Origin of the sequence: Massilia norwichensis (assembly GCF_024753245.1) — a bacterium.
Lineage (GTDB): Bacteria > Pseudomonadota > Gammaproteobacteria > Burkholderiales > Burkholderiaceae_D > Telluria > Telluria norwichensis.
The window spans coordinates 56,656-114,326 of sequence record NZ_JANUGX010000008.1 but is presented as its reverse complement, the minus strand read 5'-3'; the positions used below and the strand labels follow the sequence as shown (position 1 = coordinate 114,326).

The following is a 57,671-nucleotide window of genomic DNA, read 5'->3' as shown; positions in this document are numbered from 1 at the left end:
ATGCCGGAATAGCGCGGGTGGCCCATGCCGTCATTGACCAGCGACGGCAGGCTGGTCAGCGAATCGACGAACTGCGACAGTGCCATCACCGCCAGCACCACCTGACCGACGCGCGCGAACTGCGGATCGATCCAGTAGTACAGGATCTGGTAGGAGAACACGGCCACCAGCACCAGCACCGAGGCGTTGAGGAAGACCACGTAGCGGCTGGCCTTCAGGTAGAGAGTGCGCAGACGCTCCAGCTCGCCGCGCGCGGCCAGGGCGCTGGCGGCCGGGAACAAAACGCCCGACAGGCGGAACGTCAGACTGAGGACGCGGTTGGCCAGGGTCGAGGCGACCGTGAAATAGGCCAGGCCGGTCACGCCGACCAGAGCGCCGATGATCAGCTTGTCGGCATACGCATACGACAGGCCGGCAAAGCGGGACAGGAAGGAATAGGCCGAAAAGCCGAGCAGCTCGCGCCGTATCGCCGCCCCCGGCTTGCGCCAGGCCAGCTGGGGCAGCAGGCGCCGGATGCAGCGCCACAGGATCGCGCAGTTCAGCGCACTGGCCACCACACGCACCAGGATCACTTCGAACAGACCATAGCCCAGCATCAGCACCGCCACCGTCAACAGCGGCACGCCGGTGCCGAACACCATCTCGATGCGGCTGGCAATGTCGTAGCGCATCAGCGATTGCGGAATACTGTTCAGGTAACTCTGCAGCTGGCCGAGGAAGAAGCCGAGCGCCGCCAGCTTCAGGGTGGCGACCGCCTCCCCCACCAGTTGCGGCGGCACCGAGAACACGCGGGTGACGAAGAAGTGGGCGCCGACGAACAGGCCGATGCCCCCAAGCAGGCCCAGCATCGAATAGACGCTCAGGCCGAAGAACACGGTCTCGTCGATGCGTTCCTGGTCGCGGTTAGCGTTGAACTCGGCGATGTACTTGACCGAGCCGGCGGTGACGTTGATGTCGATGACCGCGAAATAGCCGACGATGGCGGTGACCAGCGAATACACGCCGTAGTTCGCATCGCCCAGTCCCTTGACCACCAGCGGTACGGTTCCCAGCGCCACCAGGGCGGGGATGATGGCGCCGAGCAGGTTGGAGAAGGCGTTGCGAAGCAGGCTCAGATTCATGTCAGACAGCGACGCGCGTCGGCACCAGGTTGACGTGGCCGCGCTTGTTCTCCTTTGCCGTCTGGACGGCGGACTGCTCGCGGCACACTGCCATTGCAACATAGGGCAGCGCCAGGCAGATCGCCAGCATCTGGGTCGTACGCACTTGCGGGAAAGGCGTGCCGACCAGCAGGTCGGGCAGCATGAAGGCCAGCCCGGCGGCACCGGCCGTGGCCAGGCCCAGCAGTTCGGGCGGCGCGGTGCGCAGCGCGCGGCGGGCGAACATCATGAAGGTCCAGATCGTGCCGATCAGCAGGACCAGGCCCGGCAGCCCGGCCTTCAGGCCGATGTGCAGCACGCCGCTATGGATGAACAGGCCGCCTTCCGGATTCGCCTGCCAGGAAATGTGCTGGTAGCCGGTATAACGGCCCCAGGTGCCGATGCCGGTCAGCGGATGCGACAGGAAGTCGGCCAGCGCGAACTTCAGCTCCAGCACGCGTTCGCTCTCGGCGCCGAACTTCTTCGATTGCATGTCGAAGACCAGGCTGGACAGGCCCTGCCCCGCGCCCTTGGTCTGGCCCAGGCGCTTGAAGGCCGCGTACAGCAGGCCGGCACCGACCACCGGGGTGCCCAGCACCATCAGCTGGATGCGGCGCTGCATCGGGAAGCGCATCATGATGATCAGGCCGGCCAGCACGAAGCCGATCCAGGCCGTGCGGCGGTAGGACAGCACCACGCAGGCGGCGGTCGCGCCCAGGGTCGCCCATTCGACCAGGCGCCAGAAGAAGCTGCGGTCGGTCTTGACGACCTGGAACAGGTTGACCGCGGCGATCGCGAACGCGATCGTGCATAGCAGGCTGTCGTTGATGTCGAAGAAGGTCAGCTTGATGTTCAAGCCGTTCATGTTGGCGTAGACGTTGTTCGGGTCGCCCTTCAGGAAGGCCCAGCGCACCAGGCCGAACATGGCGCGGCCCAGCCCGACCAGCATGATGAAGCGCGACAGCTCGATGGCATCTTCGCGGGTACGGAAGGACAGCACCAGCAGCGACACCAGCGGTGCCATCCAGATGATGTTGGAGAAGCCGGACACGCCCAGGATGTCGGCCAGTTTCACGCCCGAGAACAGGCCGACCGCAATGTGGGCGCCCAGCAGCAGGAACCAGGCCAGGAACCAGGGCCGCAGGTTGCATGGCGGCGTCGGCTGGCGCTGGAAGCTGGCCGACACACGGGCGCAGGCCCAGAACCCGAACATCATCCAGAACAGCACCGGAAACAGCAGCACGCCCGAACCGCGCGTATAGATGCCGGGCGAGCCCATGGTCGCCAGCGAGCCGTAGTTGGTCGAGTTCTTGAGGAAGAACACCAGCATGTAGGCATAGGCCAGCCAGCGCGGCCGCACCATGCCGATGCCGGCGGCGACGATCGCCGCCACGCACAGCAGCGCCACGACCACGAAGGGCAGCGAGGTGTAGACGTAAAGGAGGAGGTTCTGCATCGCCGGCCCTTATCCGTTCTTGGGGGCGGCGCCCATCAGCCGGGTCCGCGCCTGCGGATCGAGGGCCGCGAGCATCTGCTCGACGAAGCGGTCCTGGACCTTGTAGGCGCCGGCCTCGTCGGCTTCGATGGTCGACACGCGCACCAGCATGCCGTCCGGGATGTGGCCCGACAGGCCGTAGATGAAGCGTTGCATCTTCTGGTCGAGGCCCGACTTCACGGCCTTGTCGCCGATCGTGATCCAGTAGGTGATCGGCTCGTTGCGGCTGTTCTGGCGCGCCACCAGGCGCTTGACCGGGACCTTGCCGAAACCGGTGTCGAGCTCGTCGCGGCGGTCCTTGAGCATGTCGAAGCCCTGGGCCACATAGCAGACCTCGGGCAGGTGCAGCTGCAGCTGCTTGCTCTGGTCGCCGCCGTAGGCGATCGACAGCATCACGCGCTGGCCCTGGGCGTTCACATAGGTGCGCGACAGGGTCTGGTCGTAGAGCGCGGCGATCAGTTCCTTCTGGGTCGGGTCCGGCGTCAGCGGAACCACGCTGGTGTCGACGGTCCAGCCGGCGAAGCTTTTCGGGACCATCGCGTCGAGGTTGAAGTTGGCGCGGGCGTCGGCCACTTTCTGGGTCGGCGTCAGGGCCCCGGTCAGGGCCGAGGTGCCGGCCATCGCCACGCCGAGCACGACGCTTGCGAGGAGCTTGCGGTTCATGCGGCCTCCTTCGTACGCAGCGGCGCGTTCTTCGCCTCGCGGCGACGGATGGTCCACTGCAGAGCCGAGTCGATCGACAGGATCAGCACCAGCGCCGTCACGAACAGCACCATACCGGCAAAGCCGTGCAGGAAGCCCTGCCCCGCCGCGTCGCCGTAGTAATAGGTGATCAGGGTCAGCACGATCACGCGGATCACGTTGGCCGAGAACGAGATCGGGATGATGAAGATCGCCAGGCCGATGTTGCGGAAGGCGGAAGGGTGGCGCATCAGGTTCAGGTAGAACAGGCCCAGCGCTTCCAGGGTCAGCAGGGTCTGCAGGCCGGCGCAGGCATCGGCCACCAGCAACTGGTACTGGCCGATCTGCAGGATCACGCCGGAGCGGCTGATCGGGTAGCCGAAGGCGAACAGGATGTGCTCGGTGGCCCAGGACACCGCCATCTTCATCGGCATCGTCACCGCGGCCACGAACTCGCTGGGCAGCGGCACCATGAAGATCATGAAGAAGAAGGGGAACCACAGCACGCCCATCGCACGGCCGCCGCGCTTGACCAGCAGCACCGCCATCATCACCAGGATGATCGACAGCACTTCCAGCATCAGGATCTTCTGCGAGCGGCCCAGCATGTGCGCCAGCAGGCCGGCCACCAGGATCGGCCAGCCGCTCCAGTGTGCGCGCGCCGGCGTGGTGGCGGCCAGCATGTCGGGCCATTTACGGTAGATCAGCCACAGCGCCAGGCCGAAGATGATCGGGCCGTGGCCCTGCTCTTCACCGACCCAGGCGCCGGTGAACAGGTCGTAGAAGGTCGGCACGAACAGGATCGCCAGGCCGAGCAGCACCGGCCACCATTCCGGCAGCGCGGCGCGCATCGAGCGCATGGCCAGCGCGGACGACGGCAGGCTGGAGCGGGCGCCGGTATCCATCTCAGAACTCCATCACCACCGAGCCGAGGATCTCGCAGCCGGCGTCGACCAGCTGTTCGGCGGTACGGCCGATGTGCGAGATGCGGGTGTAGTTCTTGCGCGTTACCAGCAGCGCGCCGCCGGCGCGGCTGGCCACCGCCACCGCGTCGACCCCGGCCTGGAAGGGCGGGACGTCGTACAGCACGATGTCGTAACGGCTTTCGAGCATGGTATTCAGGTTGCGGAAGCCTTCGCGCGCCAGAAGCTCCTGCGGATTCGGCGGCAGGGTCCCGGCAGGCATCACCGACAGGTCGACGAAGGCCGGCACGCGGGCAATCACGTCGAGGTCGGCACGCCCGGCCAACAGGTCCGACAGGCCCTGGCGCGGCTTGATCGCGAACGCATCCTGCTGACGCGGGGCGCGCAGGTTGGCATCCACCAGCAGGGTCTGTTCGCCCAGCTGCGAGAACACGATCGCCAGGTTGGCCGCGAACAGCGCGGCGCCATCGTCCTGGTCGACGCCGACGATGGCCAGCGCGCGCCGGCCGCGGGCGAACCAGCGCAGCATCAGCTGGCTGCGGATCGCGCGCAGCGACTCGACCTGGGGCGAGAACGGCTCGTAGGCGGCGACCAGCTTGGGCGACAGGCCGGCCTGCCCTTTCTGCAGATACGGATAGGAGAACTGGCGCGCCAGCACCTGCTGGATATCATCCTCGCTCACCAGTCCCAGGCGCACGGCCGCTTCGCCGAAGCGGATGCCGGTTTCCTTCTGCATGCGCAGCACGCGTTCGGCATCTTCCGGGTTCAACTTGCCGGAATCGAGCAGGAGCGCGCCCATGCTCATTTCGGCGGCGTGGTCGGCGGGGACGGCGGATAGCATCGGTGAATTCATGGTCGGTCCTCGATCAATTCAGGCGCTTCAGTTCAGGCGCAACAGGCGGCGCGGCGTCATCAGGGAACGGATGCCGCCGCCGCGGCGGTGCGGCGTCTTCCATTCGATGGTGCCGAGCACCGGGATGCCCAGCATGTCCTTGACGTCGCTCGGCGAGCGCACCGGACGGTTCAGCAATTCCAGCAGCAGGGCCAGGCCGACGCCCAGCACGGTACCGGCCAGGATGCCGACCAGGGTGTTCAGCAGCACGCGCGGGCCGGACGGCTCGGTCGGCGCCACGGCCGGGTTCAGCAGCGAGATGTCGGACTGCTCGGACTGGGCTTCGATGCGGGTTTGCGAGAAGCGCTGCGAAGCGGCGTCGAAGGCGCGCTGGGCGCTGTCGAGATCTTTCAGCAGCACGCCGAGTTCGTCGCGGGCGCGGTTCAGTTCCAGCACCTTGGCCTTCTGCTGGGCCACGGCTTCGCGCAGTTCGGCTTCGCGCTGGCGCATCACCTGGGCATTCGCGCCGACGCTGCGCGAGACGGTGGCGAGGGCGGCGTTCAGCTCCGCGCGGACTTTGCCCAGCTCGGCCTGTGCGGCCTGGTATTGCGGGTGGTTCTTGCCGTAGCGCTGCGAGGTATCGGCGAACTTGCCTTCGGCGGTAGCCAGGTTGGCGCGCATCTGCTGGATCAGGGAGTTGTTGGCGACGTCCGGCGAGGTCAGCGCGGAACCGGCGGCGGCCTGGCGCGAATTGCCTTCCATCGCGGCGGTCTGGGCCTGCACCAGCTGGGCCGACAGTTCGTTCAGGCGCGACAGTTCGACGTCGACACGGTTGTTGTCCAGGCTGACGATGCCCTTCTCCTGCTGGTACTTCGACAGGCGGGCCTGGGCAGCTTCGAGGTTGTCGCGCAGCTGCTTGGTCTGTTCGTTGAAATACGAGGATGCTTTCTTGGCCGGCTGGGTTTTCAGCTGGACGGTGATCTTTTCGTACTCGTCGGCGAACGCGTTGGCGACCGCCGCCGAGAAGGCCGGATCGGCGCCCTTGAAGCTGATCTCGACCACCGAGGATTCGCGCGAAGGCACGATCTCGAGCTTCTTCAGCAGCAGGTCGGCCAGCCAGTCGCGCACCGAGCCGCGCCCTTCATTGGCTTCGTTGAATTGCTGGATCACGGCCGGGCTGCTGGCCAGGTGCAGCGCATCGACCACGCGCAGCGCCACGTTCTTGCTGCTGATGATGTCGATCTGGGTGGCCATATAGCCCGGCAGCAGCTGGCCCGGCATGGTCAGCCCGGTCAGCGGATCCACCCCTTTGTAGTTCAACAGAACGGATGCCGTCGCCTTGTAGGTCTTGCCCTGGATTAAGCTCCAGCCCAGGGCCAGCGCGACCGTCAACAAGAGGGTCGTCAGGATGATCTTCTTCCGCGCAAGCAAGATCAGCAGGAATTGATGGACGTTCATGATGAACCTTTTTCAAAACGGGTGGAACAAAGAAGCCCCGACCGCCGGGGCCTCAACTACCTTAAAACCAGCTTTCTTTCACGGTGATGACGTCGTCGGTTTGCACCAGGTCATCACCCTTCACTTCCATCGTCTTCGCCACACCGCTGGCATCCTTGCGGGTAATCCGCAGACCGCGCTGGGTGCCGCGCTGGGTCAGGCCGCCGCCGGCCGACAGGGCCTGCTGCACGGTCATCGCGCGCTCGATGCGGAACGGACCCGGCCGGTTCACTTCGCCGGTGATGTAGGCACGCGGAGCGCGCTCGACGAAGATGATGTCGCCGCCGGCCACTTCGTAGTCGCGGTTCAGTTCGCCCTTGCGCACCATGTCGACGATGTCGATGGTTTCGCGGGTGGTGGTGCCGTTACGGGTGCGCACCAGGCTGACCATATCGCTTCCTTCTGCGTTGACGCCGCCGGCAATGGCCAGCAGATCCAGCACCTTGCGTTTACCTTCGACCGGATAACGTCCCGGACGATTGACCTGGCCCAGCACCGACACCTGCTGGCTGGCCAGCGTGGTAATCAGGAGGTTGACCTGGGCCTTCTTCAGGTAGCCGCCCTTCTCCAGCAGGCCGCCGATTTTCTTCTCGGCCTGTTGCGTGGTCAGGCCGCCGACCTGCACTTCGCCCAGCAGCGGGAAAGTCAGGCTGCCGGCTTCCGAGACGCGGGTCTCGGTGGCCAGGTCCGGGCTGCCATAGACCGAAGCCTTGACCACGTCGCCCGGTCCCAGCACGACTTCGGCCGCGTTGGTAAAGCCGGCGGCGAGTGCCAGGGTTGCTGCGATCATCCAGTGTACGAGTCGTTTCATTTTTATTCCCTCTTTTTGATCAATGTTGACGTATCACTTCAGGCCGGCAACGCCGCGATCCAGCGCCGCCTTGTCGGTGCCGTTGTCGCGGTCCGGCGCTCCGGCCGGGGCCGGGGTTGCGCCCGCACCGGCGGCCGGCGTGCCGCCGTTCTGGTCGGCGACCGGCGCGGCATCGGCGCCCGCCACCGCGCTGGTCGGGACGCCGCCTGCCGGCATCGCCGGTGCAGCCTTCGGATCGGGCATCATCGACTTGTTGATGTACTCGATCTTGGCGTCGGCGCGCAGGCGCTGCAGCTCGGCCGAAGCCAGCTCCTTGTTCTTCTTGTTCACCAGGAACTGCTCGATCTGCGGGGCGGCGACCGCCAGTGTGACCGGCGCATCCTTGACCTCGTTCACGGAAATGAACATCGCACGCGGGCCTTCCTTGACCACGAACAATTGGCCCTTCGGCATACCGAGCAGCTTGGACGACAGCTGCGGCGGCACGTCGGCGGTGCTGCGGGTGATCTGGGTACGTCCGTACTTGATCTTGTGCGCATCCATCCAGACCGCGACCTCCTCCAGCGACTTGGCGCTGTCGGCGGCGGCACGCACTTCAGGCGTGAGATCGTTGGCGCCGATGACGATTTCGCTCATGCTGAATTGCTTGCGGTTGGAGAAAAATTCCGGATGTGCGTTGAAGTAGTCTTCGACTTCTTTCGACGTGGGCTTGGTGACGTTGCCCACACGCTTTTGCAGGTAAGCCTGGGCGATGATCAGCGACTTCGCGCGGTCGATCGCCTGCATGACCTTGGGATCGCGGTCCAGGTTTTCCTTGGCTGCCGCCTCCTGCAGCAGTTGGCGGTCGATCAGGACTTGCAGCAGCTGCTTGCTGGCCGTGTCCTGCTGGGCTGCCGTGACGCCGGCACGCTGCAGTTCCTCGTTCAGCTGCAGCACCGTGACTTCTTCGCCGTTGACGCTGGCCAGGGCTTGTCCCGGTTTCTTTTCTTTCGTCGCCTTGTCGCCGCATGCGCTCAAGGTTGCCGCAACCAGGATCAGCGCGGCGCACAGCACGCGCTTCGGGGTAGAGGGAGCAGAGGTCGTTTTCATGGCAGCCAGGTGGTATGTGTTCAAGATAGTTTCCTTGGGGGTTAGTGGAACTCTTTTTATGCCGAAGCAGTCTCAAGCTTCAGTCTGCTACTGATGCATTCTGGGTGCCGCACGCTTGCGCCTCTGTTCGTCGGTTAACACTCAACCGTAGGCGTGCGCGCGCGGCGTCCCATCAGGCTGCCGCACGGTTCTGTTCCGCCTCCGTCAGCTCGACGAAAGCGGCATAGGCCTGGCGCAGGCCTTCCGACAGCGGCGTGCTGGCCTGCCAGCCGAGCTGCGTCAACTTCGACACGTCCAGCAGCTTGCGCGGCGTGCCGTCCGGCTTGCTGGTGTCGAAGCCGATGCGGCCGCGGTAGCCGACCACCTCGCCCACCAGGCGCGCGAGCTCGGCGATGGTGACGTCCTGGCCGGTGCCGACGTTGATGTGCGAATGCATCGGATCGGTGTACTTGGCATAGGTGGCCTGGTCGAGATTCATCACGTGCACGCAGGCCGCCGCCATGTCGTCGACGTAGAGGAACTCGCGCATCGGCTTGCCGCTGCCCCAGATCACGACCTCCGGTGCGTTGCTGAGCTTGGCTTCGTGGAAGCGTCGGATCAGGGCCGGGATGACGTGGCTGTTTTCCGGGTGGTAGTTGTCGCCAGGACCGTAGAGATTGGTCGGCATCACGCTGCGGTAGTCGGTCCCGTACTGGCGGTTGTAGCTCTCGCACAGTTTGATGCCGGCAATCTTGGCCATCGCGTAAGGCTCGTTGGTCGGCTCCAGCATGCCGCTCATCAGGTACTCTTCCTTGATCGGCTGCGGCGCCATGCGCGGGTAGATGCAGGACGAGCCCAGGAACAGCAGCTTCTGTACGCCATTGAACCTGGCCTCATGGACGACGTTCGCCTGCACCATCATGTTGTCGTAGATGAAGTCGGCCGGATAGGTATTGTTGGCGTGGATGCCGCCCACCTTGGCGGCTGCCAGATAGACCTGGTCGATCTTCTCGGTACGGAAGAACTCGCGTACCTGGGCCTGGTCCGTCAGTTCCAGTTCCTTGTGGCTGCGGGTGACGATGTTGGTGTAGCCTTGCGCGCGCAGGGTGCGCACGATGGCCGAGCCGACCAGGCCGTTATGGCCGGCGACGTAGATGCGGGGCTGAGTATTCAACGTTCACTCCATTGAAATTGCAACGTTGTAACCATGCGATGCCAGCAGCTTGTGGCGGCGCGCCGTGTCCAGATCGGCCGCCACCATTTCCTGCACCATCGCTTCGAAAGGGGTACGCGGTTCCCAGCCGAGACGCTCGCGCGCCTTGCCGGGGTCGCCGAGCAGGGTGTCGACCTCCGTCGGGCGGAAGTATTGAGGATCGACCGCGACGATTGGTTGGCCTACCACAACCCCCGGCGCTTTATCGCCGCTCACGGAAGCGATCACGCCGCGCTCGTTCACGCCCTCCCCCTGCCAGGCGATCTCAATGCCCAGCTCGCGCGCAGCCAGCTCGACGAAGGTGCGCACCGAGTACTGGCGCCCGGTCGCGATCACGTAGTCTTCCGGCTTGTCCTGCTGCAGCATCAGCCATTGCATCTCGACGTAGTCGCGGGCGTGACCCCAGTCGCGCAGCGCATCCAGGTTGCCCAGGAACAGTTGCTGCTCCAGGCCCTGGGCGATGTTCGCCAGGCCGCGCGTGATCTTGCGGGTCACAAAGGTTTCGCCGCGGCGCGGGGATTCGTGGTTGAACAGGATGCCGTTGCAGGCATACATGCCATAGGCTTCGCGGTAATTCACCGTGATCCAGTAGGCGTACAGCTTGGCCACTGCGTAAGGGCTGCGCGGATAGAAAGGCGTGGTCTCGCGCTGCGGGGTTTCCTGCACCAGGCCGTACAGTTCGGAAGTCGAAGCCTGGTAGAAGCGCGTCGTCTTTTCCAGCCCCAGGAAGCGGATCGCTTCCAGCAGGCGCAGGGTGCCGAGGCCGTCGACGTCGGCCGTGTATTCCGGCGACTCGAAGGAAACCGCCACATGGCTCATCGCGCCCAGGTTATAGACCTCGTCCGGCTTGATCTCGCACATGATGCGATTCAAATTCGAGGTATCCGACAGGTCACCGTAGTGCAGGAAAAAGTTCGCGTCCTCGAGATGGGGATCCTGGTAGATGTGGTCGATGCGCCCGGTATTGAACAGCGAGGCGCGCCGCTTGATCCCGTGTACTTCATAGCCTTTCGAGAGCAGCAGTTCGGCAAGGTAAGAGCCGTCCTGTCCGGTCACTCCTGTGATCAGCGCTTTTTTCATGTTCTTGCTTGCCTTTCAGGTAGCAGACCCAATCTGGATAAGCCCCTTAAAATATTGCAATCTCATCAATTATTCTACGCAGCCCAATCGTCCCCGCAAGCGCCGATCCGATTGAATCCGCCCCTTTAAGTCAACCTTAAGTAGACTTAATTTCCTCTAAAACATATTTAAAATGCGTTTTCGCGCATCAACACGACTTTGACAGTCTTGAGCACGATCCACAGGTCCAGCCATACGGACCAGTTGCGCAGATAGTCCAGGTCGTACTGGATGCGCGCTTCCATCTTGTCCAGCGTGGCGGTTTCGCCACGCAAGCCGTTGACCTGGGCCCAACCGGTAATTCCCGGCTTTACTTTGTGGCGCAGCATGTAGCCCTTGATCAGCTTGCGGTACTGCTCGTTATGCGCCACCGCATGCGGACGCGGTCCGACGATGCTCATCCTGCCCTGCAGCACGTTGATGAATTGCGGCAGCTCGTCCAATGAGGTACGGCGCAGGAAGCCGCCGATCTTCGTCACCCGGCCATCGTTGCGCTGGGCCTGCACCACCGCACCGCCGTTCTCCATCACCGTCATCGAGCGGAACTTGTAGACGATGATCTCGTCGCCATACAGGCCGTAGCGGCGCTGGCGGAAGATGATCGGGCCGGGCGAGCTCAGCTTCACGGCGATGGCCACCACCAGCATCAGCGGCGCCAGCATCAGCAGGATCAGCGAGGCCAGCACGATGTCCGAGGCGCGCTTGATGGTGCTGTTCAGGCCCATGAAGGGCGTCTCGCAGATAGCGATGACGGGCATGCCGCCGACGTTGTCGAAACGCGCCTGCATCAGGTCGAAGATGTAGACGTCGGGCAGGAAATAGACCGAGGCCGTGGTGTCCTGCAGCTCGTCGATCAGTTTGCGGATACGCGGCTGGGCCGAGATCGGCTGGCTGATGAAGATCATCTTGGTACCGTGCTCGCGCACGTACTGGGCCAGGTCTTCGGTCTTGCCCAACATCGGGTAAGGCATGTCGGCGGGAATGCGGTCGTCGGCGCGGTCCTCGAAAAAGCCGCGCACTGCCATGAACAGATTCGGGTGCTGTTCGACCACGCGCGCGAACTTCAGGCCGACGTCGTTGACGCCGACCACCACCACCGAACGCACTTCCTTGCTGCGGCCCGGCGCATTCGCCAGGCGCGCGGCGATGTGGCTGGTGAGCAGGATCACCGGCGTGGCGACTGCCCAGGCCAGCAGCACGCGTCCATCGTAGAAGTACTTCAGGCCGCTCGACGAGCCGAGGAACCACAGCACGGCCAGGGTCACGCCCCAGCCGAACACGGTATCGCGCCCGTAGGCCCACATGCGTCCGCTGCGCCAGGTGCGGTAGGGATCGATGTGCTGGTACACGGCCGACGAAATGAAGAAGGCCAGGATCATCAGCACCAGCATGTAGCCGGAGAAAGGCTCGTGGTACACCAGTGCCGACAGGTACAAGGTTCCCATGATGATCAGGGGATCGAGCACCCGCTGGAAGAACGATATCAGTGGTATGTCATTGACCGTCATAGGAACCTGAAAGAACTGCCTCAGAACTGGGCGTTGGCCGTCAGCGTCACGCTGTTCGACTTGAAGCTGCCGGTTCCGATGGCCACGGAGCCGCTGCGCTCCTGGTGTGCGACGCCGCCCTGCACCTGGAGTGTGGGACGCGGGCGCCAGGTCGCGCGCAGGGTTGCCGTACGCACCGAATCGCGCAGGTTGTCGGACCCGGCAAACTCGCGGCGCGCGCTATAGCTGCGGCGTTCGTAAATGGCGTCGGCATTGACCGAGATCTTGGCCGTCGCATCCCATTGCGCGCCCACGCTGGCGCCCTTGTTCAGGGTGTAGCTGACGATCGTGCTCTCGAGCGGCGCGAAGTCGCGCCAGGCCGCGGCCGTATAGGTCATCTTGCCGCGCGGCTTGTAGGTGGCGTTGATCTTGCCAGCCAGGCCGCTGGTCTTGCCCTCGCCGAACGAGGCCTGGTCGCGGCGCGTGTAGCCGATCAGCGCATCGAGCGTGGTCGAGCCGGTCGCGAGCCACTTCACGCGCGCCTTCAACTCGTCCTGGGTGAAGCCGTCGTTGACCGTGAACGGACCGACCGGACGCGGGAACGGATACTTGCCCTTCACGTGGCGCGCCACCAGGCCGACCGTGCTGCCGCTGCGCGCCAGGTAGTCGAGTTCGAGTTCGCTGGTGTCCTCGGTACGGTTGTTGTAGCGGTTGCTGATCGCCTCGTAGTTGTACTTGTCGCGCTGGAAGCCGGCCCGCACGCGCCATGCCGAATGGAAGCGCCAGGCGCCGTCCACGTAATTGCTGCGTGTGGTGCGCAGGTTGCGCTCGTTGCTGGCGAAGTCGGTGTACGGCGCCAGCACCTGCTGGTAGGTCGTGCCGATCCTGCCTTCCAGATGATTGCCGAGCTGCCAGGCCCAGTTGGCCTGCAGGTCCTTGCCGTCGTAATCGAGCTGCTTGAAATGGTCGAAGTTGGTCTTCGACAGCTTGGCCACGAGCGTGATGCGCTGCCGGCTGTAGGTATTGTCGAACAGCAGGCCGCCTTCGCGCGTCCACCACGAGTCGCCGCGCGTGTTGTCGAAGGCCGGGCGGTCTTCGGGAATGCGGAAGAGATTATCGTCGTGGCCGTAGGCGACGCCGCCGTAGACGTGCAGCGCATCGCTGGGTCCTGCCCCGGCCGGTATCGCGGCAAAGGCGGACAAGAGCAGGAGGGCAAGGGGACGCACGCGGGAATTCAACATGATTGTTTGTCTTCTTAAAGTTAAATGCGCTGGATGGTTTACCAATACGACCAGTTGCCGGTCCGGACGACCCACAGTCCCAGCAGGCCATTGGTGACGGCGTGCGCGAGGATGGGTGACCACAGCGTGCGGTGGCGCATGTACAGCAAGTTGTAGGCCGCGCCCGCGACGATGCCGGCCAGCCACAGGTTATGCTCGAAGCCGAACAACAGGACGGAGATGATGAAGCTTTTGAGACCGAGTTGAGATGGCTCAACCGACTCGAAATTGGGAGCGGCAATCCAGCGCATCAGGAAGGAGCGCCAGAACAGTTCTTCCATCACCGGCACGACCAGGGCCGCACCGAAGATGCGGATCGCGACCAGCAGCCAGTCGATCTGGCCACCCTGGCCGCGCGGGTCGAAACCGGCGGAAGAACCGAAGATCATCCAGTCGGCATCCAGGCTGATCCACAGGACCAGCACCACGACACCGGTGGCGAGCGCAGTCAGCGCTTGTACGGAAGAAAGGCGGAAAGGCTTGAGCTCGGCATACTGGCGCCAGAACAGCGCCAGCAGCAAAACAACGACAGCAATCTTGAGGGGATAGAGCCAGAGCAGCGTGGAGGCGGCGACGCCCATGCGTTCGAGGACGTCGCCGGCGACGATGAAGAACAGGTAGGCCGCGAAAGGCAGGATGCGCGCCCAGGCCGCAGCGTTGAACATGGGTGCATCGGCAGGCAAGGCTGCCGTGCCAGGTGGAGCGATGCGGTCGTCATGTTCGGTCATGTCTCTCCATCAGCAGGCACCTGGCCTGCGCTCTCTAGCGAGCCATGCTACTCCCCCCTGGCGCGCGCTTCGAGGCGCTCCCAGCGATCCAGGGTTTCAAGCAGCAAGTCCTCGATCTCCGCAAAACGGGCGTTCATTCTGCGCGCATCTGCGGGATTGGTCTTGTAAAAGTCTGGCGAATTCAGCTGGGCCGTGATTGCCGACTGCTCATCTTCAAGGCTGGCGATGAGCTGAGGAAGTTCCTCCAGCTCTCGCTGCTCCTTGTAGCTCAACTTTACCTTCTTGCTGGAGGCGTTCTGTGCGCTGGATGACATTTCATTCGTTTTAGGCGAACTCGTCTTTACAGCCTGGGCCGGTGCCGCGGCCGGCGGCGCTTTGGCAGCCTCGTTTTTCACGCGTTCCCAGTCGCTGTAACCACCGACGTATTCGCGCCACATCCCCTGCCCTTCGGAAACGATCACCTCGGTGACGACGTTGTCGAGGAAGGTGCGGTCGTGGCTGACCAGGAACACCGTGCCCTTGTATTCGGCCAGCAGCTCTTCGAGCAGTTCGAGCGTGTCGATGTCGAGGTCGTTGGTCGGCTCGTCCAGCACCAGGCAGTTGGCCGGCTTGGCGAACAGGCGCGCCAGCAGCAGGCGGTTGCGCTCGCCGCCGGACAGCGATTTGACCGGCGAACGCGCACGCTCGGGTGCGAACAGGAAGTCGCCGAGGTAGCTCATCACGTGCTTGCGCTGGCCGTTGACCTCGACCCAGTCGCTGCCCGGCGAGATCGTGTCGGCCAACGAGGCCTCTTCGTTCAGCTGGGCGCGCATCTGGTCGAAGTAAGCCACGTTCAGCTTGGTGCCGAGCTTGACGATACCGCTGTCGGCCGTCTCCTCGCCGAGGATGATCTTCAGCAAGGTGGTCTTGCCGGCGCCGTTCGGGCCGATCAGGCCGACCTTGTCGCCGCGCATCACGATGCCGGTGAAGCCTTCGATGATCACCTTGTCGCCGTAGCGTTTGGAGACGTTTTCCAGTTCGGCGACGATCTTGCCCGAACGCTCGCCGGTACCGACGTCGAGCTTGACCTGGCCCTGCTGGTCGCGGCGCGCGGCGCGCTCCAGGCGCAGCGCTTCCAGGCGGCGCACGCGGCCTTCGTCGCGGGTACGGCGCGCCTGCACGCCCTTGCGGATCCACACTTCTTCCTGGGCCAGCACCTTGTCGAACTTGGCGTTCTCGATCTCCTCGATCGCCAGCAACTCCTTCTTGCGTTCCTGGTACTTGGTGAAGTTGCCCGGGAAGGACAGCAGGCGGCCGCGGTCGAGTTCGATGATGCGGGTGGCAACGTTATCGAGGAAGCGGCGATCGTGGGTGATGAACAGCACCGAGCCGCGGAATTCGCGCAGCAGGCCTTCCAGCCACTGGATCGAGGTGAAGTCGAGGTGGTTGGTCGGCTCGTCCAGCAGCAGCACGTCGGGGCCGGAGACCAGCGCCACCGCCAGTGCCACGCGCTTTTGCATACCGCCCGACAGCGTGCCCATCTGCGCCGCGCCGTTCAGGCCGAGGCGGCCCAGCGTGGTTTCGACCTTGTTATCGAGGCTCCAGGCATCGGTCGCATCGAGCTTGACCTGCAGCTCGTGCATGCGCTCCATGACTGCATCGTCATTGCCCTGCCCGAACTGGCCGGTCAGCGACTCGTACTCGGCCAGCATGCTTGTGAGCTCGCCCATGCCGCCGGCGACGGCGTCGAACACCGTCATCGCCGGGTCGAAAACCGGCTCCTGTTCGACGTAGGCGATCTTGAGGCCCTGCTGCATGACCAGCAGGCCATCGTCGAGTTTCGAGCGACCGGAGATAATCTTCAACAGCGAGGATTTGCCGGTGCCGTTGCGGCCGATGAGACCGACGCGCTCGCCGACTTCCAGCGAGAAGTCGGCATGGTCGAGCAGCGCGACGTGGCCGAAAGCCAGTTGCGCGGAAGAGAGGGAAATGACAGCCATGATCGTGTGCGGCAATGAAAGAAAGGCGCATTGTACCGACTAGCGTCGGCAGACCTCGAATATTGTCCGAATCATCGGCTATAATTGCGATCGGTTCACGATTCCGGCCTGTCCGACAGGGTCCGCTCGCCGAATCGCAGTGTCCTCTCCGTAGTACAATGGATAGTACAAGCGCCTCCTAAGCGTTAGATACAGGTTCGATTCCTGTCGGAGGGACCACCTCTTCAAATCGAGGTGTCTCACAGCATCTCAACATCCCGCCTCTCACTCTGAGGCCGCGCAAAGCGATAGTCTCATCAGGAACCATCCTGAGTCCGGTCATCTCAAAATGCTGTTGGTACTTTTGTTGGTACCTTCATTTCGAGTTCGAACGCATACCAACAGGACGGACCAGATGGCACTCACAGACACCTTCATTCGGCTGGCAAAGTGGAGCGGCACGAAAGCTGGCGACAAGCACAGTGACGGCGGCGGGCTGTATCTCTTGGTTAACGGAGTCGGCAAGTATTGGCGCTTGAACTACCGCTTTGCCGGCAAGCAGAAGACGCTCGCGATTGGCGTTTACCCTGCCGTCCCATTGGCTGCCGCCCGCAAGACGCGCGACCGCGCTCGTGAGCTGCTGGCTGCTGGCAAGGACCCCGGCGCGGAAAAGCAGGAAGCCGCGAAAGAGGCCAAGCGGGCAGCGGGCGCGCTGTTCGAAGTCGTTGCCCGCGAATGGCTGGAGGCCTCAGCAAGTACACGAGGCCCGGCGACGCAACAGCGCGTCGTTAGCTGGTTCGAACGCGATGTCTTTCCGCTCATCGGCAACGTACCGGTCAACAGCGTCCGTCCGTCCGACATCCTGGATCTCATGCAGCGGATGCAGACACGCGGCATTATCGATTCGATGCGCCGTGTGCTTGCTTACATCAGCAAGGTTTTCGAGCTGGCGATGGTCAAGGAACTCGTCGAGCGCGACCCGACTACAGGCATTGCGGCGCAACTCCAGCAGCGCACCGACGGGCATTTCGCCGCGATTACGAAACCCGTCGAAGTTGGCGCACTGCTCCGCGCGATCCACGGCTACCAGGGCCATCCCTATTGCCGGGCGGCGCTCAAACTGGTGCCACTGGTGTTCGTCCGTCCCCACATGCTACGCCACGCGGAATGGTCGGAGATCGACCTGGAAGCAGCCGAGTGGCGTATCCCTGCCGAGAAAATGAAGATGCAGAACGATCATGTCGTGCCACTGGCCCAGCAAGCAGCTGGAATCCTGCGTGAAATGCACGAGATCATCGGGAGGCGGCAATACGTCTTCCCCAGCATTCGTCATGACGGTCGCCCAATGAGCGAAAACACGATTAACGCAGCGCTGCGATCGTTGGGCTACGAGGGCGAAGTGATGACGGGACACGGCTTTCGCGCGATGGCGCGCACGTTACTGGACGAGGAGCTTGGCGAACGCGTCGACCTGATCGAGCACCAGCTGGCGCAAGCGGTCAAGGATCCGAATGGCCGCGCTTATAACCGGACTACTCACTTGGCTGCACGTCGGGAGATGATGCAGCGGTGGGCCGACTATCTCGACAAACTGCGGCTCGGCGCCGACGTGGTACCACTGGGCAGCGCGTGATCAACGCGGCGTATCCAGCCAGGCGCGCACGTCTTCAACGCGCCAGGCAGTAACCCCAGCAGACAGTTTGACCGGGGCCGGAAACTGTCCCGCCGCGACTTTACGCCAAAGGGTCGCCGGCGAGAACGGAATAATGCCGGGCGCTCCCTTCTTGCCGACGAGCTGACTTTGCCGGACATAACCGGTTTCGTGCAGAGTAAGGGTGGTTCTTTCCGTGGAAGACATCGCACTGTGCAATTGAACGTTGACAATTTGCTAGCAGTTTGGCGCTGACGCTCTGACGCGGCAAGCTCAACCTTGACAGTCTTTTTGTTGCGTCAAATCGTGCGGGCTTGACTATTGACGGTCAATAGTATTGCCGCTTACTCAGCAGAAACTGGCTTTGGGTAAGCAAGCATGTCGTTTTTGGTTCGCACGACTGCGGCATATGCCGCGCTTGTCGCCGCGAACATCGCTCTATAATTGGATATCCGAACACGCGCGGAGGTGCCACAAATGGGAAATTTGGTGAGCATGACCGTGGAGGTTTCGCCAGCGCTGAACGCGAAACTCCACCAGTTCGCGGAACTGAACGGCACGACGATGGATACGGTTCTGCTGAAGGCGCTGACTCTGTACGGCATTGCGTCCCAGGCGAAGATCGACAATCAGCGGATTGGCGTCGTGGACGCTAACCAGCAGTTGCTTGCCGAAGTTACCGGTATCTAGGAAGAGCCAGGCAAGACGGGAAAGCGGACGAGGCCGCGCGCTGCGCGGCCTTTTTTTGCTCTACTGGGTCCTTGGCTCGGCACCGTGAATCGCCATGGCTGTTCAGCGCATGTATACGAATGTGTACAGCCAAGCGACTGATCACACTGCGTTTTTCGAGTTCTGGCCTTCCCAGCGGCGCCGCGACGAGCAAAGTGTAAACGCTGAATATCCTATTTAATCAACGAGTTATCGCCGATTTTCGGCTCTCACGTTACGTGCGTAATGTGTGTGCTCTTCTAAAGGGGGGATGGGGGCTGTGCCCCCCACTTTCGCTTGTTTGCAATGCGGTCCGCTTCACTGGATAGCGTCCTGCTGATTCAGTCATCGATTGAGCAGCAACTCTGCCAAGTCATCGAGCTCGGCTTTTCGGGCCGCCCAGTCGGTCAACACGGTTCCAAGCAGCCGGTAGAAGCGCTCACTGTGGTTGTGCTCTTTGAGGTGACAGAGTTCGTGGGCAACCACATACTCGATGCAGGCTCTTGGTGCTTTCACCAGAGCTGGGTTGAGCAATACCTCCCCTTTGGGCGAACAACTCCCCCACTGCGTTCTCATCGACAGCAGGCGCAAAGGTGGCGCATGACGCAGCCGCATTCGAGACGACAAGTCTTGCATCACTCGGGCAAACACGTCGCCGGCACGCTCCCGATACCAGGCATCGAGAAGCCGGCGCACAGCTTGCGCGTCAGGCTTTGCGGTGGTGACTTCCAAACGGCCGCGCCACAAGCGGACCCCGTTGCCCTGGCTTCCTTGCGCAGGCTGAATTTTCAGCATGTGGCGCCGCCCTAGGTAGAAGTGCGTCTCACCACTGACATACTCCCTGGGGAGTACATGACGCTTGCGCTCATGCTGCGCTTGCAACTGCTGCCACACCCAGCGCGCACGCTGGAGGACGGCCTGCTTGATTTCGGAGATCGCCGCGCCTTCCGGCGCTTCGACCTGCACCCGACCATCTGGCAGCACATGAATCGACACACGCTTTCGCAGCCGCGGTATGAACCGCACCGAAAAGCCGATGCGCTCGTCGCCATAGACGACGGAATACTCGTCCACCTCACTGCCCCCCGCGCGACAACCCTACCCGAGTCACCTGGATTACCTGGTCGATCGCCTCCTTAGCCTTGTCCAGCCCCATCAATCCAAATAGCCTGGGCAGCAGCGCCTTGCGGATGGCAGCCTCGATGTCCTGCGGGCTGAGCGAATGCTCGGCCACGGCCCGCTGTACGATGTCGTCGATCTCTTTGGCTTGCTGGACCAGCGCACCATGGTCAGCCTGGCCGAAAGCCTCTTCGCCGAGCACCATGCGGCAGATGCCGAAATAGGCGCGCACATGCTTGTTGTCTCCCAGCCCCTCGGGCAGTCCCCCGATGTCGCGCGTCTCGACCTGCTCTTCGAATTTCTTGAATAAAGCGTATTGCTTGACCGGGTGGTCGAACATGGCCTCGGCTTCGGCGATCGCCTGCTTCAGCAACTCCGCAAACACCTTCTGCGCATAGGGATCGTCGGCCAGGTCCTGCTCGATGGTCTTCTTAAGGCGGGTACGGATCATGTCGGTCTCGTTGCGCGTCTTCTCCTCGCTCCACTGTTCGGTATCTTCGGGCTGGCCTAGCTGGTGGACAACATAAACGCCATCGGGTTCGCGCACCTGGCTGCCGATCACCTGCTTGTCCACCAAGCGCCGGATCTGCTCCTCATACACGCCGTAGTCCACCGTTTCGAGCGCATCCTGCCGGGCGATTTTCCTCAGGCTGGTAAAGAAGCGCAAATCCTCCTTGTAGCGCTGCACGTCGGCTTCGGAAAAGCTGTGGTCCTCGAAAAAGCTGCGAGATGACAGGGCCGTCTGGAGGCACAAGCCGAACGCGGTCAACGCGCTATAGAAGTCATCGCGCACCTTCTGGCGCGTGTCGTAGCTCTGGCCGTCCTCGTCTTCCGCATAGCGCGGCATCAGGACCTGGCGATACTGCTCCAGGTCCTGTTTGTTCTTTACTTCCGCGAATATCGTCCACAGGGCATCGTGCAGGCTGGGAAGCCGCTTGTATTCCGTACTGATCTTCTGGTACAAGCCTTCAATATCTGCTATTTCGTAGCCGCCTTGCGTGCGCGTTTCCAGGTCTTGATAGGCGCGCACCGCCGTGTCCAGCTCCTCAAGGATGCCGCGGTAATCCACCAGCACGCCGTAGCGCTTTGCCTCGTGCAAGCGGTTCACGCGAGCGATGGCCTGGATCAGGTTGTGGTCCTTCAGGGGCTTGTCGATGTAGAGAACCGCATTGCGCGGCTCATCGAAGCCGGTCAGCAGCCGGTCCACCACGATGAGCAGATCTGGGTCGCCATCGCTGCCGAAGTCTTTCAGCACCTGATCCTCGTAGGGCTCGGCGTTCTTGCCCACATTGTTGTTCCACCACCGCTGCACCTCGGGGAGCTTGCTCTCGTCCACCTCGGTGTTGCCTTCCCGGCTGTCGGGCGCGGAGATAATGACGGCGCTGCTCACCAGACCGGTATCGTCCAGGTACTGCTTGTAGCGGATTGCTTCCAGCTTGCTGGCGGTGGCTACCTGACCCTTGAGTCCAAGGTCGAGCTTCTTGATGTTCTCGCTAAAGTGCTGTGCGATGTCCCATGCAATCAGCTCGATGCGATTGGCAGCCCCGTATACGACCTGCTTGTTGGCGAATTTGCGCTTGAGGTCAGCCGCCTGCTCCGCGGTCAAGCCCGCCGTGATGCGATCGAACCAGCGATTGACGGCTTCCTCGTTGATGGTCAACTCGGGCACACGCTCTTCATACAGCAGCGGCGCCACGGTACCATCCTCGACCGCGCTGCATCGTATAGGCGTGCACGATCGGGCCAAATTTGTTGGCGGTCTTGTCCTTTTTCAGCAGCGGCGTACCCGTGAACGCGACGTAGGCGGCGCGCGGCAAAGCCTTGCGCATGCGCTCGTGCGTTTCACCACCGTGGCTGCGGTGGCCCTCGTCCACTAGCACGATCATGTCGTCTGACGGGTTGTAGCACTCGGGCAGCTTCGATGCGGTAGCGAACTTGTGGATGAGCGTGAAGACGATCCGTTCGCTGCCCTGGCCAATGCGCTTGGCCAGCTCGCGGCCGGAACCCACCTTGGCTTTCTCGCCATCTTTCTTGGTGGCGACGGCCGAGCCGAACGCGCCACTGTTCATGAAGTTGCGGGCTAACTGGTCTTCGAGGTCGATCCGGTCCGTCACCACCACCACGCGGCAAGACTGCGTGTTCCGATGCAACACCAGCGCCTTGGTTAGGAAAACCATGGTAAAGCTCTTGCCCGAACCCGTCGTATGCCACACCACGCCGCCTTCGCGACCACCATCGGGCTTGCGCAGATTGATGCGTTCCAGCAGCGCCCGGATGCCGAAGAACTGCTGGTAGCGTGCGACCACCTTGCCGGCCTTGCGGTCGAACAGCACGAACAGGCGCAAGAACTCGAGAAAGCGCTCGGGCTTGAGCAGCGCGGCCAGTAGTCGATCCTGATCCGTCGGTAGCAATGGTTGAGCCCACAGCTGACGGAAGTAGGCCTGTAGCCTGGGCGGTTTGCCGGCCAGGAGCGCGGCTTGCACGTTGGCCTCAAGCGGGTAGTTCTTCCACTCACCCACCTGGGCATCGCTGAACTGCTCTTCGCGCCAGCGTGCCCAAAACTTCATTGGGCTGCCAGTGGTGCCATAGCGCCCTTCGGCATGGTTCACCGCCAACAGCAACTGGGCATAGGCGAACAGATGCGGAATCTCATCGTGACGCTGGTTGCGGAGCTGCTGGCTGATACCCTCGTTCACCGTCACCTTGCCGGCGTGCGCGGCATCAGGGCGCTTGGCCTCGATCACGGCAAGCGGCAGGCCGTTCACATAACCCACCAAGTCCGGGATGCGATGATGCGTGCCGTGGGTGGAGAGCACTTCCAGCTCCTCGGTCACGTCCCAGCGGTTGGCCGTGATGTCGCCCCACTCCATGAGTGCGATCGTGGGCTGATGCTTTTTGCCGTCTGGCATAAATTCAGTAACGGTCACTCCCAGCGTGAGCATCTGATAGAGTCGCTCATTGGCAGGCAGCAAGCCCTCGGCCAGGTTCAGCGCCTGCACCTGCCGCACGATCTGATCGATGCCGCTCGGAGACAGCGGGTACTCCTCGCCCTTATAGTCGAAACGGCGGGTTTGCAGCACCTCGATCAGCCGGGCTTTCAGGATGACTTCACGGGTACTTCCGCGCAAAGCCATGGCCTCGGCCGTTGGCAGAAAGTGCCAGCCGAGGTTGACCAGCAGGTGCAGGGCTGGTAGATGGGCGCTGTACTGTTCGCAGGTCTGGGGGACGGTAGTCATGCGGCTTTTGGCTCGGCAGTCGGTTGCGAAAGATGGACTCGGCGCTTGCCGGTGAGCAAGTCGACCATCAGAGCGTGCTTCTGTGTCTGAAGGGCATGAAGGTTCGCCTGAAGAAGTTTAATTTCTTCAGACGCTGCAGCCAGTATGCCCGCGACGTATCGTTGGCGCTCTATAGGAGGCACGGGAACTTTTACGTTCATAAAGTCATCCGGACGAATATTTAGCAGACCATTATTTCTGACTCCGGTGTTAACCATCGCCCCCAGCTGATCATGAAGATAATCAGCCTCAAAAAGATATTTGAAGAATTCTGGATGGCAGATCTCGTTCAGCTTAAAGCAGACTGGCCTTCCCCCACCACGACGGACACTTTCGATAGGTATGATGTCCCTATCGGAGGTATTACATGGCACGTGAAAGACGAGTTTTCTCAGAAGAGTTTAAGCGCGAAGCAGTCAAGCTGGTAGGCCAGCCTGGTGCGAGCAAGGCGGCAATAGCCCGCGACCTTGGTATCGGTGCCAATTTGCTGGGCCGGTGGTGCAGAGATGCCAACGTTGATGCCGAGGTCGCAGTCGGGCGCGAGAAGGTATCGGCCCAGGAATATGAGCGCATGCGGCGTGAGCTGGCGAAGGTCAAGACGGAGCGCGACATATTAAAAAAGGCGCTCTATAGTGGACCCCGAATTTGAGACGGTGGTTTAAGCTGTCGTCCTTGAAGGGATGATAGCGAATGAGTGAAGGTAAAAAACGCAGGGTGCACCCCGCCGACTTCAAGGCGAAGGTCGGGTTGGAGGCGGTACGCGGAGTGAAGACAGTGACGGAAATCGCGCAGGAATACGGCGTGCATCCGGTGCTGGTGGGCCAGTGGAAAAAGGAGATCCTGGAAAACGCCGGGGCCCTGTTCGACGTCAAGCGTGGTCCGAAGCCGGTCGACGAAAGCAGCCCGGAGGACAAGCTGTACAGCGAGATCGGCAAGCTGAAGATGCAGGTGGATTGGCTCAAAAAAAAGCTTGGGGAATGAGTCCTGCCGAGCGGGCGCGGTGGATCGAGCAGAAGGACGACATGCCTTTGACGCTGCAATGCGAGTTGGCGGGTATTCCGCGCTCGTCGGTGTATCGGCGGCTGGACGCCGCGCTGCGCCAGGAATGCCTGGACGAAGAAGACGGCCAGCTACGTGCCCTGATCGATGAAGAATACACACAGCGGCCGTTTTACGGCAGCCGGCGCATGGTGGTGTTTTTGCGAGGACGCGACTACTGCGTCAACCGCAAGCGCGTGCAGCGCCTGATGCGGGAGATGGGCCTGGCGGGCATGGCGCCGGGGCCGGCGACGAGCAAGCCGCACCCAAAGCACAAGGTCTATCCGTACCTGTTGCGCGGGGTGGCGGTCACGCGGCCGAATCAGGTCTGGAGCACAGATCTGACGTATATCCGGCTGGCGCGCGGCTTTGCGTACCTGGTGGCGATCATCGACTGGTACAGCCGCAAAGTGCTGGCCTGGCGCATCAGCAACAGCATGGACGCGTCGTTTTGCGTGGACTGTCTGGAGGACGCCTTGCGCCACCACGGCAGGCCCGAGGTGTTCAACAGCGACCAGGGTTCGCAGTTCACCAGCGACGCCTTTACCGGCGTGCTCAAGCGAGAAGGCGTGGCGATCAGCATGGACGGGCGCGGACGGGCGTTGGACAACATCTTCGTCGAGCGCTTGTGGCGCAACGTGAAATACGAGGATGTGTACCTGAAGGGGTACGCCAGCATGGCCGAGTTGATGGTGGGACTGGCGCAGTACTTCGCGTTCTACAACGCAGCTCGTCCGCATCAGGCATTGGGCTACGAGACGCCTGATCACGTCTATCGGATCGGCGTCGGAGGCGGCGCGCTGATCGTCGACAAGTTCGACGACGCCAACCAGGAGCGGAAGAAAGACGGTAATACGGGGCAGCGCCGGGCAGCTGCTGAAGTGGAAACGGACACAGCTTAAATTAGCCGGCTGAGTGTCTTGACTGATGGGTCCACTTTACTCGGCTACTTCGCAGCCGACCTCAAGTGAAGTACGGCTTCATTGCCAAATATCGAACTATCTGGCCAACGCGAATGATGTGCCGTCTTCTCAGCGTATCAAGCAGTGGTTTTTACGATTGGCTCGGCCGGCCCGCAAGTGCGCATGAGCGCGAGAATGCCCAGCTCCTCAAGGCAATCAAGCACAGCTATGAAGCCAGCGATGGCACATATGGTTCGCCGCGCGTAGTCCGAGACCTGATCGACGCTGGTTTTTCCTGCAGCGAGAACCGCGTGGCAAGACTGATGAAAGCGGCCGGCATCAAGGCTCGCCACAAGCGACGTCGCGCGCCAGGACAGCTTGATTCGCCAGTCCACGCGATCGCGCCGAATCTGCTGGACCGGCAGTTTGAAGCGACAGGCCCGAATCAGAAATGGGCGGCCGACTTTACCTATGTGTGGACTGGCGAAGGCTGGCTATTTGTCGCTGTTGTCCTCGACCTGTACTCGCGGCGTGTGGTGGGCTGGTCGATGCAGCCGACGATGACGGCCCAACTGGTTATGGATGCCCTGCTGATGGCCATCTTTCGTCGTGGTCGGCCGCGCGAAGTGCTGCATCATTCCGACCAGGGTTCGCAATACACGAGCGAGGATTTCCAGCGGCTACTTGAGTCCCACGGCATCGTTTGCAGCATGAGCCGTCGCGGCAACTGCTGGGACAACGCTGCAATGGAAAGCTTTTTCTCGACGCTCAAGACCGAGCGCCTGAGTAAAAAGCACTACCGGACCCGGGATGATTTACGCGCTGATGTGTTCGACTACATCGAAAGGTTCTACAATCCACGCCGGCGTCATTCCACCATCGGCTATCTCAGCCCAGTACAGTTTGAAAATCTAAAATGCGCCTAACGGAAGTGTCCGTATCGATGGGGGAAGGCCAGTCGCCCTCTGCAATCGTACAGTTGTTATGTCCCTTGATGGGACAACTGCATGTATCGCCCATGCGAGCAACTGGGATACCATCGACCGTAAAATGCGTGGCGCTTACACTTGCGACCTTACCGCCGTGGGAGGTAGCGTCACCGAAACGGATCACATTGCGCATTGCTCAGCCTTTCTGCTCCGGTGACTTTCCTTCGCTCTGACCGTCTTCGGCCGTGCCATCGTTTGTAAGGATACTAGGCGGGGAAATTTGTGCCATTGTCGGTGGCTGAGCCGCTACATTGGCACGAGCGGACGCATCGTCGTAGCTAACCAGTTTCCAGACTGTTGCCGTACGGTATGAAGGCCTTTCTCCCTTGAGCTTTTGCCAAATTGACGGCTCGCCAAGCGAGACCACATGCGGCATGCGTTCGCCGGTCTTGAAATACTGACGTTGGCTACCTTCTCGGTTTCTCGATTCGTCTGGTTCCCACCAACCGGTCTGCGGACAGCTGCGACCGGTTGCGGCAAGTTCCCCAAGCGGAAGACGTGTACCGGCTTCGGCGGATTTCATCGGCGCGCCGCTTGTCGGGCGCACACGAATAGTGCTGGTGATCTTGTCCCAGATTGCGATTACTTCTTCGTCGGTCAGGCTGGATTTCGTAGCGCCGGCAGCGTTGTTAGCGACGCCGGTCTGAAGCTGAACGTCTGCATATGGCTTGAATGGGTCGTGCGGAACGCCGGTGAACTTTATCTGGAAGTCATGATAGGAATGCACATGCTCCTCATCGGGGGCACGCATGAGGACCTCGTAGCCGGTCTTCCAGTCGTAAATCTGGCGCGGGCTCTCGCGGAAGAATTTAGTATTGGCAAGCGCTTTTTTCTCTTCGGGAGTTGCGGGATCCTCCTTAATGCGTTTCCACTGCGCTTTAAGTGATTCATCTTCCGGGTTGTTAGGATTAGCTGGGGCGACATAAATCGAAAGATGGGTATCCGGAAATTCCCTCAAGCGGAAACCAATGCGAATATGCTCGAGAAGATCATCCTTATTCATCGCTGGCTCATCTACTAGAAAAGCGTGTTCAATGCAGTTCCCTGACTCGGTGGGAATTTCGCTTTCAGGGCGTTGTCGCAAACGCCGAACGATGCTATTGATGAGCGCTATGGTTTCATCCCTCTCGTTTTTCATAGGGCGCGCATTAACGATAACGCCATCATTATTTATTCCAAAATATCCATTAATCTTTAGATCATTAATAGCCTCAAAACCATCATAACCAGTAACAATTTTCCCCTCAGGTTGACTTACATTGGTTTCCTCTATTAGAAGAGGAACATGGTCATGATATATCGCTTTTTTGCTTTTTAGGTCAACAATGAATTTTTGCGCCAACTCTCTTACTTCATCCACACCGTTAGGATAGATGCTTACCCCAAGCGGAACTATTGCATCCCCCCAGACGACAGTCGCTGACGCCGGCACGTCGACCATAAACCGTCCGAAGCAAACGGTTTTAGTTTTCTCAAACACAGGTTTCAAACGGGGCATAAGTGCAGTCATATTCGGTGTCTTCCATTCTGATGGGCTACCGTTACAGGCAGTTAAGGTTAAAATCGCTACAAAGAAAGGAATGAGGTACCAGCGTACAATAGCAGTCATATACATGGGTGTCCTTTTCAGCAATTCCATGCTGCCTTCTGTGCAATCCTCACGATGCTGTACAGCGTAGATGCGATTGCCCGAGGATCTTTGTAGCTAGATTGATGTTCATAGCACAACTGGCGAAATACACCTTTGAACATACCGCTTTTTAATTGATGATCGGCTGACTCGGCCGGAACAGTTTGATCGCCTGGTGCGGTAGGCGCTAGAAGAGTGGCATATATCGAATTGGGAACAGCTGCGCCGACGCGCGGCGGGAATGCTTTATCAGGATGTTCCCAATTCCAGCGAACAAGCTCAAGCTTACCTTGCTTGTTGTCGCTGACAACCGGCCAGTCGCGCCAAGCAGCAGTATCTGCGCAATTCTTGCTAATTTCCCACACTACTTCACGAAAGCTGCGCCTCTCGGGGTCGGTGCCGTAATGCGCATAGCTATTAGAGTGATATGTGTTGGCAATCGTTTCGTGGAATTTTTGGGCCTTATCCAAGTAGTTACATGTCCGCTCAAACGTTCCTCCTCCTAATTTTGGAGGCTGACCGGAAGGATTAATCCACTCTTCCCGGAAAAGGCCATACCACTTACCCCGGAGCTTATAGATTTCGGTATATGGATCACCATTCTTCGGCCACGTTTCGACATCACGTCCATTGTGTGTCACGCGAAGCCATCCATTTCCATAGGATTCCGAGGGCAATAATTGCAGTCCGCCCGGCGCGTTTGCAAGTACAGCTGTCACCTCATCACCGTAATTTCCGGCGACCTTAGCACCAAGGCTATCCTGTGGGCCGTGCATTAAGCCAGGGTCTTCGAATCCTGCTCTCATGCGCTTGTACGCTGCAGGCGCGCCTATTGCGGGCATTACCCCGTGAACAATACCCAGAACCTTTTCCTGCAGATTCCCGTAATCCGGATGAACGAGTGCTCGCCCAACCAACCCTCCCATGGAATGGGTTACGACGATTACCTGCTTGCACTCGTAACCGGACTGGTTGAGGTCATCGATGACCTTATTGATGCGCGTTGCGATGATCTGTGCACTGTCTCCATTGGATTGGAGCCAGTTATAACCGAATGCATAGACGGCAAACCAACAGCCGGTGACAGCTTTTTTGAGCTCATCCTCGGTCAATACCTGCTGCGGCAGGCTGGGATCAGCACCCCAGATACGTGGATCAACGCCAACGACATCACGCCATTCCCGTCGGAGCCCACCTCCAGAAAAAATATTATTAAGGCGTGTTTCGAGATGCTGCAACAACTCGCCGTAACTACCGAAAAATACTTCGCCCCAACCACGTGCACGCGACTTTTGTACGGCGGTACGTCCATTCGTCTTAGCGACCGGGTCGTCTGTCAACAATGGCGAAAGGAAACTCTTCTCAAGTTCGACATTATCATGCCTTTCATCTCCGCTAATATCTGACGGTCCGGAAGGATCATATATGTCTACTGTCGTTTGCAATGGGTCTAGCCGAAGTTGCCGTTCACGAGGCAAGCTTTTGGCATTTTTACGGATGTTTGTCGCCCCCAAGCTGTCCGGCCGCCACGCGATATTGTCCTTCTGGCGCAGTTCCTTCTGCCGCTCTGCGCTCATGCGCAAATTCGACCCCATGATCCCCGGGAGAAAAATGACCGGCAGCACCCGCTTGGGCAGGAACCGCGCGCACTGCGGCCGCTTGTCTTGCTTCGGTGTCGCAAAGCCTTCAGCCTTGCGTGCGGCACCGGGATTTAGTTGCGCGGGTAAGGGGTGTTCTGCGGTTGCCATCAGTTTCGCCTCCTGTAGTCAGTCGTCGAGTGCATCAATGCTGTAGCGCCCAAAAGGAACGGCGCTGGCAAAACGCTCGGTCAACCCGTTCGCATCGGTCCGTCCCTCGAACGTCCGCCCGTCTTCGGTGGTGATGCGATAGCGCTGGTTCTTCATGGGCTCGTCGGTTCCCACCCAGCGCAGTACCGTCTGCTGGTCGTGCTGCGCCTCGCTCTTCGGCAGCGTTACGGCGGCTGGAGCGCCCCCACCCGGCGCGACGTGCGCGAACTTCGACGACTTGATGGTGTGCTCGCCGCTGCTCTGCTGCGTAATGGCGCCACCGCCGATATCCACCTGCGCGCCCTGCGCCACGATGCGGACCTTGGGCGCCTGTAGCACGATCTCGTCGGCGGCGGTCAACACAATGCGCTTCGACGAGGTGGCCTCGATGTCGTCGCCATGGGTCTGCAGTTCGAGCTTGCCGCTGGCGGCGATGAGCTTGATGCCGAGTCGGTGAGCGAACAGGCTGATGCTTTCGGATACCCGCGCCAGCAGTTTCCTGCCGACCGATAGCTGGGTGTTGCCGATGCTGAGCACATCGACATGCGTTTGCGCCCCGATCGCGATGTTGTCCTGGCTAGTCACTGCAACGCCTGCAGGCGCAGAGAGAGCCACAACGGGCTGGCCGCCGGCGCCCGCTCCATTCTTTTCGGTATTGCTACCGGCTTCCCACTGCTTCAGGTAGTCGATCAGCTGGGTGAGTTCCTTGCCATCGGTACCGTCCGCATGATGCGTTATCGCCAATTCGGCCAGTTGCTGCTGAACGCCCTGCAGGGCTTCCGCCAGGCCGATCAGCTCAGCGCGATCGAGAAGTTTGCCGCTGGCGCTCTGGCGTGCGGAGGCACTAATCAGCACCCCTTGCGCTCCTCGCACCGCAACCGCATGGTCGCTGCGCAGCTCAGCGCCTTCGCCGCGCGCCTCGCCCTTGCCATCGTTGCGCGGATGGGTAAGCCACCCAAGATTCAATTCACTGTGGCCGTGTTGGGACGACAGTTGCGCATTGATCTGCCCCGGCGTGTCGTCCAGGCGCAGTTGGTTGTAGCGGGTGCCTTCGACTTCCTTGCTCTTAATGCCGGCCAAGTATTTGTTGCCGGGCAGTGCGCCAACGTGGCTGAACGTAGGCGGCGGGGCCATGCGGCCATAGACGCGGGCGACGATAATCGGTTTGTCCGGGTCTCCCCCGATGAAGTCGACGATGACTTCATCGCCCACGCGGGGCAGCATCGTCGCGCCCCAGTGATTGCTGGCCCACGTGCTGGCAACCCGTATCCAGGCAGAGTCACGATCGCTGTCGCTGGCGCCGGCACCTTGGGCATGACCATGGTCTTCCATTCTGGTGCCGGGAAAGCGCACCTTGACGCGCCCATACTCGTCACAATGCACTTCCTCCCCGGTAGGGCCGACGACGATCGCGCTTTGCAGCTGCGGACGAGGCAAATCGGTACGTGGATCGAACGCGGGCACAATTGGAATGTTACGACGTACGCAGGCAAAGCCATTCGTGTAGCGCATGCCGCGCTCTTCACTGGCTTGCCGCAGCGCGCCAGCGGAATGTCCGTCATCCCATCGGTTGAGCGCAAACAGGCGCTGCACACGGTCGCTAACGGTCTTGGGCAGGTTGTTTTCCGCCTCGATCTCCAAGCGCGTGATGACGAATTCCCTCTCCTTCGGCGGATGGGTGTCGATTTCGGGATGGCCGCTCAAGGCAATCCATTGCCCGACACAGAGCGTGCGCACACTGCCTTCACCATAAAAGCACTTAGATTCGTACTCATGACGCTTCATGCGCAGTTCGCCAAGGTTCCGGTAATCCTCTTCGTCCTCGCCGGCATGCGGGACGTCGATCAGATAGTCATCGAGACTGAATGCGAACCGGTTGCCCATCGTCCCTTGGTCGATACGCGACGGCGTATGATTGCTCATCGGACGGCCCTGCATGTAATCCGTGCTCAGGCGACTGACATTACTTGGCTTGAGCGTGCGGACCGGACTCCACGCGAAAATGGTGTCGCTTGCCTCGGTACCGTCATCGCGGTGGTAGCGAACGGTGCCAGCGGCATTTTGCGGCAGCGTGAACGCGTCGTCGCACAGCACCAAGGCATGGGCTGGCATGTCTTGGCTTTGCGACTGGCTGGCTTGCCCCGGCCGGATGAACCACGCAATGCCGCGCCGCTTCCACAAGCGGCGCAGAAAGTCGGCGTCCGACTCGTTATGCTGCATCGTGAATTCCCGTGCCGGATAGGTGCCGGTCACATACGACCAGTCGACGTCGAAGGCCTTGGCCAACACAGGGTTGTTCTGGCGCCACTCGTCCAGGATGACTTGGGTGATATCCAGCTCATTCAGGTTGCGGAAGACGCGCGTATTGTTGCGCTGTTCCATTAGTGCCAGGGCATCCCGCACTACCAGTTCATATGTCGCTAGGCCACCATCGCTCTGACCGGCCGCTGCCTGTGCCACAATGCCGGATACCGCGCGCAGATCGCCGCGGTCGGTCACGAACTGCAGCTCGACCGGCAGGGCGATGAATTCCTTGAGGGGGAGATTGGCACGTGTCGATACACAAAGGAGACGGTATTCCAGCCCTCCGCATAAAGTTTCAGTTCCGGTGACACGTTTGACCAGCAGGACGTCACTAAGCACCTGCTGCCCTTGCGACAGTCGCACACGGATGGGGCGATTCGCCTCGGTCAATCCGGCGAAGCCTTCGACCAAGCCATGGAAGTTCATTCACCCACCATTAAAATATTTGTTGTCATAACACGTTCCAAAAAATTGATGGTACGTATCTAGAACAACAATATCTTTGACAATGAGCAATCTCTTGCTTGGCGCTATTTGCAGCTTGTCGATACCATCTTTCGAACGACCGATCCGAACCTCTAGTCGAAATGTTCTCGCCCGGCGCTGAAATTGTTGGTACTTTGGTTGGTATCTGACCGACGACTGCTCAGCCCAATCTAGGGCTCTTGCGGGACTGCGCGGGTTTTTCGATTCCTGTCGGGGGGACCAATCCTTCTTCGGTCCGCAAAGTCAGCACCCGCACCCCATGCCGGGTCACCGCCACGGTATGCTCGAACTGCGCGGACAATTGCCCATCCTGCGTTACCACCGTCCAGCCATCGTCTTCGGTCCGCACCGCGCGCCGGCCCTGGTTCAGCATCGGTTCGATGGTGAACACCATCCCCTCACGCAGCATCAAGCCGGTCTGCGGCTTACCCCAGTGCAGGACTTGCGGTTCCTCGTGCATCTCACGGCCGATGCCGTGCCCACAGTATTCCCTGACCACCGAATAGCCGTGCCGGCGCGCATGGCGCTCGATCGCATGCCCGACGTCGCCCAGCCTGGCGCCGGGACGCACGGCCCGGATACCCTTCCACATGGCTTCGTAGCTCACCTGCACCAGGCGCTTGGCCATCGGCGACACCTCGCCCACCAGGTAGGTCTTGCTGGAATCGGCGATGTAGCCGTTCTTCTCCAACGTGATGTCGAAGTTGACGATGTCCCCGCTCTTCAATATCTCGTCCGGCGCCGGCACGCCGTGGCATACCACGTGGTTGCGCGAGGCATTCAGCGCGTAGGCATAGCCGTACTGGCCCTTGCTGGCCGGGCGCGCCTTCAGCGCATCGACGATGTAGGCGTCGACCAGGTCGTTGACTTCCATGGTCGACATGCCGATCAGCTGCAGCCGGTCCAGATAGCCGAACACGCCGGCCAGCAGCCGGCCCGCCTCGGCCATCAAGACGATCTCCTCGGGCCGCTTGGTCATGAGCCGGCCACCTTCAGATGCGGCGTCACCACCCCGGCGGCGCGCAGCTCGCGCGCCATGATCTCGTTGAAGCTCAGGGTCGGATTCAGCTCGGCCAGCATGCCGATGCGGACCCAGAATGCCGCCTGGGCATTGATCGACCGGCAGGACACGCTGCTGGCCTTGCGGATCTGGTCGTGCAACTCGTCTTCCATGTTGACGATACCCATCTATATTCTCCGTATATGGAACATATATTAATCATATATTCCGATCTGGAAGTAGAGCAAGCGGTATTTGCACAAACGTCACAACCCAGACCAAGGGATCGTCATCCCAACTCCCCGCCCCATTGATCCCCTCCCAGATGCCACGATAAGCCAGCACCGGATCCGCCACCGTCCCCGGCACAAGGCCCTCGGCCAGCGCATCGGCGGCGCCGATCGCCTGCAGGCGCTCGATGCGCACGTCGACGATGCGCAGCAGGATGCGGCTGGCCGCGCGCGGCATGAACAGCGCGGAACGCTTGTGCCAGCACGGGGCCGCGTCGGCTTCGCGCCGTGCCTGCGGATCGGCGCCGGGGCCCTCGTCCGCCGCATAGCGCCAGGTGTGGCCACAGGCCTGGGTCATGTCGACGAACACCCATTCGTCGCGCTGTTTAGTGGGGTTGTAGCGGGTGGTCCAGCGGCCGTAGGCGAAAAAGGTTTCGCGCACCCAGAGCAGGTCGCCGGGCTGGCCGAAGCGATTGCGCTCGATGCCCGCGGGCTGGCGCAGGGCGCGCCGGGTCTGGGTCTTGGTGCCGGCCAGCAGTGCCCGCACCATCGGCGCGGAGAACAGGATGCTGCGCGCAGCGGGCAGCGAGCTGCTCAGGCGGGCACCTCATTGGCCGCGCCGCCGTCCGCGGCCTGGGCCTGGCCGGCGCCCTGCGCGCCGCCGCCGCCCGCCGCCAGCATCGCCCCGACCTTCGCAGCCAGGGCCGTCATCGGGAAGGGCTTGGTCAAGAGTTCCATCTGCGCCGGCAGGGTCTCGTTGCGCATCACCGTGCTCTCGGCGTAGCCGGTCACCAGCAGCACCGGGATCTGCGGCCACAGCATGCGGACCTGGTCGGCCAGCTGGCGGCCGTTCATGCCGTTCGGCAGGCCGACGTCGGTGACCAGCATGTCCGGGCGGCCGCCGCGGCCGCGCTCCTGCAGCTGGCGCAGGGCCTGCGGCGCGTCGGCGGCTTCGATCACGGTATAGCCCTGCAGGCGCAGCACCTCCGCCATCACGGTGCGGATGTCGGCTTCGTCGTCGACCACCAGCACCGTGCCCTTGCGGCTGGCCGCCGGCAGCGGCGCCTCGCCGTCGAGGGCCGGCGGTGCCGGCATGTCCGCGACCAGGCGCGGCAGCAGCAGGCGCACTTCGGTGCCCTGGCCGGGTATCGAGTCGATGCGCACCTGGCCGCCCGACTGGCGCGCGAAGCCGTAGACCATCGACAGGCCGAGGCCGGTCCCCTGCCCCATCGGCTTGGTCGTAAAGAAGGGGTCGAAGGCGCGCGCCAGCACGTCCGGCGGCATGCCGGCGCCGCTGTCGCGCACCGTTACCAGCACATACTCGCCGGGTTTCAGGTCGCCGTAGCGGCCCGCCTGCAAGGGCGCGATGACCGCGTTCTCGGTCTCGATCACGATGGCGCCGCCTTCCGGCATGGCGTCGCGCGCGTTATTGGTCAGATTCAGCAGCGCGCTTTCGAGCTGGTTCGGATCGCACAGCGTGGTCCACAGCGCCGACTGGAGCTGGGTGCGCAGCGTGATGGCGGGACCGGCCGAACGCTTGACCAGGTCGGTCATCGACAGCACCAGCGCGTTCACGCTGGTCGGCTTGGGGTCGAGCGCCTGGCGCCGCGAGAAGGCCAGCAGGCGGTGCGTCAGCGCGGCGGCGCGCTGGGTCACGCCGAGGGCGGCGTCGATGCGGGTCGGGAGGTCCCCGGTCTGGCCCATGCGCAGGCGCAGCTTCATGAGTTCGAGGTGACCCGCCACGCCGGCCAGCATGTTGTTGAAGTCGTGCGCCAGGCCGCCGGTCAGCTGGCCCACCGCTTCCATCTTCTGCGACTGGCGCAGCGCATCCTCGGCCTGGCGCAGGGCGTCGGCCTGGTGCTTCTCGGCCGTGATGTCGCGCGCCACGCCGTACAGCAGTTCGCCCTCGGGCGAGATGGTCCACTGGATCCAGCGGTAGGAGCCATCCTTGTGCAGGACCCGGGTCTCGTAGCCGACCAGCGGCGTGCCCTCGGCCAGGATCTGCAGCTGGCGCGCCACGTCGGCGCGGTCGTCGGGGTGCACCATCTCCATGAAGGGCCGGGTGGTGGCCTCCTGCGCGCTCCAGCCGAAGCTCTCGGTGAAGGCCGGATTGACGGTCAGGAAGCGCCCGGTGGCCAGCGAAGCCGCCGCCATCACGTCCGGCGAGATGCGCCACAGGCGATCGCGGTCGGCGGCGTGCGCCGCGACCTGGTGGGTGAGGCTCTGGTTCAGGCGCCGCAGTTCGTCGATCGCCCGCACCTTGCTGGTGGTCTCGAACACCGTGCACAGGATGCCGCCGACGCGGCCGTCCTCGTCGCGCACCGGACTGTAGGAGAAGGTGTAGTTCTGCTGCTCCGGATAACCGAAGCGTTCGGTCGTGACCGGCAGGTCTTCGAAATAGCTGGCTTCGCCCGCGAACGCGCGCTCGGCGATCGGGCCGACCGTGTCCCAGGCCTCGTGCCAGACTTCGCGGAAAGGCAGGCCGAGCGCGGTCTTCTTGCCCAGGATCGGCAGGTAGGCGTCGTTGTTGAAACTGATCAGTTCCGGTCCCCAGCACATGAAGGTCGGGAACTTGGAATTCAGGACCGTGCCGAGCGTCGTGCGCAGGGCCGCCGGCCATTGCGCGATCGGACCCAGCGCCGTGCCCGGCCAGTCGTGCGCGGCGATGCGCTCCCCCATCAGGCCGCCGCCTGTGAGAAAGCCGAGGGATTCGTTCACCGTACTGTCCATGGAGTTGCGTTCATCGGGCCGATTGTAATAAAAAACAATTGCCGGATGGCGCGCAATTGGCACAGCCCTTACAGGCGGTCTGTGCGGTGCCGCGCGCTACAGCGGCGCCAGGCGCCGCGCCGCGTCGAGCTGGCGCTGCACTGCGACGCCGGCCGTGGCCAGTTCGCGCGCGACAGCGGCAGTGGAGCTCGGCAAGGCCGCCTGGGCCTCCAGCGCCGCGGCGGCCTTGAGCAGGCCGAGCATGCGGCAGCCTTCCGCCAGGCGCCCCAGCTGGGCGCGCGCGGCGTCCAGCTGGCCGGCCGCGAGCTGGCCATCGAGTTCGGCGCCGGCGGCCGCCAGCTGGCGCTGCAGGCCGCCCAGGTAGAGCTGCAGGCGGGTGATGTCGATGTTCAGGCGGCGCATGGTGGCGGCCGGTTCTTCGTCCAGGCCGGCCAGGAAACGCAGCACCTTGGCGGTGTCGAAGGGCTTGACGATGTAGCCGGCGGCGCCCAGGCCCAGCGCCTGCTCCATCGTGGCGCCATCGTCGGCGGCCGAGACCAGCACGAAAGGCAGGCTGGCGAAGCGCTCGTCGGCCTTGACCCGGGCCAGCAGCTCCATGCCGGACAGGCGCGGCATGCGCAGGTCGCAGAACAGCAGCGCCGGTTGCAGGCCGGCGTCGAGCTGACGCCAGGCCTCCTCGCCGTCCTCGGCTTCCAGCACTTCGTAGCTGCCGGCGCTGTCGACCATGTGCATCAGCATCATGCGCGACACCACGTCATCGTCGACTATCAGGACCTTCATCGCGCTCCGCCCTTCAAACCATTGTTATTAAGCAAATTATACAGACGGTTCCGGCGCGCACGATTCAGGCCGCGGTTTCTTCGAAACGGGCCAGCATGCCCATCAGGCGCGGCAGGCGCGCCCTCACCTGGTCGAGGCGGCCGCTGTCGGCATCGCGCTCGAGTTCGGTGCACAGCTGATGCAGCTCGGCTTCACCCAGGTAACCGGCGCTGCCGCGCATGCCGTGCAGCAGGCGGCCGCAGGTTTCGAGGTCGCCGGCATCCATCGCCGCGTCGAGTTCGCCACGGCGGCGCGGCAGGTCGGCAACGAAGGCGGCGCGCATCCGGCCCTTCAGGTCGGTGGCGCGGCGGCCGTAATTCGTGCCGCGTCCCGGCGGCGGCGGCACCGGCGTGTCCGGCGGACCGGTGAACACGCCGAACATCGCATCCAGGTCGGCGGTGCTGGGCGCGGACTGGGCACGCACCTCCGCCGGCACCATCGGCTGCAGCTCGACCCCGCGCTGCAGCTGGCGCTCGATCGCGCGGCTCAGGTGGAAATGCAGGTGGGCGTCGTCGATCGGCTTGGTGAGGAAGGCGTCCATGCCGCAGGCCAGATAGCGCGAGCGGTCTTCCTCGCTGGCGTTGGCGGTCAGCGCGACGATCATCAGGCCCTGGTCCAGCACCGGCGCCTCGAGCGGACCGCCGGCGCGGATCAGGCGGGTCGCGGTGGCGCCGTCCATCTCCGGCATGCGGCCGTCCATCAGGATCAGGTCGTAGCGGGTGCGCGCGCAGGCGGCCACCGCCAGCGCGCCGTTGTCGACCACGTCGACGTGGTGGCCCAGCTCTTCCAGCATGGTGCGCACGATGATCTGGTTGGTCGGGTAGTCCTCGGCGCACAGCACGCGCAGGCGGTGCGTGTGCGGCTCGAGCGGCACCTGCTCGACCACCGGCGGCTGCACGCCGTCGGCCAGCGGCACCACGAAGCTGAAGGTCGAGCCCTCGCCCGGGGTGCTGGTGGCGCTGATCGCGCCGCCCATCAACTCGACCAGCTGGCGGCAGATCGCCAGGCCCAGGCCGGTGCCGCCGTAGCGGCGGGTGGTGCCGGCGTCGGCCTGCTCGAACTGCTGGAACAGCCGCGGCAGCGCGTCCGGCTCGATGCCGATGCCGGTATCCTCGACCGAGAAGCGGATCATGTTGCGCCCCTCGGCATCGAGCTGGTCTGCCAAGCGGCGCTCGACGCGCACGCTGACGGTGCCGTCCTGGGTGAACTTGAAGGCGTTGCCGACCAGGTTGACCAGGATCTGGCGCAGGCGGGTCGGGTCGCCCACCACGAAGCGCGGCAGGTCGGGGTCGACGTGCACCTTGAAGCCCACGCTGTGCGCGCCGGCCTGCTCTTCGAACAGGGTGACCACCTGGCCGATGGTCTCGTCGAGCGCGAAGTCGATGTTCTCGATGGTCAGCTTGCCGGCCTCGATCTTCGAGAAGTCCAGCAGGTCGTTGATGATCGCCAGCAGCGACTGGGCGTTGGCCTGCCCGCGCAGGATCTGCTCGCGCGTCGACTCCTTCAACTGGCCGTCGCGCAGGGCAAAGCCGAGCATGCCGATCACGCCGGCCAGCGGGGTGCGCATCTCGTGGCTCATGTTGGCCAGGAACTCGGACTTCTGGCGCGTGGCGTCTTCGGCGCGCTGCTTGGCCTGGTACAGGCGGTCTTCGTTTTCCTGCAAGGCGCCGTTGGCGCGCGCCAGCTCGTCGGTACGACGGCGCACCTGGCGCTGCTGCTCGCGCAGTTCGGCGGTCTGGCGCTCGAGCAGGCGGTTCTGCTGTTCGATGCGTTCGGTGCGCGCGCTGACCTGGTATTCGAGCAGGGCTTTCTGGCGCCGCAGCCCGCCCACGCGGATGCGGAAGATGCCGTAGCCGAGGCCCAGCACCAGCAGCGCGGCCACGCCGCGGAACCACCAGGTCTTCCAGTACGGCGGCAGCACCGTGATCTCGAAGCTGGCCGGGGCGTCGCTCCAGACCCCGTCCTTGTTGGCGGCGCGCACCTGGAAGGTGTAAGTGCCCGGATCGAGGTTGGTGTAGGTGGCGAAGCGCTTGCCGGCATCGGCCGTGGTCCAGTCCTGGTCGAAGCCGGCCAGGCGGTAGGCGAAGCGGTTGCGCTGCGGCGCCGCGAAGTGCAGCGCCGAGAACTCCAGCGTGAACACGGCGTCCGAGGCCGGCAGCGTGATCCCGGCGGCGCGTTCGACCGGCCAGGTGGTCAGGCCCGGATGGCGCTTCTGCACCGGCTCGCCGAAGATGCGCAGGCCGGTGATCACCGCGCGCGGCGCGATCAGGTTGTCGTGCAGCGCGCGCGGATGGAAGGCGGTCATGCCGTTCAGGCCGCCGAAGTAGAGCGTGCCGTCGGGCGTGCGCAGGCAGGACGCGTCGAAATAGGCGCCCTCGAGGGTGCCGTCGGCGATATCGTAGAGGCGCCAGTTGCCGCTGACCGGGTCGAGGCGCGCGATATTGCTGGAGGTGCTGACCCAAAGCTTGCCGTCCTGGTCTTCCAGCATCGCCGCCACCGCATCGTCGACCAGGCCGTCGCGGCTGGTGTAGCGCTGGAAGCGCGGGGTGCCGTCGCTGCCCACCACCATCTTGTTCAGGCCGACCGCGGTGCCGACCCACAGGTTGCCGTGGCGGTCTTCCAGCAGGTGGTGAACTTCGTCGTGGCTGAGGCTCGTCGGGTCGTTCGGATTGTGGCGGAAATGGCGGAACCGGCCGGTCGCGCGGTCGAGCAGGTCGAGACCGTCGAAGGTGCCGATCCACAGCCGGCCCAGACGGTCTTCGAGCATCGGCCGCACCACGTTGTCGGCCAGGCTCGCGCCCGCCGCCGGGTCGTGCTGGAAGCTGGTCAGCTTGCCGCTCTTCGGATCGAGGCTGTGCAGGCCGCCCTTGGTGGCGATCCAGAGCACGCCGTCGCGCGCCACCAGCAGGTTACGCACGTTGTTGGCATCGACGTCGCCTGGCATCAGGCTGCGCCGCGTCATGCGCCCGCTCTTCGGATCGAAGTTCACCAGGCCGGCCTGGGTTCCCACCCACAGCGTGCCGTCCGGTGCCAGCGCGACCGCGCCGGCCGTGGCCTCGCTCGCGGCGGCCGACTCGCTCACCAGCCGGTAGGTCTTTTCCTGCCCGGTGGCCGGCTCGAAATGGTGCAGGCCGCCGCTGCTGGCCAGCCACAGCTTGCCGGCGCCGTCGTAGACGATGCCGCGCACCTTGTTGTCGCTGAGCGTGACCGGCAGGTCCGGCCCGCGCACAATGCGGGCGAAGCCGCCACCGCCGAGGTCGGCGCGCGAGACGCCGTTGTACCAGGTACCAACCCAGAAGGTGCCGACACGGTCGGCGAACAGCGCCGACACCTGGTTGTCGCCCAGGCTGTAGCGGTCGGTGATCCGGTGCGGATGGTGCTCGAAGCGGTCGGCCGCCGGCAGCCAGCGGTACAGGCCGCGGTCGCGGGTGCCGACCCAGACCTGGCGCCCGCCATCCTGGTACAGCGTGGTGATGTCGCTGGCCGGCATGCCCTCCGCCTCGGTAAAGCGGGTCAGCGGGCCGGCGCCCGGCGCCGCTTCCTTGTTTTTCAGGTCGAGCGTGCGCCGCTCGAGCCCGCCCACGCTGCCGATCCACAAGCGCTGGCTGGCATCGAGCAGCAGCGACTGGATCGCATTGAACTTGCCGCCCTGCGGCGACGGGTGGTGGGTAAAGCGCATCAAGTCCGGCCCGAGGCTGTCCAGGCCGTTCGCGGTGCCGATCCACAGCCGGCCGTCCGGCGCCAGCGCCAGCGCGCTGAGCCGGTCGGACGAGAGGCTGTCGTCCACCCCGGCCACGTGGTGCCAGGTGGCGAAGCGCTTGCTGGCGATGTCGAAGTGCTGCAGGCCGTCGCCGGTGGCCAGCCACAGGCCATCCTTGCCGTCGTCGACGATGGCGCGCAGGTGGCGGTTGCCGTTGCCGCGCTTGGCCGGCTCGTCGGGCACGAAGTTGGAGAAGCTGCTGCTTTCCGGGTGGTAGAGGGCCAGGCCGCCGTCGGTGCCGATCCACAGCCGGCCCTTCTTGTCGACGTAGAGCACGCGCACCCAGTTGTTGACCAGCGAGGTCGGGTCGCCGACCACGTTACGGAAATTGATGAAGCGGTAGCCGTCGTAGCGCGACAGGCCCGATTGGGTGCCGAACCACATGAAGCCGTCGCGGTCCTGGACGATCGCCAGCACCGATTCCTGGGGCAAGCCCTCATCGACCGACAGTTGTTCGAAACGCAAGGTTGGGGTCGGCGCGGCCAAGGCTGCTCCGCCCAGCAGGCAGGCCAAAGCCAACACTGCCAGCACCCACAGGCGCTGTAGCGAGCGCCCTTTTAAGTCATGTTTAATATCCACCCGGCAAGAGTAGCAAAGTCTGCCCTTGCCGGGGGGAATAAATACCTTTTTGCCAGCGTTTTAGTCGCCTTTTGCCACACCTTCGCGACGCGGGTCGGCGCCGCCGAACCACAAAGACACGCCATGGATGTCCATGCGCTCGATGCCCTGCAGGCCGGAGGTCTGTTCGCCGATCCGGATCGTGTGCCCGCGCGCCTTCAGGGCGTCGATTTCACGGACCGGGAAGCGCCCCGCTTCGAGCTCGGTCGGGCCGTTGCGGCTGCCGAAGTTCGGCAGTGCGATCGCCTGCTGCATGTTGAGGCCCCAGTCCAGGGTGCCGACCAGGACCTTCGCCACGTAATTGATGATCAGCGGGCCGCCCGGCGAGCCGATCGCCTCGACGAAGCGGCCGCTCTTCTTGTCGAACACGATGGTCGGGCTCATCGCGCTGCGCGGACGCTTGCCCGGCTCGACGCGGTTGGCGACCGGGCCGTTGGCATCCTTCGAATCGAAGGAAAAGTCGGTCAGCTGGTTGTTGAGGATGAAACCGTCGACCATCTGGCGCGAGCCGAAGGCATCCTCGACGCTGGTGGTCATCGACAGGCCGGCGCCGTACTGGTCGACGGCGACCACGTGCGAGGTCGAATGGGCTTCGATCGAATTGTCCAGGCCCCAGTTCCAGGCCATCTCCACGCCCGGCGGATGGCCGGCCTCGGCCTTGCCCATCGAGCGGCTGCCGATGACGCTCGCGCGCTTGGCCAGGTAATTCTTGTCGAGCAGGGCCGGGATGCCGCGTCCCGGCAGCGGCACGAAGTCGGTGTCGGCGGCGTAGCGGTCGCGGTCGGCATAGGCCAGGCGCCCCACTTCCGAGAACAGGTGCACCGCATCCGCACCCGGGATGCCGTTGCTGGGCGCCAGCGCCTTCATGTCGCGGGTCTCGAACATGCCCAGCATCTGGGCCACGGCGATGCCGCCCGAGGACGGCGGCGGCATGCCGCACACGGTATAGCTGCGGTAGTCGCTGCAGACCGGCTCGCGCAACTTGGGCTGGTAAGCGGCGATGTCGGCGGCGCTGAGCAGGCCAGGATTGGTCGGGTGGCTCTTCACCTTGGCCTCGATGTCGCGCGCGATGCGGCCCGTGTAGAAGACCTCGGCGCCGCCTTCGGCGATCTCGCGCAGGGTTCTGGCCAGCTCGGGATTCTTCAGCAGATAGCCGACCGGACGCGGATTGCCGTCGGCGCCGTAGAAATAGCTGCGCGCGGCCGGGTCCTTGCGGATGTAGGGATCGCCGGCCAGCAATTGGTGCAGGCGCGGGCTGACCTTGAAGCCGTTCTCGGACAGGCGGATGGCCGGGCCGAACAGGGTCTTCCAGGGCAGCTTGCCGTGCTGCTTGTGGGCCAGCGCCAGCATGCGCAGCACGCCGGGGGCGCCGGTCGAACGGCCGCCGACGATGCCCTCGCTACGCGACAGCGGCGTGCCGTCCGGGCGCTGGAACAGGTGCTCGTCGGCTTTCGACGGCGCGGTCTCGCGGCCGTCGAAGGCCTGCACCTTCTTGCCGTCGTAGTACATCAGGAAGGCGCCGCCGCCGATGCCCGAGGACTGCGGCTCGACCAGGGTCAGCACCAGCTGGGTCGCGATGCCGGCGTCGATCGCCGTACCGCCCTGCTTGAGCATCTCGTAGCCCGCCTCCACCGCCAGCGGATTGGCGGCGGCCACCATGTACTTGCGCGCGGCCCAGCCGGCCTTGTCGGCATAGCCGGTGGCGGCTTCGGGCGCTTTCTGGAGCGAGTCCTGGGCCAGGACGGGCAGAGGGGACAGCGTCGCGAACGCGCCGCCGAGTACGAGAGCAAGCAACTTCGACTTCATTCGATTCTCCGGAAAAAAACAGGGCGTGCGGCCAAGGCTGCACGCCCGATATCCGGAGCATCCTACCTCAAATGAGCAAGTTGCTCACGACACCTTTATTTTGGCTGCATGCGGATCGCGCCATCCAGACGGATGGTTTCGCCGTTCAGCATCGTGTTTTCGATGATGGTGCGGGCCAGGTGGGCGTACTCGCCCGGCATGCCCAGGCGCTGCGGGAAGGGCACCATCTTGCCGAGCGCATCGCGCACTTCCTGCGGCATGCCCATCAGCATCGGGGTCTCGAAGATGCCCGGGGCGATGGTCATCACGCGGATGCCGCTGCGCGACAGGTCGCGCGCCATCGGCAGCGTCATGCCGGCCACGCCGGCCTTCGAGGCGCCGTAGGCAGCCTGGCCGATCTGGCCGTCGAAGGCCGCGACCGAGGCGGTGTTGATGATGACACCGCGCTCGCCGTGCTCCAGCGCCTCGGTCTTGCCCATGGCGTCCGCCGCCAGGCGGCACATGTTGAAGGTGCCGACCAGGTTGATGTTGATCGCGCGCTGGAAGGCGTCCAGCGGGTGCGGACCATCCTTGCCGACGGTCTTGATGGCCGGCGCCACGCCGGCACAGTTGATCAGGCCGCGCACGGTGCCCATCGCGCCTGCCGCTTCGACCACCGCCATGCCGTCGGCTTCCGAAGTGACGTCGCATTTGACGAAGCGTGCCTTGCCCGCGCCCAGCTCGGCGGCCAGCTTCTCGCCGGCTTCCGCCTGCACGTCGGCCAGCACGACCATGCCGCCCGCTTCCACGATCATGCGCGCGGTGGCGGCGCCCAGGCCCGACGCGCCGCCGGTCACGATGAATACATTGTTCTGAATTTGCATGCTGTCTCCTCCGGGGTTTTCGATGAATCCTAAGGCTTATTTTTAACGTTTACGTAAACGTCAACTCCCGGATTGTAGCGAGCTTTTGCCGGAAATACCATGACGGCGAGACGATGCAACGCCGCCATGGGCGTTTTGCCGGGTGCGCTAATTGCATTGGACGGTGGTGCCGACCTTGCTGCACACACGCCCGCTGCTGCTGACGCCGACGCCGTTCGGGCCGAGGTTGTAGCTGCCGCCGTTCGCATCGCGGCAGGCGCCGCCGACACAGGAATTCAGCGGCGTATTGGTGGGCACCACCGGCTGCGGCGCCTGCCCCGCTGCCGGGACCGGCACGGCGCCGTAGCCGATCGCCGCGGCTTCGTTGCTGGTCAAAGGACGCGGCGCCAGCGGACCGGCCGCCTGCCAGGCTTCGCGCCGGCGCGGGGCCTGCTTCGCCTGCTTCTGCCGCGACGGTTGCGATTGTTGCGACGGCTGGGATTGCTGGGGCGCGGCGGGGCGCGTCAGGCTGTCGGTTTCGTCGTGCACCTCGGCCGGGTCCTTGCGCGCCGGATCGCTGCCCTGCTGCCGGCGCGGGTTCAGGACCGGGCCGTAGCTGGGCGGCGGCGCGCTGCCGGCGGGACGCGTGGTCGTGCCGCCATTGCCCGCATTCGGGTCGGTGCTGCGCGCGGGCCGGGCCGCATCGCTATGGCCGGCGGCTTCGTCGGGCACGGTGGCATCCTGGTTGGCGCGCTCGGTGCTCCGGTTCTGGCGGCCGGTGGCGGCAGCCTCCTCCTTGCGCAGGAAGGCCTCGGCCTGTTGGCGGGCCTGCTGCGCCTGTTGCGCCTGCTGTGGACTCTGCACCTGCGCCTGGCGCGCCTGGACCGGCACGGCCGCGCCTGCAAGCAGCGCGGACAGCGCCATGGCGCCGACGATCCCGATCTGTCTCATGGCTCACCTCGCTCCTTATTTCGCTCGTTGCGTTTTGCTGGATGAGTCCATTATCGGCCGCGCCGGTCGCGGCAGGCGCGCGCCTGCCCGGCGGCATCACTGGCCGGGCGGCGGCTCCCACAGCTCGACCTTGTTGCCCTCGGGGTCGATGACCCAGCCGAACTTGCCGTATTCGCCGTCTTCGAACTTGTCCAGCACCTGGCAGCCCTCCTCGCGCAGCGCCTGCAGCAGCGCGCTCAGGTCGGCGACCCGGTAGTTGATCATGAACGGGGACTTGCTGGGCTCGTAGAGGGTGGTATCGGCCGCGTTGATCGACCAGACCGTCATGCCGCCGGTCGGCTTGCCGTCCTCGTCGCGCCAGCTGAAGGCGGTGCCGCCCCAGTCCATCACGTCGATGCCCAGGTGCCGCTGGTACCAGGCGCGCAGCGTCGCCGGTTCCTGCGCGTTGAAGAAGATGCCGCCGATGCCAGTGACCCGCTTCATGTGCCCCTCCTGAAAAAGTTTCTTAAATTTATCACAAGCACATCGGGAGGCATTCCCTTATCTGGCTCGGTAGCGGGCGGCCAGCGCCGTCACCTGCGCGCTGGCGGTGCGCACGGCGCCGGCGACCGCCGGCACGCCCAGGCGCTCGTCGACGGACAGCACCAGCAGGCGGGTCCGGCTGTCGTACACGGCGTACAAATCGATGCCGTATCGGCGCACCAGCTGCAGGCCCAGGCGGCGCGTCTTCGCTTCGATGCGCGCCAGGCGGTCGAGGTCGAAACGGGCCGGGATCATGTCGCGAAAGCTCTTGTGTTCGAGCAGGGTCGCCAGAACGAACCTGGCGCGCGCCTCATCGTCGGTGAGCGAGACCAGGCGGATCTCCTTCAACAGCGCGCGCATGCTCGGCGACTGCAGATCGACCAGCGGCGCCGTGCCGGGATTGAAGGCGTCGGCGCGCAGGCCCAGTTCGAGTTCGATGACGCTGCCGAGCATCACCAGCTCGGCCCGCAAACCGGCTGCGATCGCCGCCCATTGCATGGCCAGCGCATCGGCCATGAACGCGTTCAGGCGCGGCGATGCCAATACCTTGCCATGCCGCGCGTAGCTGCGCACCCAGGCGTTTCGATCCGACAGCAGCGGCGTCACGGCGGCGCACAACTGCAAGTTGATCGCGTCATAGGCAACCGCGATCTCGCGCACCTGCGCGCGCGGCAGCACGGCCGGCTTGGCGCCTTCGGACTGCGGGCGGACTTCCTGCAGCAACTGGGTGCCGATCATGCCCAGGCCGTTGCAGGTCTCGCGTTCCAGGTAGCGGGTACCGAGCAGCGTGTCGACGATTGCATCCGCGTCGGCGGCGTGGCAGGGTATGGCGGTGGCCAGCAGGGCGGCGCAGGCGGTGGCGATGAGAAGGCAGCGTTTCATATCCCGCTATGGTAGCCTGCTCATGCTGGACAGGAATACCGCACGACACGACAAGACAGGAGACGACGATGCAGAATCTGCAGGAGATGTACCAGTCGAAACGCGGCAGCGCCCTCGACGCCCTCGACCATTTACTCGACGGCGACATGATCATCGTGCCGACCGGCGTCGGCGAACCGCCCACCCTGCTGCATGCGCTGTCCGAGCAGCACCAGCGTTTTTCGGACATCAAGATCGCGCAGATCCTCGCCATGCGCAAATACGGCTATTTCGAGCAGGCTTGCCGCTCCCACGTGCGGCACGCGTCGCTGTTCTTTGGCGGCGCCTCGCGCGCGGGCGGCCAGGGCGGCTGGTGCGATTTCATCCCGAATTATTTTTCCGAGATCCCGGCCCTGATCGAGCGCGGCCTGATGCCGTCCGACGTCGTGTTCGCGATGGCCTCGCCCATGAGCCCGCACGGCTTCTTCGCCCTCAGCCTGGGCACCGACTACACGATGGCGGCGGTCGCCAAGGCGCGCGTGGTGATACTCGAGGTGAACCCGAACGTGCCCTTCACCCATGGCCAGTGCCATGTCCACCTGTCCCAGGTCACGGCCATCGTCGAGAGCGACGAGCCGATCCTGGAAGTCGGCCTGCCGAAGATCGGCCCGGTGCAGGAAGCCATCGGTGCGCTGGTGGCCGAGCAGATCGAGGACGGTTCGACCCTGCAGATCGGCTATGGCGGCATCCCCGACGCCGTGGTGATGCAGCTGACCGGCAAGCACGACCTCGGCATCCACACCGAGATGATCGGCGACGGCATCCTGAAGCTGGTCGAATCCGGCGCCGTCAACAACAGCAAGAAGACGCTGTTGCCCGGCAAGATGGTGGCCACCTTCGCGCTCGGCTCGCGCAAGCTCTACGAGTTCATGCACCAGAACCCGATGCTGGAGATGCATCCCTCGAACTTCACCAACGATCCGTATATCGCCGGCCAGAACGACAAGCTGGTGTCGATCAACGCCAGCCTGCAGGTCGACCTGCTGGGCCAGTGCGGCAGCGAAAGCATCGGCCACCTGCCCTATTCCGGCACCGGCGGCCAGGTCGACTTCGTGCGCGCCGCCAACCGCTCGCGCGGCGGCAAGTCCTTCATCGTGCTGCCCTCGACGGCCAAGGACGGCACCGTCTCGCGCATCGTGCCGACGCTCTCGCCCGGTACCCACGCCACCACCAGCAAGAACGACGTCAACTACGTGGTGACGGAATGGGGCGTGGCCCAGTTGCGCGGCAAGTCCGCCAAGCAGCGCGCGCAGGCGCTGATTGCGATCGCGCATCCGGATTTCAGGCCGTCCCTGCGCGAAGAGGCGAACAAGATGTGCGTCTTTTGATTCCGCTCCGAAACTCGCGGCAGCGATCGGGCGCCCATGCCATGATGCTCTCATCGCGAACACAGGAGCTAGACCCATGAATCGAGTAGACGAGATCGGCCCGGACGAACACGTGCGCGGCGCCGGCGATGCCACGCTGACGCTGATCGAATATGGCGACTTCCAGTGCCCCTATTGCGCGCGCGCCCATGCGGCGCTGAGCGAGCTGACGGACGAGCTGGGAAGCATCCGCCTGGTGTACCGCCACCTGCCGCTGTCCGACCTGCACCCGCTGGCCGAGCTGGCGGCGGAAGCGGCAGAGGCCGCCGCCAGCCAGGGCAAGTTCTGGGAGATGCACGACATCCTGTTCGAACAGCAGCGCCAGGTCATGGACAAGCAGGATCTGGCCGTGCTGGCGGAAAGCCTGGACCTCGACATCGAACGCTTCCGCACCGACATCGTGGAACGGCGCCATCGCCAGCGCGTGCAGGACGACCTCGCCCGCGCCCGCCACGACGGCGCCTCCCAGACGCCGAGCTTCTTCATCAATGGTGTGCGCTACCAGGGCGATTCGGACCAGGAATCGCTGCGACAGGCACTGACGGAGGCGCTGGGACGGTAGCGATGCGCGCCGCCACGGTGGCCGGCGCCGGCGCCTGCATCATCTGCGGCGGCGTGACCGCCAGCCAGCCGCCGCCGGCCGGCAGCAAGGGCACCAGCAGCAGCGCCACGATGTTGATGATCTTGATCAGCGGGTTCACCGCCGGCCCGGCCGTGTCCTTGTAGGGGTCGCCCACGGTATCGCCGGTGACGGCCGCCTTGTGCGCCTCCGAACCCTTGCCGCCGTAGTGGTTGTCCTCGATGTACTTCTTGGCGTTGTCCCAGGCGCCGCCGCCGGTCGTCATCGAGATCGCCACGAACAGGCCGGTCACGATGGTCCCCATCAGCATGCCGCCCAGGGCTGCCGGCCCGAGCAGCATGCCGACCGCCACCGGCACCACCACCGGCAGCAGCGAAGGCAGCACCATCTCGCGGATCGCCGACGCGGTCAGCATGTCCACCGCCTTGTCGTATTCCGGCTTGCCGGTGCCGGCCATGATGCCGACGATGTCGCGGAACTGGCGCCGCACCTCGACCACCACGGCGCCGGCCGCCCGCCCCACCGCTTCCATCGCCAGCGCCCCGAACAGGTAGGGCACCAGGCCGCCGATGAAGAGGCCGACGATCACCATCGGGTTCGACAGCTCGAAGCTGATGCGGGTGCCGCTCGCCTCCAGCGCATGCGTGTAGTCGGCGAACAGCACCAGCGCCGCCAGCCCGGCCGAGCCGATCGCATAGCCCTTGGTGACGGCCTTGGTGGTGTTGCCGACCGCATCCAGCGGGTCGGTGACGGCGCGCACGCTGTCCGGCAGGCCGCTCATCTCGGCGATGCCGCCGGCGTTGTCGGTGATCGGTCCGTAGGCATCCAGCGCGACGATGATGCCGGCCATCGACAGCATGGCGGTGGCGGCGATCGCGATGCCGTACAGCTCGCCCAGCGCATAGGCCACCAGGATGGCCGCGCACACCACCAGCACCGGATAGGCGGTCGACTTCATCGACACGCCCAGGCCGGCGATGATGTTGGTACCGTGGCCGGTGGTCGAGGCCTCGGCGATGTGGCGCACCGGACGGAACTCGGTGCCCGTGTAGTACTCGGTGATGTAGACCATCAGGCCGGTCAGGACGATCCCGACCAGCGCGCAGCCCAGCATGCGCCAGCGCATCGCATCGTCCGCCCAGGCCATCCAGGTGACCAGCGCGAAGCCGATCAGCGACAAGCCAGCCGACCACCATAGCCCCGTGTACAGGGCCGACATGATCTTGTGCCCCGGGCGGTTCTTGACCAGCGAGCAGCCGACGATGGAGGCGATGATGGACACCGCGCCCAGCAGCATCGGGTACACCACGGCGGCACCACCCGTGGCCGGCACCATGAGCGCACCCAGCAGCATGGTCGCGACCAGGGTCACGACATAGGTCTCGAACAGGTCGGCCGCCATGCCGGCGCAGTCGCCGACGTTGTCGCCCACGTTGTCGGCGATGACGGCGGGGTTGCGCGGATCGTCCTCGGGAATGCCGGCCTCGACCTTGCCGACGAGGTCGGCGCCGACGTCGGCCCCCTTGGTGAAGATGCCGCCGCCCAGGCGCGCGAAGATCGAGATCAGCGAGGCGCCGAAGGCCAGGCCGACCAGCGGCTGGATCGCGTCGTGCGGCGACAACGCGGGGTCGGAGCGTACCACCAGGAACCAGTAGAACAGCGAGACCCCGAGCAGGCCCAGCCCGACCACCAGCATGCCGGTAATCGCTCCGCCGCGGAAGGCGACGTGCAGCGCCTGGTCGAGCCCGCTGGATGCGGCCTGGGCGGTGCGGACGTTGGCGCGCACCGAGACGTTCATGCCGATGAAGCCGCAGGCGCCGGACAGCACGGCCCCGGTCAGGAAGCCGGCCGCGGTCAAGCCGCCGAGGAGAAAGTAGATGGCGATCAGCAGGACGATGCCGACGATGCCGATGGTGCGGTACTGGCGCGCCAGGTAGGCCGACGCGCCCTGCTGGATGGCCAGCGAGATTTCCTGCATGCGGCCGTTGCCGGGATCCTGTTGCAGGACCCAGCTGCGCGACCACAGCCCGTAAAGTACCGCGATGACGCCGCAAACGACGGCGAAGCCCAGCTGTGTGGATGCCATAGATCGTCCTCCCTTGTCCTTCGATCAAATACAACACGCAGGTACTGCGAACTTTGATCCAAAAACCTGGACGGATGGCTATGTGTCATCCGGAGCCAACGGGCGGCGCCTGCTGCATGCGGCGCGCCCGCCTGTTGAAACAGCCTTACTCGGCCAGCGCGGCGAAGGCTGCTTCGCGCACCTGCTCGACCGGGCCCACGCCCGAGATCTTGCGGTACTTCGGTGCACCCGGCAGACCCGACTGGGCCCACTTGTTGTAATAGCCGAGCAGGACTTCGGTCTGGTTGTGGTAGACCGCCAGGCGCTTCTTGACGGTTTCTTCCAGATCGTCGTCGCGCTGGACCAGCGGCTCTCCGGTGACGTCGTCCTGGCCTTCCACCTTCGGCGGATTGAACTTGACGTGGTACACGCGGCCCGAAGGCTGGTGGGTGCGGCGGCCGGTCATGCGCTCGACGATCATCTCGTCCGGCACGTCGATCTCCAGCACGTAGTCGATGTTGACGCCGCTTTCCTTCATGGCGTCGGCCTGCGCGATGGTGCGCGGGAAGCCGTCGAACAGGTAGCCGTTGGCGCAATCCGCGTCCTTCAGGCGCTCCTTCACGAGACCGATGATGATGTCATCCGACACCAGCTGGCCTGCGTCCATCACCTTTTTCGCCGCCAGGCCCAGCTCGGTGCCCGCCTTGATGGCGGCACGCAGCATGTCGCCGGTGGAGATCTGAGGAATGTTGTATTTTTCTTTAATGAAATTCGCCTGGGTGCCTTTGCCGGCACCGGGGGCTCCTAACAGAATGAGACGCATGAAGGATTTCCTAAAAGGTGTTGATGCAAGTGTTGATGCATATTTGACTAGCTCGATCCGAAAGTTACCACAAAAGCAGCGGCCAACGCCACTGCGGGGGATGGATCGAGGGGATAGATTGCGCTGGCGCAGACCGCACCAGAAGATATTTCCAACCGGATCAAGACGCGAAGTAAGCGCGTACGCGTTCCAGATCTTCCGGGGTATCGACGCCCGCCGCCGGCGCGCTCTCGGTTACGTGCACGGCAATTGGCACGCCATGCCAGAGCACGCGCAACTGTTCCAGCGCTTCGATCGTCTCCAGCGGCGAAGGCGCAAGCTGCGGATACTGCTGCAGGAAAGCGTTGCTGTAGGCATACAGACCGATGTGACGCAGCGGCACATAGCCGGCCGGTAATTGGTCGCGGCTTTGCGCAAAGGCGTCGCGGTGCCAGGGGATGGTGGCGCGCGAAAAATACAAAGCGCGACCCAGCTTGTCGAGCACGACCTTGACCACGTTCGGATTAAAGGCGTCCGCGGCATCGTGCAGCGGATGGGCGCAGGTGGCCATCGGCACGTCGGCGCCGATGCGGGCCGCGCAGGCGGACAGCAGGGCCGGGTCGATCAGCGGCTCGTCGCCCTGCAGGTTGACCACCACCGCATCTTCCGGCAAGCCGAGCGTGCGCGCGACTTCGGCGATGCGGTCGGTGCCGGACGGGTGGTCGGCGCGCGTCATGCAGGCTTCGATGCCGTGCGCGGCGCAGGCAGCCAGGATGTCGGCATGGTCGGTGGCGACGACGATGCGGGCGGCACCGGATGCCCTGGCCCGCTCGGCGACCCGCACCACCATGGGCTTGCCGCCCAGGTCGGCCAGCGGCTTGTTCGGCAGCCGGGTCGAGGCCAGGCGTGCCGGGATGATGACGACAAAGCTCATGGGCGTGCTGCCAGGCTCAGACCGACGGCTCGACCTTGCGGGCCTGGTCGGCCCACATGATCGGGATGCCGTCACGGATCGGATAGGCCAGGCGGTCCGGGCGGCAGAGCAGCTCCTGCCCTTTTTTGTCATACTCGAGGGGTCCCTTGCACAGGGGGCAGACCAGGATATCAAGCAGTCGGGCGTCCACGACATTTCTCCACGATTTGAGCGGCCAGCACAGCATCGAGCTGCGCGGTGACCGGGACGACCCACAGGCGCGGGTCGTTGTTCAGATGTTCAAGTTGCCGACATTTTACTGCATCCTTCTCGGTAATCAGGATGAGGTCGGCATCCAGGCCCCGGAACGGGTCGTCGAGGAAGTCGTGGTGGTCGGGCAGCGGCAGCTCCTGGACCGCCAGGCCGGCCGCTTTCAGCATCGCGAAGAAGCGGCCCGGGTTGCCGATGCCGGCGGCGGCCACGATGCGCTTGCCGGCCATTGTCGTGGCCAGGCTGGACAAGGGAACGCGCTGCTGCGCGTCGCGCAAGGGCGCCGCATACTCGCCCGCCAGCTGCATCCGGTAAGGCCGGCCGCCGACCGCCCGCGCCAGCGCCGGCGTGAGTTCCGGCGTGTTCACGACCGTGAAATCGCGGCGCCGCGAAGGCGGCTCGCGCAGCGGTCCGGCTGGCAAGGTCCAGCCATTGCCGACGCCGCGTCCGTCGAACAGCACCAGCTCGACGTCGCGCTGCAGGGCGTAATGCTGGAGGCCGTCGTCGGTCACCACCACGTTCACCTCGGGATGGCGTTCGAGCAGATAACGGCCGGCATCGACGCGGCGGCGCCCGACCACGACCGGGCAGCCGGTGCGATGCGCGATCAGCAAGGGCTCGTCGCCGACCTCGCGGGCGCTCGATTCGGGCAAGACCTCTCGCGGGCCGCTGTCGCCTTCGCCGCCATGGCCGCGCGAAATCACGCCGGGCCGGAGGCCGGCGGCGCGCAGCTGCTCGACCAGCCAGATGGTCAGCGGCGTCTTGCCGGTACCGCCGATGAAGATGTTGCCGACCACGATCACCGGCACCGGCAGGCGCCCGGATTGCAGTACGCCGGCGCGGAACAAACCCGCGCGCAGGCTGGCGAGCAGCCGGAACAGCAGCGACAGCGGCCACAGCGCAATGGCCAGGGGGCCACGCCGCAGCCAGGCGCGGGTGAGAGTGGATTCGAGGGAGGATGCCATATTGTGTTGCCGTCATTCCCGCGGAAGCGGGAATCCACGCTGAAACGCCAAAGCTGGCAAGGCTAGCGATGAAGCAAACCAGCCGAGTTCTGGTATTCAGCATGGATCCCCGCCTGCGCGGGGATGACGTGTGTATGCTGGGTTATTTCTGTCCGCCGCTCTGCGCCGCAAACGTCAGCTTGTCATAGCCCGCCATGCGCGCCGCTTCCAGCACGTTGATCACCATCTGGTGCATGGCGAACTGGTCGGCATTGACGATGATGACCGGGTCCCTGGCCGGGTTGGCCAGCGGCTGGCCGTCGGGGCCGGTGGCGGCGGCACGCTTCAGGTCGTCGGCCAGGCCGGCCACGCCATGGAAGGACACCGCTACATTGTTCACCGTGTAGTTACCCTTGGCATCGACGGTGACGTTGATCTCGAACGGCTTGTCGATCGCCTTCTCGGCGTCGGCGGTCGGCAGGGTGATCTGCAGCTCGGTGAACTTGCTGTAGGTGGTGGTGACCATCAGGAAAATCAGCACCACCAGCAGCACGTCGATGAACGGGATCAGGTTGATTTCCGGATCCTCGCGCTTGCGGCCGCGGCGGAAGTCCATCATTTGCGCGCACCGTGGACGACGTCGACGAATTTCACGGCCTGCAGCTCCATATCGATGATGAAGCTGTCGACCAGCGCGCGGAAGTGGCGGTAGAACACCAGGGCCGGCATCGCGATCGCCAGGCCGAAGCCGGTGTTATACAGGGCCACCGAAATACCGTGGGCCAGCTGGGCCGGATTGGTGCCCGATGCATTCTGGGCGCCGAAGATCTCGATCATGCCGACCACGGTGCCGAACAGGCCCATCAGCGGCGCCAGCGAGGCGATCGTGCCCAGCGTGGTCAGGAAACGCTCGAGCACATGGGCCACGCCCCGGCCCGCTTCTTCGATCGATTCTTTCATCACGTCGCGCGGGGCGTCGACGTTGCGCAGCGCGGCTGCCAGCACGGCGCCCAGCGGCGAGTTGGTCTGCAACTTGTCGATGATGTCCGGCGTGACCTTACCGCTGCGATAGACCTGGATCACCTCATCGAGCAGCTGGCGCGGCAGGATCTTTTCGCGGCGCAGGTAGATCAGGCGTTCGATGATCAGCGCCAGGGCGATGATCGAGGCAATCAGCAACAGCCAGATGGGCCAGCCGGCGGCTTGGAGAATGGCGAGCAAAGGAACTCCTGTATAGAGGAAACTAGAGGAAACGATACGAATTGCGCAATGTAACGTGTTGCCCGATTTGCGGCAAGTAGAGTTCTGCACACTTTCTGTGGATAAAAGTGTGCGCAAGGAAGCATGAGACAGGAAAGATCCTTGATTCTTAAAGGATATTTTTCCATGCGTAAAAACTTGGCAGGGATTGAGCGAGATTTCCGCTTCCCAAGGGTCTGAGCTGCCATCGGTGAAACTTGCCCACAATTTCTGTGGATAAATTTGTGCGGAATATGCCTTCTTCGAGCTAAGCCCTTGATTTTACTTGAGGAAATTTTTGCGATGAAAATTTTAGCAGTATCTTCCTGCTGTAGTTCTACTCCGGTCGAGCCCGTTTCCTCACAGTTTTTGTGGACAAAACTGTGCGCAAGCGCACATATTCAAACCAAGTCATTGATCTGTAAGGAAAAAGTTGTCGAGCCCGTTTTTTAGGCAGCCCGGGTTACGCACATGTGCAGTCCGCTTTGCACACAAACTGTGGAAAACGATGTGAGCAAGGATACCCTATGCAATCTCAAGCGCTTGAATCTAAAAGGAAAAGCTCTACACGATCAAAAAATAGGCAACAGGGCGACTGCCCACCCAACTGCGCCATGAAGCGATCTGCGCGTCAGGGCTGGTATAGTCCCATCCCTGACAAGACCGATGCCAGGACCTGGACAGCACGCTTCTTCACAAATTTTGTGGAAAAGATTGTGAGCAAGGACCTTGATCAAGATCAAAGCCTTTGAAAACAAAGAACAATTTACCGGTGCAGCATTTTTAGGCAGGTCCGCAGTTGTGCACATCAGGGGTCCTGGCCGCCCTGGCGCAGGCAGGTTTGCACACAAATTGTGGAAAACGATGTGTGCAAGGCGCTGAACTGTGGACTAAGTGCTTGATTGCCTTAGAAAAACATATGCATGCACAATTTTTACGCAGCACGTATAGCTGGACCGCTTATCCACTTCCTCACAGATTCTGTGGATAAGATTGTGGCCAAGTGGCACCCGGGCTACCCAAGTGTTTGATCCGTAAGGAAATTTTGTTTCTGCATCGAAATCAGGCAGCTGAAATAAGCATTAATAATCAACCGTTTACAAAAACTATTTGTTGTACACCCTGAGATATGGCGCTCACAATATGCAGCCATGTTTTTGTGGACAGTTCAACTTAACTCATCCATATGTTCCCTGCTTCCGACGCCGATCCCGCCTACGCCACCCCATCCGTCCTCACCGTTACCGCGCTCAACCAGCAGGTCGCGCGCCTGCTGGAACGCTCGTTTCCGCTGGTGTGGATCGCCGGCGAGATTTCGAACTTCACTCGCGCGGCCTCCGGCCACTGGTATTTCACGCTGAAGGACGATGCCGCCCAGGTGCGCGCCGTGATGTTCCGCGGCCGTGCCCAGTACGCCGGCTTCACGCCGCGCGAGGGCGACAAGGTCGAGGTGCGCGCGCTGGTGACGCTGTATGGCGCGCGCGGCGACTACCAGATCAACGTCGAGGCGATCCGCCGGGCCGGCGTCGGCGCGCTGTACGAAGCCTTCATGCGCCTGAAGGAAAAGCTCGGCAACGAAGGCCTGTTCGACCAGGAACGCAAGCGCCCGCTGCCGCTGTTCACGCGCGCCATCGGCATCGTGACGAGCCTGCAGGCGGCGGCCCTGCGCGACGTCCTCACCGCGCTCAAGCGCCGCGCGCCGCACGTGCGGGTGGTGCTCTACCCCGCGCCGGTGCAGGGCCAGGGCGCGGCCGAGAAGATCGCCGACGCCATCGCCACCGCCTCCAGCCGCAAGGAAGTCGACGTGCTGCTGGTCTGCCGCGGCGGCGGCTCGATCGAAGACCTGTGGAGCTTCAACGAAGAAGTCGTGGCGCGCGCCATCCATGCGGCATCGATTCCGGTAATCTCGGGCGTGGGCCACGAGACCGATTTCACGATCGCCGACTTTGCCGCCGACCTGCGCGCCGCCACCCCGACCGCCGCTGCCGAACTCGCCGCGACCGCCCGCGCCGACTGGGTCAGCTCGCTGGAGGCCGATGCCGACGACCTGCGCCGCGCGATGGAGCGCATCCTGTCCGAAGCCAACCAGAACCTCGACAGCCTGAGCCGGCGGATGATCAGTCCCTCGGACCGGATTGCGCACCAGCGCCTGAAACTCCTGGGCATGGCGAGCAGTCTGACGCATGCGGTGCGCGCGCCGCTCAATCGCAACGGCGTGCTGCTGGCCCAGTTGCAGCAGCGCTGGGCCCGCCACCTGCCGGATGTGCGCTCGCTGCGGGCTCTGCTATCGTCCGAAAGGCGCCAGCTGGCCGCCAGCATGACGAGCACGCTGCGCCAGCGGCGCGAGGCGCTCGCTGCGCTGTCGGCCCAGCTGGAGCTGCTGAACCCGCAGCGCACGCTGGAACGCGGCTATGCGATCGTCAGCAATACCAAGGGCAAGGTGCTGCACGCGCCCGGTCAGATCAAGCCACGCGACACCATCGTGGTGCGGCTGGCCCAGGGCACGGCCGAGGTCGGCGTGGCCAGCGTGCAAGACTTGCTAGAGTAATCTGCAACCTTTCCGCATCCGGTTTAGAATATGCGACCGTTTCGGAAGAACGACCCGTTTCCAACCAATCAAGGAATAAGACATGGAACATACTCTGCCGCCGCTGCCGTACGCCAAGGATGCCCTCCAGCCGACCATGTCGGCTGAAACCCTGGAATTCCACTATGGCAAACACCACCAGGCTTACGTCACCAACCTGAACAACCTGATCAAGGGCACCGAGTTCGAAAACCTGTCCCTGGAAGAGATCATCAAAAAATCGCAGGGCGGCATCTTCAACAACTCCGCCCAGGTGTGGAACCACACCTTCTTCTGGAACTGCATGAAGCCGAACGGCGGCGGTGCGCCGACCGGTCCGGTGGCCGACGCCATCAACGCCAAGTGGGGCTCGTTCGACAAGTTCAAGGAAGAGTTCCAGAAGTCGGCCGTAAGCAACTTCGGCTCGGGCTGGACCTGGCTGGTGAAGAAGGCCGACGGCACCGTCGACATCGTCAACACCTCGAACGCCGGCACCCCGCTGACCACCGAAAACAAGGCCCTGCTGACCGTCGACGTCTGGGAGCACGCCTACTACATCGACTACCGCAACGCACGTCCGAAGTTCGTGGAATCGTGGTGGAACAT

At 63.5% G+C, this 57,671-nt stretch carries 49 protein-coding genes, 1 tRNA gene and 1 pseudogene (2 of these 51 only partly in view); 10 read left to right on the top strand and 41 right to left on the bottom strand.

Features of this window, described 5'->3' with window-relative positions; translation table 11 throughout:
* From NX782_RS09015 to NX782_RS08950, 14 genes are all read right to left on the bottom strand, one after another.
* Positions 1-1,121: the 5' portion of an oligosaccharide flippase family protein gene (locus tag NX782_RS09015; RefSeq protein ID WP_258845110.1), read on the bottom strand. The gene continues 397 nt to the left of window position 1, outside the view; 1,121 of the gene's 1,518 nt are visible here — the first part of the coding sequence; its start codon is at positions 1,119-1,121; the stop codon falls past the left edge of the window.
* 1 nt (position 1,122) lies between these two features.
* Entirely contained in the window at positions 1,123-2,595 is a 1,473-nt protein-coding gene (locus NX782_RS09010) for an O-antigen ligase family protein (protein WP_258845109.1), read from the bottom strand.
* Positions 2,596-2,604: 9 nt separating this feature from the next.
* Positions 2,605-3,297 carry an exosortase-associated protein EpsI, B-type gene (gene epsI, locus NX782_RS09005; RefSeq protein WP_258845108.1) on the bottom strand — a complete coding sequence of 231 codons (693 nt, stop codon included), beginning with the start codon at positions 3,295-3,297 and terminating at the stop codon, positions 2,605-2,607.
* Positions 3,294-4,220 (bottom strand): exosortase B, encoded by a 927-nt coding sequence (xrtB, locus tag NX782_RS09000; protein ID WP_258845107.1) that lies wholly within the window; start codon positions 4,218-4,220, stop codon positions 3,294-3,296. The genes epsI and xrtB overlap by 4 nt, the downstream gene beginning before the upstream one ends.
* Before the next feature lies 1 nt (position 4,221).
* On the bottom strand, positions 4,222-5,091 hold the full coding sequence (gene epsG / locus NX782_RS08995; RefSeq protein ID WP_258845105.1) for a chain length determinant protein tyrosine kinase EpsG: 870 nt from the start codon (positions 5,089-5,091) through the stop codon (positions 4,222-4,224).
* Between the two features lie 27 nt (positions 5,092-5,118).
* Positions 5,119-6,528: a chain length determinant protein EpsF gene (epsF, locus tag NX782_RS08990; protein ID WP_258845104.1), complete on the bottom strand. Its 1,410-nt coding sequence runs from the start codon at positions 6,526-6,528 to the stop codon at positions 5,119-5,121.
* 61 nt (positions 6,529-6,589) lie between these two features.
* Positions 6,590-7,378, bottom strand: a complete 789-nt coding sequence (gene epsE, locus NX782_RS08985; protein WP_258845103.1) for a polysaccharide export protein EpsE — start codon at positions 7,376-7,378, stop codon at positions 6,590-6,592.
* A 33-nt stretch (positions 7,379-7,411) separates the two neighbouring features.
* Positions 7,412-8,491: an EpsD family peptidyl-prolyl cis-trans isomerase gene (locus NX782_RS08980; protein WP_258845102.1), complete on the bottom strand. Its 1,080-nt coding sequence runs from the start codon at positions 8,489-8,491 to the stop codon at positions 7,412-7,414.
* Between the two features lie 148 nt (positions 8,492-8,639).
* Positions 8,640-9,620, bottom strand: a complete 981-nt coding sequence (gene fcl / locus NX782_RS08975; RefSeq protein WP_258845101.1) for a GDP-L-fucose synthase — start codon at positions 9,618-9,620, stop codon at positions 8,640-8,642.
* Between the two features lie 3 nt (positions 9,621-9,623).
* Positions 9,624-10,739 carry a GDP-mannose 4,6-dehydratase gene (gene gmd, locus NX782_RS08970; protein WP_258845100.1) on the bottom strand — a complete coding sequence of 372 codons (1,116 nt, stop codon included), beginning with the start codon at positions 10,737-10,739 and terminating at the stop codon, positions 9,624-9,626.
* A gap of 167 nt (positions 10,740-10,906) precedes the next feature.
* Complete coding sequence (locus tag NX782_RS08965) at positions 10,907-12,286, bottom strand: undecaprenyl-phosphate glucose phosphotransferase (protein ID WP_258845099.1); 1,380 nt, start codon at positions 12,284-12,286, stop codon at positions 10,907-10,909.
* Between the two features lie 20 nt (positions 12,287-12,306).
* Positions 12,307-13,506 carry an XrtB/PEP-CTERM-associated polysaccharide biosynthesis outer membrane protein EpsL gene (gene epsL, locus NX782_RS08960; protein WP_258845098.1) on the bottom strand — a complete coding sequence of 400 codons (1,200 nt, stop codon included), beginning with the start codon at positions 13,504-13,506 and terminating at the stop codon, positions 12,307-12,309.
* A 38-nt stretch (positions 13,507-13,544) separates the two neighbouring features.
* Positions 13,545-14,273 carry a CAAX prenyl protease-related protein gene (locus NX782_RS08955; RefSeq protein WP_258845097.1) on the bottom strand — a complete coding sequence of 243 codons (729 nt, stop codon included), beginning with the start codon at positions 14,271-14,273 and terminating at the stop codon, positions 13,545-13,547.
* 47 nt (positions 14,274-14,320) lie between these two features.
* On the bottom strand, positions 14,321-16,252 hold the full coding sequence (locus NX782_RS08950; RefSeq protein WP_258845096.1) for an ATP-binding cassette domain-containing protein: 1,932 nt from the start codon (positions 16,250-16,252) through the stop codon (positions 14,321-14,323).
* A gap of 144 nt (positions 16,253-16,396) precedes the next feature.
* Between NX782_RS08950 and NX782_RS08945 the strand changes: the two genes are divergently transcribed.
* Together NX782_RS08945 and NX782_RS08940 are read left to right on the top strand one after the other, a co-directional pair.
* Positions 16,397-16,471, top strand: a tRNA-Arg gene (locus tag NX782_RS08945).
* 175 nt (positions 16,472-16,646) lie between these two features.
* On the top strand, positions 16,647-17,864 hold the full coding sequence (locus NX782_RS08940) for a tyrosine-type recombinase/integrase (protein ID WP_258845095.1): 1,218 nt from the start codon (positions 16,647-16,649) through the stop codon (positions 17,862-17,864).
* Here the strand turns inward: NX782_RS08940 and NX782_RS08935 are convergent, their stop codons facing one another.
* Complete coding sequence (locus NX782_RS08935; RefSeq protein ID WP_258845094.1) at positions 17,865-18,089, bottom strand: helix-turn-helix transcriptional regulator; 225 nt, start codon at positions 18,087-18,089, stop codon at positions 17,865-17,867.
* Between the two features lie 282 nt (positions 18,090-18,371).
* Here NX782_RS08935 and NX782_RS08930 point away from each other — a divergent pair, with 282 nt between their 5' ends.
* Entirely contained in the window at positions 18,372-18,572 is a 201-nt protein-coding gene (locus NX782_RS08930; RefSeq protein ID WP_258845093.1) for a hypothetical protein, read from the top strand.
* A gap of 363 nt (positions 18,573-18,935) precedes the next feature.
* On the opposite strand, the gene NX782_RS08925 is transcribed toward NX782_RS08930, so the two are convergent.
* The 4 genes from NX782_RS08925 to NX782_RS08910 are packed head-to-tail and all read right to left on the bottom strand — an operon-like array spanning position 18,936 to position 23,358.
* Positions 18,936-19,664 (bottom strand): M48 family metallopeptidase, encoded by a 729-nt coding sequence (locus NX782_RS08925; RefSeq protein WP_258845092.1) that lies wholly within the window; start codon positions 19,662-19,664, stop codon positions 18,936-18,938.
* 1 nt (position 19,665) lies between these two features.
* Positions 19,666-21,405 carry a type I restriction enzyme subunit R domain-containing protein gene (locus tag NX782_RS08920; protein ID WP_258845091.1) on the bottom strand — a complete coding sequence of 580 codons (1,740 nt, stop codon included), beginning with the start codon at positions 21,403-21,405 and terminating at the stop codon, positions 19,666-19,668.
* Entirely contained in the window at positions 21,386-22,945 is a 1,560-nt protein-coding gene (locus tag NX782_RS08915) for a type I restriction endonuclease subunit R (protein WP_258845090.1), read from the bottom strand. Before NX782_RS08915 ends, NX782_RS08920 begins: the two co-directional genes overlap by 20 nt.
* The gene (locus NX782_RS08910; protein ID WP_258845089.1) at positions 22,942-23,358 is read right to left on the bottom strand and encodes a restriction endonuclease subunit S; all 417 of its coding nucleotides are present in this window, start codon (positions 23,356-23,358) and stop codon (positions 22,942-22,944) included. The genes NX782_RS08915 and NX782_RS08910 overlap by 4 nt, the downstream gene beginning before the upstream one ends.
* On the opposite strand from NX782_RS08910, the gene NX782_RS08905 reads away from it, so the two are divergent.
* From NX782_RS08905 to NX782_RS08895, 3 genes and pseudogenes are all read left to right on the top strand, one after another.
* The gene (locus NX782_RS08905; protein WP_258845088.1) at positions 23,352-23,633 is read left to right on the top strand and encodes a transposase; all 282 of its coding nucleotides are present in this window, start codon (positions 23,352-23,354) and stop codon (positions 23,631-23,633) included. The genes NX782_RS08910 and NX782_RS08905 overlap by 7 nt on opposite strands.
* 41 nt (positions 23,634-23,674) lie before the next feature.
* Positions 23,675-24,924 (top strand): IS3 family transposase gene (locus NX782_RS08900; protein WP_258845087.1). Its coding sequence is split into 2 segments (ribosomal slippage): positions 23,675-23,960 and positions 23,960-24,924, totalling 1,251 coding nucleotides; the frame shifts between segments, so codons are not numbered across the junction.
* A gap of 41 nt (positions 24,925-24,965) precedes the next feature.
* A pseudogene (locus tag NX782_RS08895) lies at positions 24,966-25,850 on the top strand (IS3 family transposase); the annotation flags it as partial.
* On the opposite strand, the gene NX782_RS08890 reads toward NX782_RS08895, so the two are convergent.
* From NX782_RS08890 to NX782_RS08820, 15 genes are all read right to left on the bottom strand, one after another.
* A complete protein-coding gene (locus NX782_RS08890; protein WP_370661779.1) occupies positions 25,813-26,046 on the bottom strand; it encodes a PAAR domain-containing protein in 234 nt (77 codons plus the stop codon). The pseudogene NX782_RS08895 and the gene NX782_RS08890 sit on opposite strands and share 38 nt — an antisense overlap.
* A gap of 3 nt (positions 26,047-26,049) precedes the next feature.
* A complete protein-coding gene (locus tag NX782_RS08885; protein WP_258845086.1) occupies positions 26,050-27,552 on the bottom strand; it encodes a T6SS immunity protein Tli4 family protein in 1,503 nt (500 codons plus the stop codon).
* Positions 27,540-29,291: an esterase/lipase family protein gene (locus tag NX782_RS08880; RefSeq protein WP_258845085.1), complete on the bottom strand. Its 1,752-nt coding sequence runs from the start codon at positions 29,289-29,291 to the stop codon at positions 27,540-27,542. Before NX782_RS08880 ends, NX782_RS08885 begins: the two co-directional genes overlap by 13 nt.
* An 18-nt stretch (positions 29,292-29,309) precedes the next feature.
* On the bottom strand, positions 29,310-32,060 hold the full coding sequence (locus tag NX782_RS08875; protein ID WP_258845084.1) for a type VI secretion system Vgr family protein: 2,751 nt from the start codon (positions 32,058-32,060) through the stop codon (positions 29,310-29,312).
* A gap of 220 nt (positions 32,061-32,280) precedes the next feature.
* Positions 32,281-33,099 carry a type I methionyl aminopeptidase gene (gene map / locus NX782_RS08870; protein ID WP_258845083.1) on the bottom strand — a complete coding sequence of 273 codons (819 nt, stop codon included), beginning with the start codon at positions 33,097-33,099 and terminating at the stop codon, positions 32,281-32,283.
* Positions 33,096-33,308 carry a ParD-like family protein gene (locus tag NX782_RS08865; protein ID WP_258845082.1) on the bottom strand — a complete coding sequence of 71 codons (213 nt, stop codon included), beginning with the start codon at positions 33,306-33,308 and terminating at the stop codon, positions 33,096-33,098. The genes map and NX782_RS08865 overlap by 4 nt, the downstream gene beginning before the upstream one ends.
* Before the next feature lie 31 nt (positions 33,309-33,339).
* Complete coding sequence (locus tag NX782_RS08860; RefSeq protein ID WP_258845081.1) at positions 33,340-33,900, bottom strand: hypothetical protein; 561 nt, start codon at positions 33,898-33,900, stop codon at positions 33,340-33,342.
* Between the two features lie 44 nt (positions 33,901-33,944).
* Positions 33,945-36,068 (bottom strand): hybrid sensor histidine kinase/response regulator, encoded by a 2,124-nt coding sequence (locus tag NX782_RS08855; protein WP_258845080.1) that lies wholly within the window; start codon positions 36,066-36,068, stop codon positions 33,945-33,947.
* 108 nt (positions 36,069-36,176) lie between these two features.
* Entirely contained in the window at positions 36,177-36,860 is a 684-nt protein-coding gene (locus tag NX782_RS08850; protein ID WP_258845079.1) for a response regulator, read from the bottom strand.
* A gap of 64 nt (positions 36,861-36,924) precedes the next feature.
* Positions 36,925-41,145, bottom strand: a complete 4,221-nt coding sequence (locus tag NX782_RS08845; RefSeq protein WP_258845078.1) for a hybrid sensor histidine kinase/response regulator — start codon at positions 41,143-41,145, stop codon at positions 36,925-36,927.
* 153 nt (positions 41,146-41,298) lie between these two features.
* Positions 41,299-43,083: a gamma-glutamyltransferase family protein gene (locus tag NX782_RS08840; RefSeq protein WP_258845077.1), complete on the bottom strand. Its 1,785-nt coding sequence runs from the start codon at positions 43,081-43,083 to the stop codon at positions 41,299-41,301.
* A gap of 95 nt (positions 43,084-43,178) precedes the next feature.
* The gene (locus NX782_RS08835) at positions 43,179-43,946 is read right to left on the bottom strand and encodes a 3-hydroxyacyl-CoA dehydrogenase (protein WP_258845076.1); all 768 of its coding nucleotides are present in this window, start codon (positions 43,944-43,946) and stop codon (positions 43,179-43,181) included.
* A gap of 147 nt (positions 43,947-44,093) precedes the next feature.
* Positions 44,094-44,876 carry a hypothetical protein gene (locus NX782_RS08830; protein WP_258845075.1) on the bottom strand — a complete coding sequence of 261 codons (783 nt, stop codon included), beginning with the start codon at positions 44,874-44,876 and terminating at the stop codon, positions 44,094-44,096.
* A 96-nt stretch (positions 44,877-44,972) separates the two neighbouring features.
* On the bottom strand, positions 44,973-45,359 hold the full coding sequence (locus NX782_RS08825) for a VOC family protein (protein WP_258845074.1): 387 nt from the start codon (positions 45,357-45,359) through the stop codon (positions 44,973-44,975).
* A gap of 57 nt (positions 45,360-45,416) precedes the next feature.
* Positions 45,417-46,280 carry a hypothetical protein gene (locus NX782_RS08820; RefSeq protein ID WP_258845073.1) on the bottom strand — a complete coding sequence of 288 codons (864 nt, stop codon included), beginning with the start codon at positions 46,278-46,280 and terminating at the stop codon, positions 45,417-45,419.
* A gap of 68 nt (positions 46,281-46,348) precedes the next feature.
* Between NX782_RS08820 and NX782_RS08815 the strand changes: the two genes are divergently transcribed.
* Positions 46,349-47,647 (top strand): acetyl-CoA hydrolase/transferase family protein, encoded by a 1,299-nt coding sequence (locus NX782_RS08815; RefSeq protein WP_258845072.1) that lies wholly within the window; start codon positions 46,349-46,351, stop codon positions 47,645-47,647.
* A gap of 76 nt (positions 47,648-47,723) precedes the next feature.
* The gene (locus NX782_RS08810; protein ID WP_258845071.1) at positions 47,724-48,248 is read left to right on the top strand and encodes a DsbA family protein; all 525 of its coding nucleotides are present in this window, start codon (positions 47,724-47,726) and stop codon (positions 48,246-48,248) included.
* On the opposite strand, the gene NX782_RS08805 is transcribed toward NX782_RS08810, so the two are convergent.
* The 7 genes from NX782_RS08805 to NX782_RS08775 all read right to left on the bottom strand — a co-directional run bounded on the left by NX782_RS08805 (position 48,172) and on the right by NX782_RS08775 (position 54,481).
* Positions 48,172-50,352: a sodium-translocating pyrophosphatase gene (locus NX782_RS08805; RefSeq protein WP_258845070.1), complete on the bottom strand. Its 2,181-nt coding sequence runs from the start codon at positions 50,350-50,352 to the stop codon at positions 48,172-48,174. The genes NX782_RS08810 and NX782_RS08805 overlap by 77 nt on opposite strands.
* Before the next feature lie 145 nt (positions 50,353-50,497).
* The gene (gene adk / locus NX782_RS08800) at positions 50,498-51,154 is read right to left on the bottom strand and encodes an adenylate kinase (RefSeq protein ID WP_258845069.1); all 657 of its coding nucleotides are present in this window, start codon (positions 51,152-51,154) and stop codon (positions 50,498-50,500) included.
* Between the two features lie 160 nt (positions 51,155-51,314).
* A complete protein-coding gene (kdsB, locus tag NX782_RS08795) occupies positions 51,315-52,067 on the bottom strand; it encodes a 3-deoxy-manno-octulosonate cytidylyltransferase (RefSeq protein WP_258845068.1) in 753 nt (250 codons plus the stop codon).
* 16 nt (positions 52,068-52,083) lie between these two features.
* Positions 52,084-52,257, bottom strand: a complete 174-nt coding sequence (locus NX782_RS08790) for a Trm112 family protein (protein WP_258845067.1) — start codon at positions 52,255-52,257, stop codon at positions 52,084-52,086.
* The gene (gene lpxK / locus NX782_RS08785) at positions 52,238-53,281 is read right to left on the bottom strand and encodes a tetraacyldisaccharide 4'-kinase (RefSeq protein ID WP_258845066.1); all 1,044 of its coding nucleotides are present in this window, start codon (positions 53,279-53,281) and stop codon (positions 52,238-52,240) included. The genes NX782_RS08790 and lpxK overlap by 20 nt, the downstream gene beginning before the upstream one ends.
* A gap of 142 nt (positions 53,282-53,423) precedes the next feature.
* Entirely contained in the window at positions 53,424-53,876 is a 453-nt protein-coding gene (locus NX782_RS08780) for an ExbD/TolR family protein (RefSeq protein WP_258845166.1), read from the bottom strand.
* Positions 53,876-54,481 carry a MotA/TolQ/ExbB proton channel family protein gene (locus NX782_RS08775; protein WP_036237285.1) on the bottom strand — a complete coding sequence of 202 codons (606 nt, stop codon included), beginning with the start codon at positions 54,479-54,481 and terminating at the stop codon, positions 53,876-53,878. The genes NX782_RS08780 and NX782_RS08775 overlap by 1 nt, the downstream gene beginning before the upstream one ends.
* Before the next feature lie 1,204 nt (positions 54,482-55,685).
* On the opposite strand from NX782_RS08775, the gene xseA reads away from it, so the two are divergent.
* Both xseA and NX782_RS08765 read left to right on the top strand, forming a co-directional pair.
* A complete protein-coding gene (gene xseA, locus NX782_RS08770) occupies positions 55,686-57,047 on the top strand; it encodes an exodeoxyribonuclease VII large subunit (protein ID WP_258845065.1) in 1,362 nt (453 codons plus the stop codon).
* An 82-nt stretch (positions 57,048-57,129) separates the two neighbouring features.
* On the top strand, positions 57,130-57,671 hold the 5' portion of the coding sequence (locus NX782_RS08765) for a superoxide dismutase (RefSeq protein ID WP_258845064.1). It continues 37 nt past the right edge of the window; only the first 542 of its 579 coding nucleotides appear in the window; its start codon is at positions 57,130-57,132; its stop codon lies beyond the right edge, outside the window.

What these genes read in the sequence shown, in the direction of transcription:
- NX782_RS08865 (WP_258845082.1), bottom strand. Translation starts at nt 33,308, where the DNA reads ATGGGTATCGTCAACATGGAAGACGAGTTGCACGACCAGATCCGCAAG.
- epsE (WP_258845103.1), bottom strand. Translation starts at nt 7,378, where the DNA reads ATGAAACGACTCGTACACTGGATGATCGCAGCAACCCTGGCACTCGCC.
- NX782_RS08915 (WP_258845090.1), bottom strand. Translation starts at nt 22,945, where the DNA reads ATGACTACCGTCCCCCAGACCTGCGAACAGTACAGCGCCCATCTACCA.
- epsL (WP_258845098.1), bottom strand. Translation starts at nt 13,506, where the DNA reads ATGTTGAATTCCCGCGTGCGTCCCCTTGCCCTCCTGCTCTTGTCCGCC.
- NX782_RS08965 (WP_258845099.1), bottom strand. Translation starts at nt 12,286, where the DNA reads ATGACGGTCAATGACATACCACTGATATCGTTCTTCCAGCGGGTGCTC.
- NX782_RS08810 (WP_258845071.1), top strand. Translation starts at nt 47,724, where the DNA reads ATGAATCGAGTAGACGAGATCGGCCCGGACGAACACGTGCGCGGCGCC.
- NX782_RS08955 (WP_258845097.1), bottom strand. Translation starts at nt 14,273, where the DNA reads ATGACCGAACATGACGACCGCATCGCTCCACCTGGCACGGCAGCCTTG.
- NX782_RS08815 (WP_258845072.1), top strand. Translation starts at nt 46,349, where the DNA reads ATGCAGAATCTGCAGGAGATGTACCAGTCGAAACGCGGCAGCGCCCTC.
- NX782_RS09010 (WP_258845109.1), bottom strand. Translation starts at nt 2,595, where the DNA reads ATGCAGAACCTCCTCCTTTACGTCTACACCTCGCTGCCCTTCGTGGTC.
- NX782_RS08780 (WP_258845166.1), bottom strand. Translation starts at nt 53,876, where the DNA reads ATGGACTTCCGCCGCGGCCGCAAGCGCGAGGATCCGGAAATCAACCTG.
- NX782_RS08890 (WP_370661779.1), bottom strand. Translation starts at nt 26,046, where the DNA reads ATGCGCAATGTGATCCGTTTCGGTGACGCTACCTCCCACGGCGGTAAG.
- map (WP_258845083.1), bottom strand. Translation starts at nt 33,099, where the DNA reads ATGACCAAGCGGCCCGAGGAGATCGTCTTGATGGCCGAGGCGGGCCGG.
- NX782_RS08880 (WP_258845085.1), bottom strand. Translation starts at nt 29,291, where the DNA reads ATGGCAACCGCAGAACACCCCTTACCCGCGCAACTAAATCCCGGTGCC.
- epsI (WP_258845108.1), bottom strand. Translation starts at nt 3,297, where the DNA reads ATGAACCGCAAGCTCCTCGCAAGCGTCGTGCTCGGCGTGGCGATGGCC.
- NX782_RS08860 (WP_258845081.1), bottom strand. Translation starts at nt 33,900, where the DNA reads ATGGTGCGGGCACTGCTGGCCGGCACCAAGACCCAGACCCGGCGCGCC.
- NX782_RS08885 (WP_258845086.1), bottom strand. Translation starts at nt 27,552, where the DNA reads ATGGAATTGCTGAAAAGGACACCCATGTATATGACTGCTATTGTACGC.
- lpxK (WP_258845066.1), bottom strand. Translation starts at nt 53,281, where the DNA reads ATGGCATCCTCCCTCGAATCCACTCTCACCCGCGCCTGGCTGCGGCGT.
- NX782_RS08950 (WP_258845096.1), bottom strand. Translation starts at nt 16,252, where the DNA reads ATGGCTGTCATTTCCCTCTCTTCCGCGCAACTGGCTTTCGGCCACGTC.
- gmd (WP_258845100.1), bottom strand. Translation starts at nt 10,739, where the DNA reads ATGAAAAAAGCGCTGATCACAGGAGTGACCGGACAGGACGGCTCTTAC.
- NX782_RS08940 (WP_258845095.1), top strand. Translation starts at nt 16,647, where the DNA reads ATGGCACTCACAGACACCTTCATTCGGCTGGCAAAGTGGAGCGGCACG.
- kdsB (WP_258845068.1), bottom strand. Translation starts at nt 52,067, where the DNA reads ATGAGCTTTGTCGTCATCATCCCGGCACGCCTGGCCTCGACCCGGCTG.
- NX782_RS08905 (WP_258845088.1), top strand. Translation starts at nt 23,352, where the DNA reads ATGGCACGTGAAAGACGAGTTTTCTCAGAAGAGTTTAAGCGCGAAGCA.
- NX782_RS08820 (WP_258845073.1), bottom strand. Translation starts at nt 46,280, where the DNA reads ATGAAACGCTGCCTTCTCATCGCCACCGCCTGCGCCGCCCTGCTGGCC.
- NX782_RS08935 (WP_258845094.1), bottom strand. Translation starts at nt 18,089, where the DNA reads ATGTCTTCCACGGAAAGAACCACCCTTACTCTGCACGAAACCGGTTAT.
- xrtB (WP_258845107.1), bottom strand. Translation starts at nt 4,220, where the DNA reads ATGGATACCGGCGCCCGCTCCAGCCTGCCGTCGTCCGCGCTGGCCATG.
- NX782_RS08875 (WP_258845084.1), bottom strand. Translation starts at nt 32,060, where the DNA reads ATGAACTTCCATGGCTTGGTCGAAGGCTTCGCCGGATTGACCGAGGCG.
- NX782_RS08835 (WP_258845076.1), bottom strand. Translation starts at nt 43,946, where the DNA reads ATGCAAATTCAGAACAATGTATTCATCGTGACCGGCGGCGCGTCGGGC.
- NX782_RS08840 (WP_258845077.1), bottom strand. Translation starts at nt 43,083, where the DNA reads ATGAAGTCGAAGTTGCTTGCTCTCGTACTCGGCGGCGCGTTCGCGACG.
- epsG (WP_258845105.1), bottom strand. Translation starts at nt 5,091, where the DNA reads ATGAATTCACCGATGCTATCCGCCGTCCCCGCCGACCACGCCGCCGAA.
- epsF (WP_258845104.1), bottom strand. Translation starts at nt 6,528, where the DNA reads ATGAACGTCCATCAATTCCTGCTGATCTTGCTTGCGCGGAAGAAGATC.
- NX782_RS08850 (WP_258845079.1), bottom strand. Translation starts at nt 36,860, where the DNA reads ATGAAGGTCCTGATAGTCGACGATGACGTGGTGTCGCGCATGATGCTG.
- NX782_RS08825 (WP_258845074.1), bottom strand. Translation starts at nt 45,359, where the DNA reads ATGAAGCGGGTCACTGGCATCGGCGGCATCTTCTTCAACGCGCAGGAA.
- NX782_RS08805 (WP_258845070.1), bottom strand. Translation starts at nt 50,352, where the DNA reads ATGGCATCCACACAGCTGGGCTTCGCCGTCGTTTGCGGCGTCATCGCG.
- NX782_RS08830 (WP_258845075.1), bottom strand. Translation starts at nt 44,876, where the DNA reads ATGAGACAGATCGGGATCGTCGGCGCCATGGCGCTGTCCGCGCTGCTT.
- xseA (WP_258845065.1), top strand. Translation starts at nt 55,686, where the DNA reads ATGTTCCCTGCTTCCGACGCCGATCCCGCCTACGCCACCCCATCCGTC.
- adk (WP_258845069.1), bottom strand. Translation starts at nt 51,154, where the DNA reads ATGCGTCTCATTCTGTTAGGAGCCCCCGGTGCCGGCAAAGGCACCCAG.